Raw genomic sequence first — 50,529 nt, forward strand, 5'->3', positions numbered from 1 at the left:
TTACATCGGATACACACTTGTCTGGGCTGACCACAGTCATGCAAGGATTTTGGGCTATTTTACCTCCTTATCTTGCACTGGAATATACTTCTTTGCTCTGATAATCTAGAGACTGTCACCTTTTCTTTCTTTTTCAGCAACCCCTACTTATACTACCGCACGGTAAGGATAGTTTATGGACTCTTCACCAAACAAGCTCATCTGTGAAAAACTGGTTAAGAATGTGGTGAAATTGAAAAATAACTAATCGTTTTACCTGACTATCATTGTTGAATACCCTGGCGAAACTCTCTAATCGCTTCCAAGGGAGACGATAACAAAAGACAACGATTGAGCAGGGATAAATCTAATTCTGGGAATAACTCACTTTTAACAACTTTCTCATATTCTTGTTCTCGTAAGCAGTAAACTTCAATTGTGCCATCTTCCCAAAACCAAACTTCAGGGACTCCCATTAATTTGTACTTCTGTAACTTTATAGGACTACCGCTAGTAATCATTACTTCAATGCAGAGGTCTGATACAGGTTTGTCGGTTCCAAAGCAATAAGATAAATCTGCTTGATATTCTACTATATTGGGAATAACCTGGCTAAAACTCCCACTAGGGAAAAATTCAATGCCTTGTTCCACGAAATATTGCCCCAGGAGCAAACCAATTAAACACTTAATCACCTCATGAGGCTTACCAATACTCACAATTTCTAAGACTCCATCACAATAAAACAGACGCACTCCTGGTACATTTTCAAAGCTGGCTTGAATCGCTTTAAACTGTTCCCAAGTTAATCCATGCCGAAAGAAGCGTTGTTCTTCTGGTAGGTTAATAGCATTTTCTAACGTTTGAGTCATAATATTTCTTACTCTCCCGGTTAGTAGTCACGAAATTTATCTCATTTCCATCCTAAGTCAAAACCAAGTTATCCCGATGAATAACTGTTTCCACACCCGCATAGCCTAAAATTGTCGGAATTTCTCGTGAATGACAGCCGCGAATCTTTTGTAGATCATTGCTGTTGTAATTCACAAGTCCTCTAGCAATTTCGTTACCGTTGCTATCACACAATTGCACAGCATCCTGTGTATCAAACTCTCCTTCTACTACCTTAATTCCAGCTGCTAATAACGATTTTCCTGCTAGAGAAATTGCCGCGATCGCACCTTCATCTAAATACAATTTACCCGCAGGTACAAGTCCGTAAGCTATCCAACGTTTACGCGCAGAAGTTGGTTCAGGTTGTGGTTCAAAATGCGTCCCAATAAGTTCACCTTGGATAATTTTTTCGATATTCCGGGGAAATCGCCCTTGAGTAATTACAGTCCGCACTCCCGCAGCGATCGCAATCCTCGCAGCCGAAATTTTTGTCAGCATACCACCAGTACCCCACTGAGAACCTTGGGAACCTGTTTGTATTTGTAATTGAGCTAATTCTTTAATGCTACTAACTAAAGCGATCGGTCGCGCATCTGGTACGGAACGCGGATCAGCTGAGTACAACCTATCGACATCGGTGAGCAAAAATAGCCAATCTGCTTCTACTAAGCTGGCAACCAATGCCGAAAGGGTATCATTATCACCAAATTTTAGTTCGTCTATTGCTACGGTATCATTTTCATTGACTATAGGGATGACTCCCAGTCCTAGCAATTCCTGAAAGGTGTTGTAGGCGTTGAGATAGCGGCTGCGCTGTACTAAGTCACTGCGAGTCAGTAATACTTGGGCAATTGGCTGTTGCAGTATACTAAATAAATCATCGTACACCCGGATTAACCTACCTTGCCCAACTGCTGCTACAGCCTGTTTCAGTGCGATCGCTTTGGGACGTTCAGTTAAGCCCAACCGCGCACAACCTACCCCCACAGCCCCAGAGGAAACCAAAATCACCCGGTGTCCCTGGCATCTTAAATGGCACAGTGTTTCCGCCAAGGTAGCGATCGTAGAAAGTGCTAATTGTCCCGTTTCTGGTTGAGTTAGGCTAGAAGTACCAATTTTGACAACAATTGTTAGTGGCATTTAAATAGTGAGGAGTTAGGAGTGAGGAGTTAAAAATTGAATTTAATTCATAACTCACGCGGTGTGCAACTTTCTCTCAAACCTAACCCCCAGTCCCTTCCCTGCAAGGGAAGGGGAGCTAGAATCAAAGCCTCTCGACCTTTCGGGGAGAGGAATGGAAGTGGGGTTTTAAGAATAAGTCGCACATCGCGTTAACTCATAACTTCTAACTCCTAACTCAAATTGTAAAGCGCCAATCCCTCTATAGTGAAGGCTGACGCTTTACGGGTGTATATTTACTTAGTATGGGTTAGGGTCTTTTTTGGCTGACCCCATGTTATTAATACTTATGATCCCCGATTTTGGGATTGCACTCAGATTCCTTAATCATTTCTTTAGATTTACTTTCCTGACGATTTCTTAACTTTTGTGAACCTTGGTTTTCTTGGGGGTAATAGAGGCTCCCAGAATTTCAGATATCCAGACTTCAAAGTTGCGGATGGGATGAGAGCGGAGCGCCACGTCGGCATGAATAATCGGTTCGACTAAAATGGTAAACATTCCCAGGCGATTACCTGCTAAAACATCGGTAAATAAGCGATCGCCTACCATCCCCACTTGATGCACTGGTAGATCCATTCCCCTAAGTGCTGCCCTGATTTTGCGTCGAGAGGGCTTGGCTGCACCCAAATAGTAAGGTAAATTGAGCGATCGGGCAATTCCACCAATTCGCGCTTCACTCAGGTTGTTACTTACCAAGCACAATGCAGTACAGGTGCGAATTTCCTCCACCCACTCTCGTAATTCTGGGGAAGCTATCCCTACTCTAAAGGGTACCAAAGTTTCATCTACATCCAATACCAAGCCCTTAAGCCCGTATTTTTGGATAATATCTGGTGTTAGGTTCAACACTGAACCCTCTAAAATCAAGTCAGGCTGTAAAAGATTGTTCCAGGTCATAGTCAACAGTCAAATATAGATAGCTCAGACAAATGAGCATAACCCAATATAGTTTAGTTAGTCGAACTCCATCCTGGAATATCTCCCTGAACACTTTGAGATAAAATCCCTAAAATTTTATCTATATCTTTGATGTAATAATTACTCAAATCAATAAATATATCGTTTTCTTCTAACTTCAAAAACTTCCAAATATCCCCCGTTGTTACCGCGCCGTAAATTATCCTAATTTCATTTCCTTCTTGTTGATTAAACAATTGTGCTGCCAACATTGCCGCCGCACATTGACCTAATTCACCTTTAATATTTTCATTTTTTGCTTCAATAATAACCACCACAGGGACATTAATTATTAGTTGCTCTTTAGAACGACTGATGATAGAGTCACAATATCCATTCAGACTGTTTTCTGCATCTACATTAAAATCTGTTCCCGAAAATAAACTAATTGGATAATTAGCCCTGCGTCTTACCTCCAACAATATCGGAGTGATAATCATTTCTGAACGAGCTTTCTCAGTATTAATTGCTAAAGCCATTTCTGTAGTTTCTTCTAAAGAATTTTTGAGTTTCTCGCTTGCCAGTAGAGGTTCTATCTTGGCAAATAAATCGGTTTCTTCATCAATGCGGATGCTGAATGACTTTTTAAATTTACTTAATGTAAAGTCACTATAAGCCATTTTCAGCACCTCATGCCAATTTTGGATTTTAGGTTGCACCTTTGGTGCGCTGAGAGCGCAACTTGGATTTTAGATTGAAAATCCTTGCCAAAATACTTTTTATCAAATCTTAAAACAATACTAATTGTCCCAATTTGATGTCAATGTTTCATTGCTTCCACATTTAAAGGGACATGGTAAAAGGTTTAAGTAGATTTTGATGACAATGAAAATTCCCAATTAAAAAATTCAAAATGAAAATTTAACATTTTGAATTTTCAATCTTATTCGACTTCATTAAAAAGATGTTCCTCTAACAGAGGTTGCACTTTGCGAAACTCCTCTGGAGAGAGTAATTCCGGTTCACCTGTTTTTGATATCCGTGCAAAAAACAACAGGGGATCGAGGGGTGTATAAATTGCATACTCCTGATCTTCATCATAGAAGCTGGCGAGTAGCTGTAATTGCTCTGGCTCTAAATCTGCCTCTTCATCTTCAATTTCTAAGGTGAAGAGTTCTGATTCTTCAACTGGCGGTAAATCACCTGCAACTGTCAGAGCATAGGCTGTGTTCTTCAATATCAGGTTCTGCTCAGATAGTACAGCTTGGGCAGTGCCAAAAATTTGCTCAATGGTGCTGTCGTCTTCTACCAAAACCGCTTCTTCTTCCTCACCCTCACCTTCCCAAGAAAAAATTTCTACAGGTGAGTCTACAGGAAGAAGTAAAACATATTCTTGCCCATCTACCTCCAGGGAATGCTCTATGTAACATTCGAGCGATCGCCCTTTATCATCGGTTAAAGTGATGGAACCCGCATGAGCGTTATCATTTTCTTCAGGAAATGGGGAGGGAAACATAGCCGAAATGTAGAAATTTAATAAATACCAGCAAGTTTGAAAATCGCTTAAGTATTTAATCACATATTATGTTAATTAAATAGCTCTATACGTAGATACAACTGCTGGCTAATCGTTTTCAGAATATCATGTTAAAAGGTATCAATATTCAATAGCCGCCACTGAACTGCGGCAACTGGCACGCTTAACATCCAGCCATTGTTGCAAAATCAAAGCGGCTGCCTTGCGGTCAATCAAACCTTTATGGCGTGACGGGGAGCGGTTCTCAGCTATCAGCAGTTGCTCTGCTTGAAATGAAGTTAATCGCTCGTCCATATATTCCACAGGCAGTTTCAGTGCTTTGGCAAGTCTTGTAGTAAATTTCTGAACTTGACGTGCCTGAAATCCTAGTGAGCCATCCATTGAATAAGGTAAGCCCATAACTAGAATTTGCACCTCACGTTCATTAACTATTTGTCGGATTTGCTCGACATCCTGCTCAAAAGATGTGCGCTCAATTGTGGTGATTCCCGTGGCAATTAAACCCGTGCGATCGCACCCTGCAATACCAATACGCTTGCGACCAAAATCTAGTCCCAACGCTGAAATAAACGGTTTTGGTTGCTCTTGGGATATCACACTAATTCTCCTGCTGTGCATCTGCTGATTCGGGAATCGGCGATGGTTCTATGCTCGGGTTTTTTACCGAAAAGTTAATCGGTTCTGACTTGCTTGGCAACGGTTTATCTGACGATGGCAACTTTGGTGGTTGTATCCATGACATCCCACCTGGTATAGGTTTACGTGACGGTTGTAAACCTTGCAGCATATCAGTCCACTGAATTCCTTCTAAGGAGACGAATTTAGACTCCCGTAGCTTGTGCCACACAGAGCGAGACATAACTAATGTATGTTCTATGCGTTTTGCTCCAATTCGCTCCAAATACTCTTCTCGCTCTGCCTGATAGTCTGAGGAAGCTAGTTGCAACCCTTGCTGGGGAAAATCTTGGGCAATGCGAGCCAGTTGAGATAGTAATTCTGGATACAACCAGGTGTAAGCAGGATGAACCGTCAGCGTTGCAGCGTGCGGGACTTCACCCTTACGGTCAAGTTGCACCTGAAAATAGCCGATCGCAGCTTTGCGTTGCGGTTCAAATACGTAACCACTCACCACTTCTGTTTTCGTCAGCCATTGCGTAACTGCATCAGTTAAAGCGCCGAACAAACTGGTTTTAAAGTCGCGGGTGTTGCGGTCAAAAACCTGACGTACCAAAGGTGGCATTGATGCCGTATCTAGCTGATATAGCAACTGGGCATCAGCATTGCTCACTGGCAAGAGGTTGGGCAAATCTGGCTCTGCTTGTGCCAATTCAACCAGTAATTCTGGCCCAATTTCCCAGTACGTCATTTCTGCCAGACGCTGGAATCCATTTTGTCGATATAGTGCCAGCGCCTCAATGTCGTTGATGTTAACTTCCAGTAGCCAAGTGCGAGCTTCCAAAATCGATTCAAAGCAATGACGCAAAAGTTGCGAGCCAATTCCTTGTTTATCGACACCACGCTCCAACAGCACTTGATCAATCCGCCAAGTGCTGCGTGTCCGGTTAAACGGTGACACTTGAATCATTCCTAGAAGCATTCGTCCTTGCTCTGCAACGTAGGCACAAAGGCGATACTGTAGCGGGTTAGGAAACCAACTCAAAAATTTGAGTAATCCATACCAGCGACGCAGCCTTTGCATCTGGCTGATGGCAAAACCTGCTCCCTTGGGAGTGAGGGCTGCGAATGACTCTTGAGTTATGCGCTCAATCCCGTCCAGATCCCGGTATTGGACTGGTCGGATAACAACGCTGAGGTTTCGGGGAAGTAATAAAGTCATTTTAATTCGAGCCGCCATTTAGCCTTAACTAACTGCTCTTCAAAGGTACTGCTGCAATAATCTTAACTAGTTTCTGCTCTCTACTATTGCCCCAAAAGGGTGATTTGAGTAACTTAATACTTAAAAAAAGCAGAAAAAGCAGACCTTGTGAGCATACCATTGGCATTGACCCAACAACATCTGCCTTTATTTTATTGGAATTTTGATTAAAATTTGTATATATTTATAGCCCTTGTCGAGAAACTAGCTTTTCAAAGTGGGCTTGGGTTTGATGGAGTAATTGCTGGCGACTATCTACTAGTGTTTGCTTCAGGGTTGGAACAAGATTGCGAGCTTGCAGAGTCATATGAAGTTGCAGGTTGGCGACATATTCACTGAAATCTTGATTCACTTCATCTGCGCCCGCATCCGTTAATAAATTTGATGCCATTGCCACTGTGTTCTCCTGTGTTAATCCTGTGCTGTCTCTCTTCATGACCAAAAATTATCACGTTGTTTGGACTAACTTCTTAATTTGCAATGAAGTTTAACTCTTCTTAGGGATAGCGATCGCTGTCGGGTTTTCATCTGCCCATTAAAATCTCAAACCAACACCACCTTGTACTGAGATAGCTGTACCACTGCTATCACGGTAGGCATCAAAAGCGATAATGGCGTTGCCAAAAAGGACAGTATTGCTATTTGGGATCATATAATCAATGCCCGGTTGTAAAGCAAAACTAATCTTGTCACCTACAGGAGAAGATCCACCACCACCAGCCAACACTAACCCAGCACCCAGGTAGGCATCAGCTTGCCAGTTGAGAGGAAAATCGTAGGAAACCGTTGGCACAACTGCCGTATTATTACCAATTAACACTTGGGCGCGGAGTGAAATTGGTGCTTCCAAAAGCTTGTAGCGTCCCGCTATAACCCCTCCGAGTTGGATACCATCGGTGATACCAATAGCTGGGCCTATACCGATATAACTGCCATAGGCTACTTGAGCTTGCACTGGTTTAGTACTCGCCAGACTCAAGACCAAACCAGCCCCCAAAACTGAAACCAAATATGGAATATACTTCATAACCGACTCCTCACACCATTTTGTCATTTATTATTTGTCATTGGGCATGGGGCATTGGCAAAACTCTTCCCTCATCTCCCTCATCTCCCTCGTCTCCTCTGCCCCCTTGCCTTTCATTCTACGGGCAACGCGGATGAATGCCTCCTTGAGTACAAATGTATGCTAATTGCTTGGAATCTAAATTTTTGGCTTGAGAAAAATCAACCCCTTGGACTACGGCAGATACTGAGCCTAAATCTGGGGTTTGGACAAATTGATCTGCTGGATCTTGTTTAGTAGGGGCGAGAATTACCCCCTTAAAATCGGCTCCGGCGACATTTGCCCCTCGTAAATCTGCAAGACTCAGGTCGGCATTTTGCAAATTAACGTTTTCCATCTGGGCAGAACGCAAAACAGCACCAGTTAGACGAGTGGCGCTAAGGTTAGCATTGCTGAGATTAGCACGATCCAAATAGGCTCCTGATAAATCTGCCCCTTGCCAATCAGTATTAGTTAAGTTGGCAAAGGATAATTGCGTTCCTATAGCACTGACGCGACCTAAACGCGCGGCGTACAGATTAGCTTCGTTCAAGTTGGCGTCGCCTAAATCGGCTCCAGTCAAGCTGGCTCTTTCCAAGACTGCGTTTCGGAGATCGGCTCCTACTAGTTGAGTGCTGTTGAGTTTAGCGTCAAATAGACGTGCGTTGGATAAGTTGGCTCTGTTGAGAGTGGCGCGGCTCAAATCTGTACGGTTCATTAAGACGCGACTGAGGTTAGCATCAGTAAGATTGGCTTGTTGTAACTGAGCTTGGCTTAAATCAGCGATCGCATCGTCGTAGGTATCCCAGCGTCCATCTTCACCCACGCCCCGAAAGCGGCTACCCTTCAAACTGGCTTGGTTAAGATTTGCAGATTTTAACTTAACTCCTGATAAATCAACGTTGTCTAATACCAAGTTGAAGAAGGAATTTCCTGGAGTACCACTTTGACCTAATTGGGTGCGACTAAGATCAACGCCCTCAATTTTACCACTGTAAACAGAGAGAATCTTGTTGATCGTCCCCTGGTTTCTTTGTAGCCGCCCTTGCTGCAATTCCCGCTTCTGGGTTGTAGTGCTAGCCACAGTCTCCAGTTCACCCACCAAAAACTGATTCTTATTTTTTAATTCGGGGATGGCTTTCAGCCCGATAGTTGTCAAAGCTTGTTGAATCGTATCCAAGAGGCTAGGGTTGGTTTCGCTAACCAAGAGATCCGCTAGAAATTTAATAGACTGTGGGTCATCAAGACCACCCATAGCTAAAATTGCAGTTTCACGCTCCTTATTAGTCGCCCCAGAGTTGGAAGTCGCTTGTTTGACGAGTTGGAGAAACTGTTGGCTGTTGATTTGCTTAGTTGCTCGCTGGGATTGTTGAATTTGGATATAAACTTGAGTACCGATTAAAGTTCCCAGCACAGCAGTCATACTCGTAAGCCCTACCCCAAACAAGGTAAGATTAGGATTTTGCTGTATCCGCCGCCACAGATTAGGCGAGTGGTTGGTTTGAGGTACTGCTAATTCTTCATTTCCCTCCTGCCATTCTTCTGCTTGATCATTACCGTCAGCAAACTGAGCTTGTCTGTTGCTAGCTAAGAGTCCATCTATTGTATAAGTGCCTGCAAGTTGATCATGCAGTGCGCGACGTCCCCGGCGCGACGGTAAGCCGATCCCTTCACCCACAATCATTAACAAAGACAAAAATGTGAATAATCCTAAATTCGGAAAAGCAAAGCTGTAGCGCCACAGTAGATAAGCGATAGAAATGGGTACAGTCCAACGCCCAACTCCTTCTCTAATCACAACTGCCCCCAAACCGGGCGGTGTCCCTTCCTCGTTGACAACCCGCAGTTTTAACCAACGTTTAGGAATTGTGCTACCCGTCTTAGCCAGTAAATACAATTGCCACCACGAGAGAGTTACAGGCGCTAACAGGGCGATTGTCCAGAAAATATTAGTCGGCCATGCGACGTTAGGGATGCCATAGCTCACAGGTAGAGCCAGGGGTCTGGCGATCGCTCTTTCTGTTACTATCAGCACGGGGTTAAGCGGTACTCGGTTCAGATCGCTTCTAGAATTGGCATAGACACCAATGCCGAAGGGAATCAACCCACTAGTAACCACTAGTGTGATTTCAGCCGCCCAAGCTGCAAAACGCCTACTTGCTAGCAACAGCGACTTGGCTCTTTCCGGTTCTTTTGACTGATCAGATTGATTAGTACTTCTCCTGACAATTGGTGTCGTCATCGCATAATTCCCTTCGATATTATTTCTACGCCGCGATCGGCACAATTAAAATAGACTAAGCTAATCGGCAAAAAGAAAAGCATCTTGAAATAGAATTTAGGAGACAGAGGCCAGGAGCCTTTTGTATTCTGGCTCCTGACTCTCATAACTCCGGGCAGAGTGCAAACTAAAGGCATATCAACTTATTACTTACGTTGAAAGCTACTAGACACAAAAAATTTGTATCCAACATACACTAACACTGCCAAAAGTGCCAGAGTGATTACAGATGCAACCAGTTTAAACACTGTTTGCAGCATCACCAAGCCCACTAGCACCGTCACACCCGAAACTACCAGCTTTTTTACCCCAGATAAGCTGTTGAACCAAATCTGAAATCGCTCCAGTTGCAAGTTCAAGTTGGCAAAAACAGACTGAGGTGTTTGTTTTTGTTTTTGTTCCTGTGATTGGGGAACCACCCCAGGTGGGAAATTAATCTCTGCCTCTAACTTATCGAGGCGACGCTGTAAGTCTTCTTCTGGTTGAGGATTCATCAATCTTTTCTACCTCAGCTAAGTCACTTATTCAACAACAGACCAACTAAATTCTATTTTTGGTGGTTGTCTTAGTGATTTTAGCTAATGTCTGTATGTGCAAGAACTTTCTGGATAGATAAAATTTATTATGATGATTTTTAGATTACTAGCGTGTTCAGGATTGAAGTGCGGAATATACGGTGAAATATTTTGGTGCAAAGGTGCCACAAAACATAGATAATTTGCACGATTGATGGTTTCTACACACCTGAAATATTCGCAAACAATCCTTAACTCAATGGTATTAGCTTATACGGCGGCTTTTGGAACCAAGATGGATTGCTGTCGTCAATTAAATCACCACTGTATAACAATATTGCTCTAAAAAATCTGGAGCATTAATTAAAATGAAGACGCTTAGGCTACTTGCAATTGTTCCCACAGCTTTGGCGATGAGTTTGGTTTTCACTGAGGCTAATTTGGCACAGACACCAGAGATCAAAATTAATCGGAATTTCCAACCAGATCCATTGATTTTGAACGGAAAGTCTGGGGGAACTGTCAAAAGTAATTGTGGCAATATTACCACTGAACCTAATCAAGTTATCCAGGTTACAGAGTCACTACCTTATTTGCGATTAACAGTAGAGAGTCAAGGCAAGCCAACGCTATTGATCGACGGTCCTGGGGGTCGCTTTTGTGTACTAGCAGATAGTTACTCTGGAGGTAAGTCGGAACAGTCTGGTTACTGGCAGGCAGGAAAATACTCGCTGTATGTGGGCGAACTATCCAAACGAGAGTATAGCTACACCCTCTCAATCTCGCAAAAAAATAAATAGTCATTTGTCCTTTGTTATTTACTAATGACTAATGACCAATGACTAATAACCAATGACCAATAACTAATCTTCCAGTGATTGGGCTGGAACTTCGACAGCAGTGATATCAATTGTGCCTTCTGGTGTGAAGCGCTGAAAATGACTATTTTGTACTAACAGTGACTCCCCACAGTTAGGACACTGCAACTGACTGTTATTTAAACCTGTAAATTCATATTCACAGAAGGGACACTGATCCGCAATCAAGTTGCGTCGCAGCCACCAACGAAAGCCAAAAAAAGCCACAATGGGTGCCAACAACAGCAACCCGAAAATAATTAGCAACGAATTAACCAACCAACCCAAGCCCAGTGATGCCAGTAACCAAATAACTGCCAGCAGGGTGAGCCAAGGGCGGAGATTTAAAAGATTCAATTGAAATGACTTAAAGCTCATTTTTTAAATGTCGTCCTGCTCTCCTTCTAGGATAGCGATTTTAGTCATTGGTCATTGGTCATTTGTCATTTGTCATTTGGACTTGATTACTGAGGATACAAGCATTTTTTGTAAGTGCTGTTGGAAGGCATCTATGCCAAATAGTGCGATCGCTTGTTCTCGCAGCCACTCTCCATCACATCGCTGGTCATCCCCTTGAAGCATTTCTATACAAGCGGCTGCTACAGCATCAGAACTGCGATGTGGGACTCGCCATCCCAGTTTACCATCCTGCAAGGGATCAGCAGAGCCATCGTCGTCACCGGATAATACAGGCACTCCACAAGCCATTGCTTCCAGATAAACAATGCCAAAGCCTTCTTGCGAAGGCATAATATAGGCATCAGCAAGGCGGTAATGTTTGATTAATTCTTCTGTGGCAACGAAACCAGCAAGCACGACGCGATCGCTCACACCTAAATCTTTTGCTAGCTGCGCTAATCGCGGTTGGTCATCACCGCGACCAATTACCAAATATTTCACTTCTGGGAAAACCTGAGCAATTTGTGATAAAGCCCGAATCGTGATATCTACACCCTTGTAAATATCCCCTGACCATAACCGCGCTACGGTCATTAACACCTTAGCACCAGTTAAGCCATACTTCTTTCCTAATTCTGGCTGCTTGGAACCAGGAGTAAATTTATCCCCATCAATTGCACAAGGCATCATCTGTACCATTTTCGGGTTTAAACCATTGGCAACACAAGCGCGATCGCGGCTGTAGCGACTAATTGCCCAAATTCCAGATGCTGATGTCAGGGCGCGACGTTCTTGATTTTTGAGCGGTTCCCAGACTTCTTTACCGTAAGTTAGCACGGTATAAGGAATCCCCAAGGGCTGGCAAAGAGTTTGGATTAATACTGCTAAGTTAATATGACCACAGAAAACTTGCTGCGGACGGCTTTGCAACAGACACTTAAGTAAAGCTGCTGCCATTTGCAGTCTTCCCAAATAGGGAGACTGATTTTTAAAGTAATGAAATTTTAAGTTTTCGTCTTCAAACGGATTTAAGCTTTCAGGACTATCTCGCAGCAAAAAGACTTCTGCCTTATAAGGTTGGCTTAATCCCAGATAGGCGCGAAAAATATCTTTTATATATGATTGAATACCACCTTCGTGGGCAAAAATTTCTAAAAAGACGAAGACATGGTTCGTTTTTTTGTTAACTTTATCACCTAACTTCAGGTTTTCTGTCACTGTAGTGATGTGCATATTAGATTATTTACACTCGCAGTCAGGGCGCGATCGCACCGTTTTGTAACCGTTCTAAATCTGCTTTTACCATTTTATTCTAGAAGTTCGTGACATACTCCCGACGCTCATGAGTAAACGCATAGAGCGCGGGCTTCTCAGTGACCCCTGGTATCCCATCGGGCGTAGCCTGAGGGTAGAGTCGAGGGGAGTGTTACCACTCCACCCCTCTCATCCGAAACCGTGCGTGAAACTTTCGCTTCACACGGCTACTCAATGTGTTTACCTGTTGTCACTAACGGACTTCAAACTTCCATCGATGGAAGTTTTTTCATCATGGCAATGTCGATGCAATAACTGTAGGTTTTTCCACTGATCTTTACCTTTAAGTGAGAGTGGGGTTTTGTGGTCTACTTCTAGTACATCTTCTTCTAGAAAATGCAGTCCGCACCAAGCACATTTACCTTTTTGTTGTTTAAGCAACTTAGCCTTACGGTTTGGCATTTCTGGGTGTGCGCCTAATCTTGAACTCCAGTAAATTAAATCACCGTCAAAAGGACTTTTATCGCTTTTAACTTTCACATAATCATCGCTACTACTATGGTGTTCGATGTGTGTAACTTGAAGACATATTTTTCGGCTTGTCGCCAGTTAATCGTCTTCCATCCCTCAGTATTCGATTGTGAATCCGATTTAGGCTTATACATTACTACTTGCACCTTTAGCTCTTAGCACATTGCAATTCACGTCAGCATTGGGGTTTGCTACTACTTGAAAATGCTCATCTTCTCGCAATAGGCTGGTATTTAGGACTACATACTGTGTCCAATCCGACAAACTCAAAGGCTAGGGAGCTAGTATAACTCGAATGTTATCTTTACTATATTCATTAATGCTTTTTATACAAAAATATTCTTAAAATCTTCTTTGGGGCTTTATAAAAAAATCATAATAAATAAGCAATTTCACGTAAAAAACATATTACTCCAATCAAAATAATATTGAAAAAAGAGTATACTCTTATCAATCAAATAACTATATATTTGATCAGAGACTCCTTACGCTCGTCCTTCTGTTTTGAAGTAAATGGCTCAACTTTGGGAAAAATATCCGTACCCCTACGGGGATTTTGCTACGCGTAGCGGCGACCATTTTATCGTAAATTAAAGGGTTTAAGACCCCTATCTCTACAGGTAGCTCGGAGGCGGAGTGTTTCCGACTCCGCTCAGTTTCAGTCGGGGTTTAAATCCCCCGGAGTTGCTTCTCTTGGGGAGATCCCAAGACCGCACTCCTCTTCTCTGCGAGACGCTACGCGAACGTCTGAAAATGTCTGAAATGTTTGAATTTTGAATTTTGAATTGTTAATTTTGAATTGTTAATTTTGTGTTTCTACAGAGTATTTGACGATGAGCAGGCAATTTCTACCATCCGCACCTCGTTCGTATACAACACGGTCAGCCAACCGCCGCAGGAGAAACCATCCATACCCGCCTACTTGTAAAGTACCTGGGGCTGGTTCTGCGATCGCATCAGGATTGAAAGGTTTTCCATAATCCCAAATTCTAATCTCTAGTCGGTCAATCCAGAGATAAACGTTAATCTCAATGATTGTTTCCGGGGGTAAAGCATGATGAGCATGACGAACAGCGTTAGTAAAGCCTTCTGCTAATGCTAAATTGAGACGATCAAGTTGAGTTTTTGACCAGCCAAGTTGAGACAAATGTTGCAGACAAAATTGCTCGAACCATTCTTGCACCTGATTTAGGAGACTGAGTTCGCTCTTAACCCTCAGATGATCTTCCTGCACTATGCTAAGAATTAACTGTGACTTGAATATAAATAAACCCAAGTTACTAGTTATTAAATTTTGCACTATTCGCAAAATCTCTCTGACATAGAAAAATCTAAATTGACATATTCTGTGTACCAAAATACAAAACATGAACCATTTTGGCATTTCGAGGGTTGTAACTAGCAACTTACGTTAAGTAAGTGAAAAATGTTTGTATTTGTTGACTTTTGGTGATTTGAGATTTTGGAATAGCTTTTCAATCCAAAACTTCAAGAAAAATTCAGAATGCAATCAATGGGGGATTCAGCGCAAAGTGCGGTCTTGGGGTCTCCCCAAGAGGAGCAACTTTGTAAGAGAGACCCACACTTCAAAAAAGTGACACAGTAAACCTGTCGAACTGCTCTGTTACCACCACTGTCTTATTAACCACTAAAGAAAGCATATCTAGTGGGGACTTAAACCCGTTTATTCAGACGCTCACGGACTCGCAACTGCTGCGCTATCCGCTTTCTCGTTCAGAATTCAATTCGGAATTCTGGCTCGTGACTCCTGAATTCTTTCCTGTTAAAATTGACGCCTGTTAATTTTTTTCAAAAGCACATCTGCATCTGCTCTTGAAACTCACAGGCGTCAAAGCATTTTGTGGTGACTAATTTAGAATAGTCCCAAGGTCAAAGATTTATCCAATGGCAAGGCAGCACCAATACCCAGCCACAGGGTGACAAGGGTACCAAAGAGGAATACTGTGGTTGCAACTGGACGGCGGAAAGGGTTTTGGAATTTATTGACGTTCTCAATAAAGGGAATGAGAATCAGCCCGACTGGTACTGAACCCATTGCTAACACTCCTAAAAGTTTGTTAGGAAGCGATCGCAAAATCTGGAAGACTGGATACAAGTACCACTCCGGCAAAATTTCCAATGGTGTGGCGAAAGGATTTGCTGGTTCACCGTTCATCGCGGGATCTAACACAGCTAGAGCCACAATCGCAGCGAACGAACCCATGATTACGATTGGAAATACGTAAAGTAGGTCATTAGGCCAAGCGGGTTCACCATAGTAGTTGTGACCCATGCCTTTAGCGAGTTTGGCTCTTAACTGAGGATCGCTCAGGTCAGGTTTTTTTTGTGTTGACATTTTGAAATGTGTTCTCCTGCTTAAGTTAAATTAAAGCATTTGTGAAAGCTATCAGCTACTAGGCAACCCTAGCCTTGCGGCAAATAGCGTTTGTCTATTTACAATCAGCTGCCTGGAGGGTCTTTACTTACAGCTTTCGGCTTCTTAATATTAAGTGTTTGTTTTTTGGAACTTATGTACAATTAATTTCTTGTGTTTCATAAGTTTAAAACAAACAACTTCATCTGAAAACTGACAAATGTTGCCTTTCGCTAATAGCTAAGATTACAAAGGACCGGAAATGCCTTGTTTGCGGATCATTAAGAAGTGAAACAGCATGAAGACTGCAATCAACCAAGGCAGCACAAATGTGTGGGCGCTGTAGTAACGAGTTAGTGTTGCTTGACCAACACTCGAACCGCCGCGCAGCAAGTCGGATATGAGAACGCCAACTACCGGAATTGCTTCTGGTACGCCGCTAACGATTTTTACAGCCCAGTAGCCAATTTGATCCCAAGGTAGGGAATAGCCGGTAACTCCAAAGGAAACGGTAATCACAGCTAGGATGACACCACTTATCCAGGTCAATTCGCGGGGCTTTTTGAAACCACCAGTCAGGTAAACCCGGAAGGTGTGCAAAATCATCATCAATACCATCATGCTGGCAGACCAGCGATGGATGGAGCGAATTAGCCAACCGAAGCTTACTTCAGTCATGATGTACTGCACTGAGGAGAAAGCTTCAGCTACTGTTGGTCTGTAGTAGAACGTCATGGCAAATCCAGTGGCAAACTGGATAAGAAAGCAAACCAGGGTAATTCCACCCAAGCAGTAAAATATATTGACGTGGGGAGGGACGTACTTGCTAGTGACATCTTCAGCGAGCGCCTCAATTTCTAGGCGTTCCTCAAACCAGTCGTAAACGTTAGCCATACAATCTCAAGTTCCTAAAAGTCGGTTGCGGTTGATAAATCCCGAAGTTCTGAATCGGCAGAAGCCTTGGCTCAGACTTCTCTCCCAATTAGCAATTTTGGGATTTTAGTAAAGGGGAGTTTTTTGCTTGCTTGTCAGCTTTCAGCGTGTTAAGAGACTTCAGAAACTTTACACCTGTAAAGAAAGACGGAATATATTGCGATCTGCTACATAAACTCTGGACATCCTTGGACATCCAACATTTATTTGACGTTTCATCGGGTGGAGTCGGCTCCAGAACCCTCCGCGTCCAGACACGGTAAAGCAAAGCCGTGTTTTAAATACCTAAAGTAGCTAGTTTTCCAGGTTTTTTGCTGCGTTCCAGTCCCTATCTAGACTGATCCTACAACTTTGACAGTCAAACATTTTCACCGATCGGGGCATATCTTGGATATGACCATAACCTGAGCAAGTTTTACTAGAAGGGTAAAACATGTGAGCAAATACGATTTCCGATCCGAATTTATTGGATTTGTACTCTTTACGCCCCTACACAGAAAATGGTGGACACAAAGTGGATTTTATCCTTTGGTGAGTGGATACGATGCATCAGTTGACTGAACAACTTGATGAGAAAAATGCACCACTTCTATAAAAAAAGTAACATAATCGAGAGATAGATTTCATCAACAACAGGGCAAGTAGGCATTATCTAGGCAATTTGGGTTGAGGTGGAATTGATAATGGGGTTCATGAATAAACAAGTCTTTCGGGTTGGATTTTCATTGTTAATGGCGTTTTGGTTGACGTTTGGTACGCTCACTCAGCCGGCGGTGGCTTTGACATCGGAACAAAAACTGGTTTCGGAAGTTTGGCGAATTGTTAATCGTACTTATCTGGATGAGACGTTTAATCATCAAAACTGGGCGACTGTCCGGCAAAAGGCTCTCCAGAAGCCGCTCATAGACTCCAATGCCAGTTATACGGCAATTGGGAAGATGCTTAAGAGCCTCGATGATCCTTTTACCCGCTTTTTAGATCCAGAACAGTACCGCAGCTTACAGGTCAATACTTCTGGGGAACTGACTGGGGTAGGATTGCAAATTGCCTTGAATCCTGAGACTGGGAAGTTGGAAGTAGTGGCTCCAATCACCGGTTCACCGGCAGAGAAAGCGGGGATTAGACCACGCGATCGCATTCTCAAAATTGAAGGCATCTCTACAGAAAATCTCACCCTTGATGAAGCTGCGACCAGAATGCGCGGGCCCAGTGGTAGCCTTGTGACTCTCCTGATCGAACGAGACGGAGAGACAGAAACAGAAATTAGATTGACACGCGATCGCATTGCTCTTAACCCTGTGGTTTCAGAATTACGTGTTTCCACGGAGGATACGCCCATTGGCTACCTTCGCCTGACTCAATTCAATGCCAACGCCTCAACGGAATTGGCACACGCTATTTCTAATCTAGAAAAAAAAGGTGCTGCTGCCTACATTCTGGATTTGCGAAATAATCCTGGGGGGCTATTGCAATCAGGAATTGAAATCGCCCGTCTGTGGCTAGACTCCGGCACCATCGTCTACACTGTTAACCGACAAGGCATTCAGGGTAGTTTTGAAGCCCAAGGGCCAGCCTTGACGAACGATCCTCTGGTGATTTTGGTGAATCAAGGAACTGCTAGTGCGAGTGAGATTCTCGCCGGCGCACTCCAAGATAATGGTCGTGCCCAGTTGGTAGGCGAAACCACCTTTGGAAAGGGTCTAATTCAATCATTATTTGAATTATCAGATGGTTCGGGCTTGGCAGTCACAATTGCTAAGTATGAAACTCCTCAACACCGGGATATTAACAAACTAGGTATTAAGCCGGATCAAGTAATTTCCCAAGATCCAATTAACCGCGAAGAGATTGGAACAGCAGCGGATCTGCAATATCAAGCAGCAGTGGAACTTTTGGTTAAAAACTCGGTGTTGGCGCCAAAGGCGTAAAAAGTTAGGAGACGCGATTAATCGCGTCTGTACAGGAGTTCGACTTGTTCCCAGTCAGAGACTGGGAATAACCGAATAAATTCTGATCCGATAACTGCTGAACTTGCTTTTTGTCAGTAACTATGAGATATTTTATCTGGGATTGAAAATACTGTATTCCTGTGGAATTAATGGGAATTACTGCTAAGTAGCAGAGTGTATAAACTTTTTGACATGAATTTAAGTTTTTTCAGAAAGCATCCACTATTGTTTGTCATAATAATTTTCTTTGGGCTTTTTTTTAGTAGTACAGTAGTTGCTGCCAACTTAAAATTATATTTCGCTGCTCAGAACTCTGGGTCAGTACAATCAGCAAATCCTCAAGCTATTACGATCGCAGATCAACAACTAGCTGTAGATAAATTACTAAAATTGATCCAGCAGCGATTAATAATTGCACATGATGTAGCCCGGTGGAAATGGAATCACAAACGTCCTATTGAGGATTTAAAGCGCGAACAAGAGTTACTATTAAAGGTTAGGCAACAAGCAACAACCCATAGTCTAGAACCCGATAGAGTTGCAGGATTTTTTAAAGCACAAATAGAAGCAGGAAAACTCATCCAAACAGTTGATTTTCAAAACTGGCAAAAGCAAGGCATTAAATCTTTTCCTAACGTGCCAGACTTAAACCAGACATTGCGACCATCGTTAGATAAATTAAACACAGAACTTGTTTTTGCTTTAACAGAACTGACTCCTGTTCTAGGTTGTCCGCAGATATGGGAATTAATTCAGTCACGTTCCCAGGTGATTATTCAGGGAGATGGTATTGATCAGCAAGTGCAGAGCCTAGCAATTTCACCCCTGCGGGAATTTCAAAGCGCTTCTTGCAAAGTGGATAACTTCCATTGATCGGGCTAGCGATAATTATTTTTATCCGACAACAACTGCGATTTTCTCGCTTATGCCGACAACGGTAGCCGAATCGCAAATTCAGTTCCTTCGCCAAGTTGAGAATTCACCTCGATCGCTCCGCCATGTTTTTCCACAATAATTTGACGGGCGATCGCAAGTCCTAATCCTGTTCCTTTCCCAACAGCTTTGGTAGTAAATAAATGGTCAAAAATCTTTTCTTTGACTTGTTCATTCATTCCCTTACCATTATCATCAATGGCAATTTTAACTAGATTATTCTCTACTGAGGTTGTAATTTTAATGCAGTTATAATTGGCTTTAATTTCCTCAAAACTGCGCCACTGATTAGATTCTTCTAATGCATCAATAGCATTAGCTAGAAGATTCATAAATACCTGATTTAATTGACCTGGGAAGCATTCTACTTCAGGTAAATTACCATAGTTGGTGACAACTTCAATGGCGAGACGTTGTTCATTTGCTTTCAGACGATGTTTGAGAATGAGAATGGTACTATCAATACCTTGGTGAATGTTAAATGGTACTTTGTAGTCTTGATCGGCACGAGAGAAAGTTCTCAAACTGGTGCTGATATTTTTTAGCCTGTCACACGCCATCGACATGGAATCAATCATCTTGGGTAAGTCTTCTAAACTATAATCCAAGTCGATTTCTTCGGCGTGTTCAATGATTTCTTCACTTTTGTTGGGTAAACTTGATTGATATAGTCCCAGATGTTCAACAAGATCAGCGATGGTAGGTTTAGCAAGTTTTAGACTAGCAGCAATAAAACCAAGGGGATTATTCATTTCGTGAGCTACACCAGCAATTAAATTACCCAAAGCAGACATTTTCTCACTTTGCACCATTTGTAATTGGGCGTTTTGCAGTTCTTCCTCCGCCCGTTTGCGATCGCTAATATCCAACAATAATCCATCCCAAACTACTGACCCATCATTTTGTTGGAGGATACGGGCTTCTCCATGTATCCACTTGATGATTCCCGATAGCGTGACAATTCGCCCTTCCCAGCACCAAGGGTTTAGTGTTTGCACCGACTCTGCAATCAATTGCTGATGATGTGCAGCATCCTCTGAATGTATTCTCTCTATGAGAAGCTGCACGTTGGCCATCGCCTGCTCTGCTGTAATCTCGAACAAGTTGTAACAATCGGCACTAATGTAGAGCATTACCATCGTGCCATCAGCAGCGATGTGAAACTGATAAACTACGCCAGGAACATTGTCTACCAGATTATAGAAGCGAGACTGAGTAGTATTCAACTCATCAAGCGATCGCTCTAGCTGTTGGGCATATTCTAGCGATTGCTCAAACAGTCGGGCATTTTCCAAAGAAATGGCGGCTTGAGTGCACAGGAGATTTAGTAGTTCAACGCGATCGCTTGTAAACGCCCCCGTCGCTAAATTATTCTCCAGATATAAAATACCCAGCAACTTGCCTTGATGCAAAATCGGGCTGCACAAGATACTCTTGGGCTGCTGACGAATAATATACGGGTCATTAGCTAAAGTCGGATCGGCACTCGCATCAAGCAGCACAACAGTCTGCTTGTTGTGCTTGACTTTATAAATTAGCTTCAGGGGAATATCCTGACTGTCCTCAACCAGAAGGCGCTGCAACACAACTGGCTCCGAACCCTCAATAATTGACCCTTTGATCAGCAGGTGTTCGTCTCGCAAGAGCATTAACACGCACTTATCAGCTCCGGCATTTTCAATGACGATAGAAAGCAACGATGAAAGCAGTTTTTCCAGTTCGATTTCGCTTGAGATAGTTTGGGAAGCTTTGAGAATTGCAGCTAAATCTAAAGCCACAGAGACACTGCTACTGCTGGATGTGGCGGAACTAGTCGAAGTAAGAGTTCCCAAGGTGAAGATGGTTTCGGTCGTGGAGAGGGGAGAATAGGTTTTCTGGAGTATAGGAGCCAGCAGTTGCGGATAGCGTCTTTCTAGGTCAGCAACCTTGGTTTTAGCACCCCAACGAGCATAGCCGTAGTAGGCTTCGGTCATATATTCCTGAGCGATGCGCTGTTTGCCCCAGTTGAGATAGAATTTAGCAGCCAGTTCGTTAGCTAAGGCTTCCTCTTGGATATAGCCGTGTTCTTTAGCAAGAGCAATGGCGCGATCGTAGTGTTCGATCGTTTCCTTGTAATCTCCCAGAACTCGGCAAATTTCAGCTTTGACGAGATGAAATTTGTGAAGAATATTCATTGGGGCATGATTAGCCCAGGCTTGCAATTGATTTTGATTCTCCTCGACTTGATTGAGATATACCGAGCGTTGTGCTGGTTCTAAAGTTTGGGCAAGTCCTAATAATGCCAGGGAGAAATAAAAGTTATGAACTGTGGTATAGATTTTACCAGTTACAAAGGCAATGTAAGTGTTCGCTTTGTTTGCATTTTCAATGGCTTTCGCGTAATCACCTTTGAAGTAGTAAAGTTGACATTTGGCAAAGTAAGCAGCAAACAAAACTATATTTTGTTGCTTCTCTTTCAAGTACTGAAATGTATCTTCCTCATTGAGATTTGCAAGGCTAATCAGTACATCTCCATCAGAGAAATCTTTTAGGTTTAATCCTATTTGTTGCCAAATTGCAATTTCATTATGTACATGCTCAATGTTGCGGCTGAGATTTTTATATTTTTTGTGTATCTCATCTACATCATCAAGAAATGCACCTGTTAGAAAATAATAAATGCAGTAATATTTCAAGCCGTACAGGGCATATTCTACATCCCCAGTGTCTAATCCGCTTTGAACGGACTCTAGCAAACCATCAATGGTTGCGGAAACTGGCTCTTTCCAGCCACATACATGTGCATAGAAGAGTTGATATACCTTACTTTTCAGGAAATGAGCATTGTATTTCTCAAGGATTTTGAGCGAAAGCTGACCAAATTGGTAACCCAATTCAATATTATCCATAAACCCACAGAGTAAGACACCATACAAACCGTAGGCAAAGGCCGCAATCGGTGAATTACCATGCTGATTGCATAGTTTGAGCATGGTAAGGGTTACTGGCAACATTAATTCGGGTTGGTTGGTATAGGCAGCAGGACAGACCGAAACTAGAATTTCCATTCCTTTGAGCTTTGCGGGATCACTCATCTTCGGTAAGTTCAATAGTTGATCAAAATCAACACTGGTAAGAGGTTCGTATTCTAATTTAATGCCTAATAGGTTTATGGCAAGTAAGGCTACATCGATTGCTATCTGAGGTTCTCCACAGACAATATTCATTCGCATCTTTAGCTCGTAGGCTGCACATCGATCGAGTAAGTTATCCGTTTGATCAAGAATTGTTTCAATTAAATGAGATGCTGATTCAAAATGGCCTGAAATAGTTTCAGTTTCTGCTCTTTGTAGAAACAATTCCAGTGATAGCTGATACTGCTTCTTCCAAAAATCTGTAGCTAACAAATCAATACCAGTAGCAAAGTAGTTAGAGGCAGCTTCATAAGCAGTAGAGTTTCTTGCTTTATTTCCTGCGGTCAAATTTAATTGTGCAAGTTCTTCACGTTTCGAGGGATCAACAATGAATGAACTGCCGATGTTAAGATGGCCAACAATTTCAAAAAGCTGCTGTTCTTGATCTGCCTGTGAGAGATTCTCTAGGAGCAAGTTTCCAATAAGATAATGAGTGAACTGTTTTTGCTCTTCTGGAATCAGCGAGTAGGCGGCTTGCTGAACGCGATCGTGTAAAAATTTGTATGTAACAGTCTCAATATTTTCCGGTGTACGTGCAAGAGTTTCTTGCCCAACATAAAACTTATAAACATCACCCTGCGGTAAAATCAACCCTTCTTGTAATGCTTTCCACAAATCAGCAGCCGTCTCAATTTCCGATTGTTCTGAAACAATTGCCAAAGTTGCTAAATCAAACTGATTACCAATACAAGCAGCTAACTGCAATATGTGTTGAGTTGATTCAGGCAATCTTCGTAATTGAAATGCCATAAAAGCGACAACGTTATCTGTAATTGCTTGAGTCGTCACCTGTACAATGTCACATTGCCAACAGGCTAATTCAAAATCAAATTGAATCAGATGTTCTTGATACAATGCTTTGAGAAACTGTGTAGTGAAAAATGGATTCCCTTGAGTTTTTTGATAGACTAATTGAGAAAGAGGCGATGCCAAAGTTTCTGTAGATTTCAGGGTATCAGCAACTAGTTGATTCACTGTGACTTGACTCAGTGGTGCTAAAGTAATCGTATTAATTGTGAAGAGTGTTTTTTGCATCTCGCTCAAAGTCAACATCAATGGATGTCCTGGGTTAACTTCGTTATCACGATACGCGCCAATTAACAAAAGATGACCTGTATCAGCCATTAATAGCTGCATTAACTTCAGTGATGCCGAATCTGCCCATTGTAAATCATCTAAAAACATCACTAATGGATGTTCTAAGCTGGTAAAAACTTGGGTAAACTTTTGAAACAATAAATTAAATCTATTTTGTGCCGCATTTCCTGATAATTCTATGGCAGGTGATTGTTTACCAATAATTATTTCTAGTTCGGGGATAACTTCAATAATTACTTGTCCATTTTCTCCAACAGCCTCTAATATTTGGTTTTTCCATTGCTGAATCTGTGCATCACTTTCGCTTAATAATTGTGCCATTAAATCTCGGAATGCTTGCACAAATGCCGAAAAGGGAATATTCCGTTGAAATTGGTCATATTTTCCTTTGATAAAATAACCACGTTGCCGCACAATTGGTTTATGAACTTCGTTAACAATCGCAGTTTTACCAATTCCTGAAAAGCCAGCTACCAGCATCATTTCTGTTGCACCAAGGCTAACTCGCTCAAATGCTTGGAATAGAGTTGATACTTCTGTTTCCCGTCCATAGAGTTTGTCGGGGATAATGAAGCGATCGCACACATCCTGCTGCCCAATCTCAAATCCCTTAATCTTACCAGTTTCTTGGAGTTGAGATAAACAATTTTCTAAATCAAATTTCAGCCCTAATACATTCTGATAGCGGTCTTCAGCATTTTTCCCCATCAATTTCATCACGATGTCACAGAGAACTTGGGGAATAGGAAAATCAACCTCACCCCAACCCTCTCCTTGGTAAGGAGAGAGTGCTTTATGGGGGTGAAGTTTATTCATATTTGGCGGAAGTTTTGCAATATGACAATGTACTAACTCCATCGGGTCGTTTGACTTGAACGGTAATTCACCAGTCAGTGATTCGTAGAAAGTTACACCTAAAGAATAAAAATCAGTACGATAATCAATTCCCCGATTCATTCTTCCTGTTTGTTCTGGGGAAATATAAGCAAGTGTCCCTTCTAAGACATTGAGATTGATTAGTGTTTGGGTTTCCCGTGGTAGTAAAGATGCAATACTGAAGTCAATTAATTTGACTTGTTTGGTTTCGGGATTAATTAAAATATTGGCGGATTTAATATCTTTATGAATAATCCGCTCTCGGTAGAGTACATCTAAGATATTGCACAGTGCGATCGCTATTTCTAAAAACTCCATCAGAGATTGTCGGGTTCCCCTCACTCCCCATTCTTTCAGAGAGATCCCCCCAAAGTCTTCCATTACGAGCGCATAGCCATTTTGGTAAGGTTCCAGGCTATAAGTTTGGATGATTAGCGGTGAGTTGAGATTTTTGGCAATGGTGTATTGATTACGAAACGACAGGAGTTCGCTGAAACTCGGATAAGGATTTTTCAGCAGTTTAATCACTACTGGTAATGAGTCGGTTTCTCGATACCCTCGATAAACTAGGGTTCTGGAACCATTGTAGAGTTCTTCACTAATGCGATATCCGGGAATACTGACAAGAGTGCTAACCATATTGCTAAATCCTTAAAGCTTCCAGATTTAGTATTCCCAGATATCTGAAGTTATTTACCAAAAAGAGCAAAAATTATACCGGAATTTCAATGAAAAATTTTGTTCCCTCACCGATAACAGAGTTGAAACTCAATTTGCCACTATGAGTTTCTTCAACGATTTGACGGGCGATCGCAAGTCCTAATCCTGTTCCTTTACCAACAGCTTTTGTCGTAAATAAATGGTCAAATATATTTTGTTTGACTGATTCATTCATCCCCTGACCATTGTCAGCAATGGCAATTTTAACTAGATTATTTTCTACTGAGGTTGTAATTGCAATCCAGTTATGATTGGCTTTTATTTTTTCAAAGCTACGTCCATGATTAGATTCATCTAATGCATCAATAGCATTTGCCAGTATATTCATGAATACCTGATTTAATTGACCAGGAAAACATTCTACTTGAGGTAAATTACCGTAGTTGGTGACAACTTCAATAGCAGGACGTTGCTCATTCGCCTTCAGACGATGTTTCAAAATCAAAATTGTGCTATCAATGCCTTGGTGAATGTTAAATGGTACTTTGTAATCTCGATCAGCGCGGGAGAAAGTTCGTAAACTAGTGCTGATATTTTTTAGGCGATCGCACGCCATCGTCATGGAATCAATCATCTTAGGCAAGTCTTCTAAGCTATAATCCAAGTCGATGTCTTCAGCATGGTTTTTGATTTCATCACTTCCATTGGGCAGGCTTGATTGATAGAGTTTTAAGTGTTCAACAATATCAGCGATCGTAGGTTTAGCAAGTTTTAGACTGGCAGCAATAAAACCGAGGGGATTATTCATTTCGTGAGCTACACCAGTAACTAAGTTGCCCAGTGCAGACATTTTTTCACTTTGCACCATTTGTAATTGGGCGTTTTGCAGATCAGTTAGCGCTTGTTGTAAATCAAGTGATTTTTGCTGCAAGGCAAGTTCAGCAAGTTTGCGTTCGGCTTCAAGCCGCGCCCTTTCGCTAATATCTCGCATCACAACTACTGCACCGACTTTGTTACCCAAAGGATCGAAGATTGCTTGTCCGCTTGCTAACAAAATTTTCTTAGAACCATGCTTCGGCGCAATTACCATTTCGGCATTTTCGACTATTTCCCCTTGCAAGGCACGAAACAGAGGGATTTCTGTGATTGACAGAGGTGTTTGACCATCAGGTTGATAAAGATCGAAGTGTTCTGCCCATTCTTCTGCTAGTAATGATTCCACTGGTAAGCCATGAAACTCACGAGTTGCATTATTGAATAAGGTTAACTTGCCACTAGCATCACAAACAACAATTCCATCGGTAATATTGTGAATGATCGCATTCAAGAACTCTCGTTCTTTGGCTAGAGATGCTTCGGCCTGTTTGCGTAAGCGAAGCTCCTCGTAGACATCGCTAATATCAATCACCACCCCATCCCAGACGATTGTGCCATCGGCTTGTCGCTCTGGCCTAGCAGCAGCTTGAATCCATTTCACGGTTCCTGAAGGCTGGATAATCCGCCATTCTTCCTTAAACGGTGTCAGATTTTGGGCAGAGTAGGTGATCGCTTGGGTAATAGTTGGTTGATCGTCAGGATGATTCATGGCGTAAAGGCTATCTGTCCCTGTCATCACCGACTCTGGTGCTAAACCATACAAGTCCAGGCAGCCAGAGCTAACATAGGGTGTTGAAGTTGAACCGTCGGCCGTCAGACGAAATTGGTACACCATACCAGGAATATTATTCGCCAAATTTTGGAAGCGAGTTTCACTAGCCTGCAATTTTGCTAGAGATTGTTCCAACTGTTGAGCATAGTTCTGGGAATTTCGATAAAGTCGGGCATTTTCCAAAGAAATGGCAGCTTGAGCGCAAAGTAAGTTCAGCAGTTCGACGCGATCACTGGTAAAAGCTCCGGTTGTCAGGTTATTTTCCAGATACAATATGCCTAGCAACTTACCCTGATGCAAAATCGGGCTGCACAAAATACTCTTGGGCTGCTGTTGCTGAATATACGGGTCATTGATTAATTGCAGATGCACCGTGGCATCAACAATTACTGCTAGTTTTAAGCTACGTTTGACAGTATTAATTAAGCTAACTGGCAGATCAATAGAGTCTTCAACAGGCTGCGGGTTGAGCAACATTGGGTAAAAATCGACCTGGGCAATTCGCTTGTTCTGTAGAAATGTGACACCAAGGGAAAGCTGTGCTAAAGCCTGAATTAGCAACCGACCTGACTCCAAAAGCATGAACACACATTTATCTGCTCCGGCATTTTCAATGACGATATGCAACAATAGCGAGAGCAGTTTTTCGAGTTCGATTTCGCCAGAAAGGGTTTGAGAAGCTTTGAGAATGGTAGCTAAATCTAAAGCAACAGAGACGCTGCTGCTGCTGGAAGTGGCAGAACTGGTGGAGGTGACACTCTCCAATCTGAAAATGGTTTCGTTAGTTGAGAAGGGAGAACGGGTTTGCTCTAAGATGGAGGCGAGGAGTTGGGGATAGCGTCGTTCCAAGTCGGCGACTTTGGCTTTAGCGCCCCAACGAGCATAGCCGTAGTAGGCGTTCGTCATGTATTCCTGGGCAATCCGCTCTTTGCCCCAGTCGAGGTAAAATTTAGCTGCTAGTTCATTGGCCAGAGCTTCTTCTTGGATATAACCGTTTTCTTTGGCTCCTTGGATGGCGCGATCGTAATAGTCGATTGCTTCTGCTCGATTGCCCAAGACCCGATACTGCTCTGCTTCTACCAAATCGAATTTGTGTCTAAAATTCATCGGTGCATGGGTTGCCCAGTAGTTGAGTTTTTCTTGGTTAGCAGCGATGCATTCCTTTATTTGCTGCTGTTCTGGGGCTGAGAGTTGCCCAAACCATGCTATCAGGGCTAAAGACTCATAGAAATGAAAGATGGGTACATATAGGAAAGCAAGGACAGCATCCAAATACTGTCTTGCTTGCCCAGCATGTTCTGTGGCTTGTTTAAACTCTGAAAACAGATAGGACACAACCAGTTTGTTAATCCACAGCAATGCTAATCCGGTGCGATCGCCCCCTGCTTCATGTAATGGAAGTTGATGCTGTTCATTGTAGGCTGCACCGCTCAACACCACCACGTCATCCGCATCCCCGATTAAATTGAGCAGAATTTGTCGAATCAACTGGGAATAAGTCAGAGTTATATTTTGCTTGAGGCGCTTGAGCGCTTCACAATATCCGGCGACTTCCGACTCCAGTTGCGTTAAATTCTGTCCTGCAAAATAGGAGTAAAAACTGTAGTTATACGCAGAGTAGCCCGCGAAAGCCAAATCGCCCACATCTAAACAACTACGATAGGCAATCTGCAAGGGGTCTAATGTCTCACGCAGGTGCATTTTCCAATGCCTTGTGTACACACAGGCTAGTAATAAAGTTTTCCCCTTCAATTCGGAATTTTGATAAGAGACTAGCAGGTCGAGGGCTAACTGACCGTATTCATAACCTAATTCAACCTTTCCGAACACACCACACATCAATATTCCATAAGAGACATAGCTAAAGGTCGAGGTTGATTCATTGCCATACACGACAGACAGATAAACCTTTTTTAAAATCACCAGTAAATACAGCAGTGGCACAGACAGATAAGCGCAGGGTGCTACCGATGTCAAAATTCGAGCCGCCGCCAGGATGTTTGCATCCCTTGCTTGGCTGAGGTTGAGTAACTCGGCAGGTAACCGCTCTCCAATCACATCTGAGACGGTATTAAAGGCAGCTGTCACATCCTCCTGAGTAGGCGCTGCGGGCAGTTCCACTCCCAATTGCTTTAAGATGGCAAGTGCCGCCGCAATCGCTTGGGCAAACTGACCTTGGGCAGTGAATGCCTCAATCTCCACCTCATAAACGCTGATTTGATCTAATGGGGTTTTGGACTGGTTCAGGACAAGGCGGGCATTGGCTGCCATTTGCTCTAAATCACCGCTCAGATAGGCGGCTTCTGTAGCAACTTGGTGGAGTGCTAGGGTCAACTCATACTGATGCTGCCAACTGTTTTGGACGAGTAACCCAATGCCCACCTGGGCATATTTGCAGGCGGCAGTATAGGCGGTGGCCGATTTTGCCTTGCGACTTGCCATCAGGTTAAATTGCGCCAATGTTTGACGTTCTGCGGATTGGGTGATTGATTCAGCTGCAACATTGAGTTGACTGACGATTTCAAAAATGCGTTCTTCCCGTTTGCTTTCGGGGATGTTACTCAGGAGTAATTGTCCAATCTTCAGGTGAACAGGTTGTTTTTCATCGGCGGGAATTAGGGAGTATGCCGCTTGTTGCACCCGGTCATGTAAAAATTTATATGCAACAATCTCAGCATTTTCTTGGCGAACTGGCTGATGTCCTTCCCCAACATAAAACTTATAAACTTCACTTTGGGGTAAAATCAAACCTTCCTGCAAGGCTTTCCATAAACTTGCAGCCGCTTCGATTTGGGATTGTTCAGAAACGATCGCCAACGTCGCCAAATCAAACTGATTGCCAATACAGGCTGCCAGTTTCAAAACATCTTGAGTGATGTCGGGCAATTTCTGAAGCTGTTGGGCCATAAATTCCACCACATCATCGGTGAGAGCAAGCGATCGCACTTGCCCTACATCACACTGCCAGAAACCTGTCTCCCAATCAAAGGTAATCAGCCCATCTTCATACAGCGCTTTCAAAAACTGAGTCGTGAAAAAGGGATTGCCTTTGGCTTTTTGATAAACTAACTCTGTCAACGGCAATGCCAGTTCAGTTGCACAAGTGAGGGAGTCGGCGATTAAATGATTCATATCTGCTTGACTCAAGGGAGCTAGGGTCAGAGTGTTGACACCTGAGGATGTCTTTTCGATTTCATCTAGCGTTAACATGAGTGAATGAGCCGCAAACACTTCGTTATCGCGGTATGCGCCAATAATGAATAGATAACCGCGATTGCTTACCATCAACACCTTCAGCAAATTGAGCGATGCCGAATCTGCCCATTGCAAATCATCAAGAAACATCACCAACGGATGTTCTGTTGTGGTGAAGACTTGAATGAAATTTTGGAACAGCAGATTAAAGCGATTTTGTACAGCACTGCCCGATAGTTGGGCGATCGCAGGCTGTTTGCCGATTATCTGCTCCAATTCAGGAATCACCTCGATCAGGACTTGCCCGTTCTCTCCAACTGCCGCTAAAATCTTGCTCTGCCATTGCTCCAGTTGGGTATCACTTTCACTCAGGAACTGTCCCATCAAATCACGAAAGGCTTGCACAAAAGCAGACAGAGGAATGTTGCGGTTGAACTGGTCGTACTTACCCTTGATGAAGTAGCCGTTCCACCGGACGATCGGCTTATGCACTTCATTGACAACTGCGGTTTTGCCAATGCCAGAGAAACCTGCCACCAGCATCAGTTGGGAATCACCATTGGCAACATGACCAAATGCTTCCAGTAACGTCTGCACTTCCGATTCGCGTCCGTAGAGTTTTTCGGGTATGAGAAAGCGATCGCTGATATCGCGCTGTCCCAATTCAAACCAGGTATGCTCGCCTGTTTCTCGCCACTGTTCTAGGCAGGTTACAAGGTCATGTTTAAGTCCTAACGCACTCTGATAGCGGTCTTCAGCATTCTTTGCCATCAGTTTGCGGACAATCTCGCCCAGCATCAAGGGCAAATCGGAATTCAAATCGTAGACCAAGGGTGGAAGCTTTGCAATGTGGGAATGCACCAACTCCATCGGGTCATGGGACTCAAAGGGCAGTTGTCCGCTCAATAGTTCAAAGAAAGTCACACCTAATGAATAGAAGTCGCTGCGGTAGTCAATGCCCCGGTTCATCCGTCCGGTTTGCTCTGGGGAAAGATACGCTAGTGTTCCCTCCAGTCCGTTGATGCTCTGGATTTCCTGGGTTTCTCGTGGTAAAAGCGAGGCAATACTGAAGTCAATCAGCTTAATTTGTTTCGTGTCAGGATGAATCAGAATGTTGGCTGGCTTAATGTCTTTGTGAATGACGCGCTGTTGATGTAACAGGTGTAGCGTGTCTAGTAGTTGCAGAGCAATCGCAAGGAATTGCTCTAAAGTCAGTGGTTTTCCTTGGGTAAATTCTCGTAAAGCAATGCCACCAAAGTCTTCCATGACTAGGGCATAGCCGTTGCGATAAGCGTCTAAGCTGTAGGGCTTGATGATGCTGGGAATATCTAGGTTTTTAGCGATCGCATATTGGTTGCGAAACTGGATTAATTCACTGAAGGTAGGGTATTCTCGTTTTAAGAGCTTGATCACAACTGGTAAGCGATCGCCTTCTCGAACTGCCCGATACACTTGAGTACGAGAACCTGAATAAAGTTGCTCTATGATTTGGTAGCCAGCGATCGTTACAGTTCCATCAACTTTTGCGCTCATAAACTTTTCCGAGAATTCTTGTGTACTAAGGTTAGAATTCCCAGGACAATATCTTAGTTAACAAACGTTACAAAACTTGCATTAGACAGCAAAGCACTTTAGTAGATGTGGCGATCGCTTTTTCTTTAGTCCGCAGAGGCCGACTTTGCCTGTGTAGCTGCGTTCGCGTCAGCGTGCCGGAGGCTCTATTCCATTCGCCCATCTTGTGGGGTCGGCATCCTGCCCGCCTTTGGCTACGGTGTACACGCAATTTCCCGTTAAGTCTCATACATAGTCCCTGAAATACCTCACCCTGGTTTTACGTAGTAAAACCTGTCCCTCTCCTTAGTAAGGAGAGGGATTAAAGATAGAACAGGGTGAGTTTTAGAGGGCTTTTGAGTAATCAGATAACTTGCAATACGGTTCGGTTAAGATCCCCCCGCCTACGGCGACCCCCTTAAAAAGGGGGTAAAAGATGGTTATGAGCAAGCCTTTTTAAGGGAGCCAGCGCGGTCTTGGGGTCTCCCCAAGCGGAGCGACTGGCGTGGGTTGGGGGGATCTTCGAGGAATAAACACCTTAACCGAACCGTATTGGGATAACTTGTGTGTACACCCTAGACCTCTAAAGTAGGGGCTGTATCCGCAGCAATGCTGGTAAATCCAGAGATGCGAGATGTTGATAAGCTTGATCTATCATCCGCTTGCCTCTAAGAAAGCCGGTATTAGCTCCAGGACAAATGTAGCGGAGAGTTTCTGGTGTAAAACGTTCTAACAAGAAGCGAAGACTGTTAATTTGCCTAGGCCAGTGAAAGGTTTTCGCTGTCCGTAATGGTACTGCTTGACCCTGCTGGTTAGGAACTAAATGGCGACCAGAAAACAAGATACCTCCAAATTCCCTGTAGTAGAGGCAAGATGAGCCGGGAGAATGGCCTGGTGTCCAAATCACTTGTGTAGCGGCATCGAGAGTAAATTCCTGCCTAAAGGTAGTTACAGTTAAACTTGGTAATAAATAAGCTTCTTGCTCTTGAACCAGCACCTCGCAGCCAAAGGTTTGCTGAATTTCAGCAGTTTTGCCAATAGCACCTCGATGGGTGATAAATAACCAACGCACGCCTCCATGCGCTCCTAAAAAATCTTGATTTGTTTGGTCTAGAGCAGGGCAATCTATGAGGATATTGCCTTCATTTCTTACAATAAAATAAGAGGTTCCTCCTAATGTGTCCCGACTGGGTGGAAAGACAAAAATGCTCTCTTGGGCGAAGTCCGATTGCAGAGAATCTCCGCTAGGAACTTCGTCAGGAAAGACAGCCCGTGGTGGCTTAGTTGTATGACTTGGCACTTGAGGTAAAGGGCACATGATCAAATAACCGAAACTGAGAAGTTGTGAACAATCTGGTTACAGTGTGGAAATTCTGAAGAATTGAAACTTGAGCGTTAACCAACCCTGTTAACCGTTGTGAATAAAATTGGGGTTTCAGCTCTACCTTGTAGTTAATGCTATGGTGCTGAAGCTACTAGTGGGGCGTTTTGTCCAAATTACTAAAGATAATATGGCATTTTGGTTTCTGTTTATCCTCCTACTGGGGCTAGCTACTTATCTAATGGTGCAGCACAGCGTCGCTCACATCACCCGGACGCCAGTATGGTTGTTGTGGCTGGTTTTAATGACACCAGCATTTCTGTTGAGTGGATGGACGCTGATGTACGGGGCGAAACAATCTCCGCCGCCAGCGCTGATTATCTGGTCGTTATTTGTCTGCACACTGTTGTACTGGACATTGTTTCAATGGGGGCGTCAAACGCCAAGAGATACACAGACCGAAGCCCAAGCTCAAGCCTCAGAATCACAGCCGACTATCCAGCCTACCCCAGAACCAATAGTGCGTCCCATTGAGCTAACGGAAGAAACCCAACTACGAAATTGTTTTCCTTGGTCTGTATACTACGTTCAAAATATTGAGTATCGACCACAAGCTGTGATTTGCCGTGGTCAGTTACGAACTAAAGCCAGCAACGCCTATCAGCAGATTAAGACTAATATTGAAGCACAATTTGGCGATCGCTTTGTGCTGATCTTTCAAGAAGGTTTAAATGACAAACCTTTCTTTGTGCTGGTTCCCAACACTCAAGCTGCTAAAGAGAGAAATACACCACCACGCAACCAGGAACGGTTAACTCGACCCGGATTAGCACTTCTGCTGCTAGCAGCTACTTTGCTAACTACTACCTTGGTGGGAGTAAAAAATGCTGGTGTTTCTCTGCCGCCTATCTGGGAAATTGGCTCTTTGTTCAAAGTTCTATCTAACCAAAATGTCCTATTCAAAGGTTTGCCCTATGCCTTAGGACTGATGACAATTTTGGGCATTCATGAATTGGGGCATTATTTGACAGCTAAATTTTACAATATTCGCTCGACGTTGCCTTACTTTATTCCCGTGCCTTTCTTCTTGGGAACTTTTGGCGCATTTATTCAGATGCGTAGTCCTATTCCTAACCGCAAAGCTTTATTTGATATTAGTATCGCTGGGCCAATTGCAGGTTTTGTTGTTACCTTGCCATTACTAATATGGGGCTTGGCTCATTCTGACGTGGTTTCCCTGAATGAAAAAACCCGAGTTTTGAATCTTGATGCCCTTAATCCCAAGTATTCAATTTTACTGGCGCTACTCTCGAAGTTGGCCTTGGGAAGCCAGTTAACAGCAAAATCAGCCCTTGACTTACATCCAGTTGCAGTAGCTGGTCTTCTGGGATTAATTGTCACAGCTTTAAATTTAATGCCTGTGGGACAACTAGATGGAGGTCACATTGTCCATGCGATGTTTGGACAACGAATTGCAATGGTAATTGGTCAAATTGCTCGCGTGTTGTTGCTATTACTTTCTTTAGTTCGGGAAGAATTTTTGGTGTGGGCGATTATCTTATTATTTATGCCGTTGGTTGATGAACCAGCGCTGAATGATGTGACAGAATTGGATAATGTACGTGACATTTGGGGATTACTGGCAATCGCTTTGTTGATTGTAATTGTTTTGCCATTACCGCAGGCGATCGCTAACTTTTTGCAAATTTAAAAAGTATCAATGCAGCGAGAGAAATATATCTAAATTTTTTCCCAACTATGGAATTAACCACAGTTTGGTATTTTGTAATTTGAACTTGTTCCCCAGTCAAATAATCTGGTAGGGTGCGTTATGGACATTAGTCCTAACGCACTGGCTGCCCTACAAAACTAACTAGATACTGAATTAGCCGCCTCGGAAGCCTTCGCAGCTGGTGGAAAGCCACCCATACGAATCTCAGAAGTGAAGGAAGTGATACTAAGTCCACCAAAATTTTTCAGGACATTTACCCGCATTCGCAAATTGGGGCTAGCAAACCACAGGCGCTCCTCAGAACTCATGGTTTCATCCTCTGTAATTAGGGTCAAAGCACCATCAGTATCAATTTTATAGCGTCCGGCAACTGGAGTTTTATCGGCATCAACTATTTCTCGTAGTAACTTGCCTTGAGCAGGATTATCTGCATCAGGTACCGAAACTAACACAGTTGAACCACTGTGTTTTGCTTGATCCTTTTCCATTGTGCCGTTCCAAGTAATTTTGGTAGCACAAGAGGCAGAACTAAGATTAATTTTGTACTGTTGACAGAGTTTAATCACCTCTGGATCATCTACTGGCAGTGTCTCAATGATGATGTCTGACTTGCTATTTTCAGATTGGTTAAAAGCCAAATGTTGACTAGTACGATGAGAAAACCATTTACCAGCACTTAACTGAAAAAACTCTTCAATATTCATGAATGAAATTACCCTGCCTCAAAATGCTAAAATTCCCACTTGATTATGATTAAAATCTAGTAGGAAACTTTAATATTAAGCTTGATTGGCTATTTCCTCAAGCTTCTTCAGTCCAATCCTGGCTGCCTCAGCAACGTTGAAATGATTGTCTTTTTCCAGGTATTTTAAAGCTGAGACACTCTTGGGAGTAGGAAGATTTCCCAAAGCTTCTGCCAAACGCTGCCTTACTAACCAATCATCTGATTGAGCGAAGCGCAGGATCTGATCGACAGATTCAATGTCTTGAATTTCTCCCAGTGCAGAGATTGCAGCTTGTTGCAACACTACTTCTTCGCTATCCAATGCCCGAAGAAGAATTTGACGCGCACGGGGGTCTTTTATGTTACCTAGAGAAACGGCTGCACTAAAGCGTACTAACCAATCAGTATCTTCATAAAATGCCCGTGAAAGAACCTCAAAGGCTCTGGGATCACCCAAATATCCTAAAGCACCTGCGGCATCAGCGCGTATACCATAATCGGGGTCATTTTCGAGAATTCTTACCAAAATTGCATAACATTCTGCCGTCGGCTTGATTCCAAGGGCAAATATTGCCATCGATCGCAGTTGCAAAGATTCGTCGTCTAGTACCTTTTTAATCAAAGGGACTGCATCCTCAGGGGAAACATGACGCAGATTTGCCAGGGCTACCATGCGATCGCGTAAATTCGGACTCTCTAACTGAGTAGAAATTTCTTGTAAGCTTAGAGTTGCCATTTAGTTCAAAGCGTTTTCTTTACTTAATCTTAATTTACCTGATCCATTCATTAGGCTGTCGCCACAGTGAGGTAGGAGTTTGGCGACTTTACAAAATGTCTCAATTATGAGTGAGAAATAAACAAATGTTACAAAGAAAGGCAGGAGGCAGTTCTTGCTGAAGGCAGGAGGTTAGAAATATAGACCTCTTGCATAAATCAAAAATAAGAACCCCACCCCGCCAAAGCTACGCTTTGTCTCTCCTCTCCGCTTGCGGGGAGGGGTTGGGGGTGGGGTGTTAGGGACTTTTGCAAGAGGTCTTATCAATTAAAACTTTAGTTGCTGGGTTATTGCCCAGTTTAAAGAAAGAATTATACCTCGCGCTGCGTGTCTCGGTATAAAGCGTCCTTACTTCAATCCCACTATGAGTAAGGGTGGGTTCCTCTACCTTGAACTGCCTTCGACCTCCTGCCTCCTGAATTCCGGCGAGATTGTGTATTGAATTCAGCAGTCAGATTTAACACTAAGCTGCGCGTAGCTTGCTTAAGGGACTGACAAATAAAAAAACATCCCAAATTTTCTTCTGGGATGGGTGTCCTCACCCGTCCTATATTCAGGGCGGGCAGGATGCCCACCCCACAAGATGGATAATTTATTTCTTGTCAGTCCCTAAGAGCAGGATTACGCTTAAAGCAATCTTAAGAATATATTTGGCAATATTCTGCTATTTTATAAACCGGACTATTTGTATAAGTCTGGATCAAACTATATATTTAAACTAGGTTTGAGAACGGAGAGGGAGGGATTCGAACCCTCGTTAAGTTTCCCTAAACACACTTTCCAGGCGTGCGCCTTCAACCACTCGGCCACCTCTCCAGGTGCCACAAGTTACGATCATACTATAAAATCGCAGAGAATGCAAAGATAAAGAAAGATATTTTAGATTGAATCTGAAAGTCCCAATCCCAAAACGCAAATCAAGATGTCCCGTACATACACAATTAGAGTTCGCGATCGCGCCACTGGCAAAACATACACCCTAGAAGTCCCAGAAGATCGCTACATCCTGCATACTGCCGAAAGACAAGGGGTGGAACTACCGTTTTCCTGCCGCAATGGGGCTTGCACCACTTGTGCTGTGAGAGTGTTGTCGGGAGAAATTTACCAACCAGAGGCGATCGGATTGTCGCCACATTTACGTCGGCAAGGTTATGCCTTATTGTGTGTGAGTTATCCCCGTTCTGACTTGGAGGTGGAGACACAAGACGAAGATGAAGTCTACGAACTCCAGTTTGGACGCTATTTTGCTAGGGGAAAAGTTAAAGCGGGTTTACCGTTAGATGAGGAATAAACAATTCAAAATCACCAAAGTTGTGATGCCTGTGCGTCTTGGTGACTGGGTGCGAAAAATAGCGATTTTGGCTTGCTTACTGCTCTTGGTAAGTTGCCAAGGTAAAAACCAGCTGCCAAACAATGAGGCTCAAGTGAAAGTAGCGCGGGTAGTTAGTGGGCAAAGTTTGGAAGTGTTAGGCATGGCTGAACAACCAAATTTGATTTCCCAAGTGCGGTTAGTTGGTGTTGATGCACCAGATTTGCGACAGCGGCCTTGGGGAGAAGCAGCAAAAGAACAGTTAGAGGATCTAATTGGTGGTGCAGAACAATCGGTAACGCTGGAGTTTGATTTAGAAGCAAAAGACAAAATCGGGCGAACTCTAGCTTATGTGTGGAAAAATAAGGTGTTGTTGAATGAACAATTAGTCAAACAAGGGAATGCAATGTTTGTTGGGCGATCGCCTAACCACAAATATGACCAGCGTTTAGAACGTGCCCAACAATGGGCTAAACTCATGGGGCAAGGAATCTGGAACCCAGAAAAACCCATGCGCCTCACTCCCGGCGAGTTTCGCCGCCAAAATCTTTAATTAGTGCTGAGTGCTGAGTGCTGAGGGGGAGAGTAGGGGAGTGGGGAGTAGGGAAGAGTTTTCCCAATGACAAATGACTAATGACAAATGACTAATGACTAATCTACAAATTTTTCTAGATATTGCTACGGAAGCGGCCTTAGCTGCTGGTACTATTTTGCAAGGTTACTTGGGTAAGTTAGAAGATGCAATTATTGAAAAAGGACGCCCTGGTGATTTAGTCACCGTTGCTGATAAAGCCTCAGAAGAGTTGATTTTAGAAATTTTGCGTCGCCACTTTCCTCAGCACTCTATCCTTGCTGAAGAATCAGGGAAATTAGGTAATCAAGAGAATGAATACCTCTGGGCAATAGATCCTCTAGATGGCACAACCAACTATGCCCATCAATACCCATTTTTTGCCGTTTCCATCGGGCTGTTAATTAATGGCGTTCCGCAAGTTGGTGTAATTTATGACCCATTTCACAATGAGCTATTCCGTGCGGCTGCTGGCTTGGGAGCAACGCGCAACCGTCATCCCATAAAGGTTTCGGTAACATCTGAACTGAGCAAAAGCCTACTAGTGACAGGATTTGCCTACGATCGCCGCGAAACCTCTGATAACAACTACGCAGAATTTAGTCACCTCACCCATCTTACCCAAGGAGTCAGACGTAGCGGTTCCGCATCGCTAGATTTGGCATATGTTGCCTGTGGACGTGTCGATGGTTACTGGGAACGGGGACTTGCTCCTTGGGATATTGCCGCCGGGATAATTTTGGTACAAGAAGCTGGGGGCAAAGTTAGCGCCTACGATGGCAATCCCGTCAAAATTGAATCAGGTAGAATTCTGGCCACAAATAGTTATATTCACGACTCCCTCAGTAGCGAACTTTTACAAGTTCCGCCACTGTCAGCGTGGGTGTGAGCGGAGTGGGGGAGAAAAACTATTAGATTATTGCCCAATGCCCAATGCCCAATGCCCAATGACTAATGACTAATGACTAATCACTGATCAACCGAAGTAAACTAGAAAGAATCTAACTGCTCCTTTGGTGCAAGAGCTCTGTATGTCTTTCAAAATAGATCGTGGACTATTTAAATATGATTTCATAGATCATCACGCTATATTGTGCGTTCCAGTTGATGCAGATGTCAAAGAGATTCGCAAACGTTATCTCCAAATCGCCCGCCGTTTGCACCCGGACAGTAATCTTACTGAAAGTGCGGCTCAAAAACAGCTAGGGAACGAATTGTTATCAAAGCTGGTTAACCCGGCTTACGAAAAACTGTTTGGCGATCGCACTCGCCCGGAATATATTATAATTTTGTCGCAAATTGGCAAGCGCTTAGTACAAGAGTCTACTTCGGTAACTCTAAACACCGATTTGGCTAGACAGTTAGCTGATGCCCCTGCTCCTAATCTCGATCATTTCTATAAAAGTGCGATCGCTAAACTAGCCCAAACCCAATATGATTCTTTAGAACAAGCTCTGCAAGTCATTGGCCAAGTTAGTGAGTTGAATTTAGTGTATTTAATGCGGAGTGCCGGCAAATCATCCACAGCGCCGCCACCTGCTCAACCCAAAGTCCAATCAGATACGCCTCAGCCAAATACAGCAAAAAATACACCACTAGCATCAGCATCAGCACCAGCGCCACCAAAAGAAGACTCGGTTATAGAACAATATGTTCGTCGCGCTCAATCTTTGATTGACAAAAACCAATTTGCCCAAGCCAAAGTAGAGTTGCAAGATGCCCTAAAGCTAGAACCTAAAAATAGTCGCTGTCATAGCTTAATTGCAATGGTGTATTTAAAGCAAAATCAGCTAAAAATGGCAAAAATCCACTTCGACAACGCTCTAAAATTAGACCCCAATGACGAACCGGCTCTGCAATGGAAACCTAAAATAGATAAAGTTTTAGGACAACAACATAGTGATCATAAGGTGACTTCATCCCCCAATAATAAAGATAAGCAACCAGATAAATCTGGAAGTGGCGGTTTGTTCGGTGGTCTGTTTGGTGGGAAGAAAAAATAATGGTGTATCAACCAGCATCGGGAGCCAGGGATTTATTGCCCTTGGATGTGGCGAAAAAACGCTGGATTGAAGATCGGTTACAGCAGGTGTTTCACCGTTGGGGATATCACAGGATTATCACCTCGACTTTAGAACGCATGGATACTCTGATGGCAGGGGAAGCAATCCAGCGCCAGATGGTGATTCAACTACAACAAAATGGCGAAGATGATGAGTTAGGGCTACGTCCAGAATTAACAGCATCCATTGCTCGCACCGTTGTGACTCGAATGGCAGATGTAACTTATCCGCAACGGTTGTACTACAACGCCAATGTGTTTCGCCGCACTTGGGAAAGTAGACATAATCGCCAACAAGAGTTTTATCAAGCTGGGGTGGAGTTGTTAGGTGCTGGCGGATTGCTAGCGAATGCCGAAGTACTACTGTTAATAGCAGATTGTTTAGCAGCACTGGGTTTGCGGAAATGGCATTTAATTTTAGGTGAGGCGGGAATTACCCGATCGCTCCTGAGTGCCTTTCCTGCTAATTTACAGGATAAAGTTCGCAGTGCGATCGCTCATCTTGACCGCATTACTATAGATAGTTTACCCCTAAGTGATAAACTGCGCGATCGCGCCCGAATCATGCTCGATCTGCGTGGTCATAGTGCAGACGTGTTACAAAAAGTTAGTAGTTTCGATCTAGATGAAGAACAGCGAGAGGCAGTGAATAACCTCAAATCCCTAGTAGAATTACTGGAATCAGAGAGAAAATTTCCGTTAATCCTCGACCTCAGCCTGATTCAGACCATAGATTACTACACTGGTATTGTATTTGAAGTTGTCAACCATACTGAATCTCAAGCCAGAGTTTTAGGGCGCGGTGGTCGCTATGACCAGCTTTTGGGGCTATATCATCCTCAAGGTGACAACATTCCCGGAATTGGTTTTGGACTGAGTATCGAAGATTTATACCAAGTTCTGTTGTCTACTCAGCAATTACCACAAAAAACTCCAGCGAGTGACTGGTTGGTAGCAGCAGAGACAGCGAGTGCTAACGCCGCCGCCTTTGTCTACGCGCAAAAACTTAGAGATTCTACTGATTTGGTGCGAGTAGAAATTGATTTGGGCGGAAGAGATGCAGACGCTATTCGCCAATATGCACGCGATCGCAGTATGGCCCAAATTGCTTGGATCAAAGCTGATGGCTCCCCAACCATTGAATCATTGCGTTAAGTGAGTTGGGGATTGGACATGGGGTTGGGGCATTGCTTTATCTCCCCCATCTCCCCACTCTCCACTCCCCAGCTACGCGACCTAGATGATACTGTAATTTTAAAACCTGCTGTAGCAGCTAATGCCGAAGTTATTGTAACTGGCGATTTAGATTTATTGATGCTGAGAGAATTTAACAAAATTCCCATTTTGAGATTTTAGCTAATAAGCTAGCTATCCGAATACTTTATTGATTTATCCTAAGCAGCAAAGTCATACACTGGCGTTTCAACAATGCAGACAGGCTCTTGTTGGTTGTAAATAATCTGCTGCAACCGTTCTACCGTAGACGGTGAGAAAAATTCTTCTCCTGTCTCTGGATTTACCCGTGCAGGTACATTTTCAATTAAGTAAAATTTACCATTCATCTGTAGTGTGTAGGTGACTGTTTTCTCTATTAGTGTCTCATTGGAGTTACTGCTCATCGTTGCTTCTCCTTCGGGTAAAGTCTTTGTTCCATAGGTTGGAGTTAGGCTCGTAAAGGGTAATAATTTTGATTAAGGAGCGAGAGGGATAGCTACATTGAACGTGAAGAGGTCGGTTTGCTTGCGTCAAGCCACTAATCAAGCAGCTAGATCCATATTTATCATCTGGATAGTCTTCGATAACTTGACCACTAGCAATTGCCTCCTTAATTTCTTGTAGGTGAATACCACGCAGAATAGATTGGTCAAGAGCGTGTTTGGAGAATTCAAATTGATCATCAGCTATTTTGCGACGAATTTCTGCAAGCATTGTGAGCAACAGAATAATATCGGCTGTGTTTAAATTGTCATTAATCTGGTGATCCCACTCTTCAACTGATGATATCTTGCGATCGTCCCAGCGTTCTATTGCTGTTTTAACTTCAACACTCCAGCAGTATTTGGAAGCGATAAAGTCTGAACTAATGAGCAAGAGAATGATGTCAGCTGTCTTCAAATTTTCCTTAATCTCGTCATCCCACTCTTCGCCAGCTGATATATTGCGATCGTGCCAAATTGAAATCACACCAGGGTGGGTGAAACCACTCAGGTGATTAGCTAGTTCATCCCGTAGAGATTCGTCTTTGTGAGAGTAGGAACAGAATACCTTGAGCGATACTTCTGCCATTTGGTATTTTAGGAGTAGGATTAAGTTACGCTTTAAGCAAATTATAGTATTTTTGCCTGAATTTCCATAAAACCTAACGGCAATAGCTAAGACAGCTTACTTACGCCAAAAATTTTGATTTTGTTACTACTAAGGGTAAATTTGAAAATTCCGAGTTATGAGCTAGTAATGAATAGAAATTACAGTCTCATCCAGACTCACCTTGACAGAGGTATCTCCAATCTCCAGCGATGCACTGAGCTTGTCGTTGGCGTAGCCTCTCGTAGAGAAGTGTCCCTATTCCCCTGCTAGGCTAGAAATAGCCGATACAGAAGAGAGGGAATTGAGAACATGCCGCACACAATTGTTACAGAAGTCTGTGAAGGCGTCGCTGACTGCGTAGGTGCCTGTCCAGTAGCTTGCATTCATGATGGCCCAGGCAAAAATGTCAAGGGAACCGATTGGTACTGGATTGACTTTGCCACTTGCATCGACTGTGGCATCTGTCTCCAAGTTTGCCCTGTAGAAGGGGCGATTCTTCCAGAAGAACGACCGGAGTTGCAAAAAACCCCGTAATAGTTCATAGTCAACAGTCAATAGTTATGCTTGACTTGACCGTGCCAATTTTAGATTTTAGATTTTAGATTTTTTTGGTTCATGCCCCGTCCCCTTGTGGTCGGGGTGTGCGATTCGTTCACTCGAAATGAATAGAAATATTCAGGGATGAGTGACATTTGAGAGATAACCCCAATGGGTTGAGTTCGCACTTTAATCTCTCTCAGATGATAACTGAATAACCATGAGGGTGACTCCAAAGGAAACTAAGGTGAAGTCCCTCTCCGTAGGTGCAACGGTAACAGCATCATCCCTACGGTAGCGACTAGCCATCAATCCGTAAAGCGGGATGAAAAGGAGGAACAACTGGCAGCCTAAGCTGGTTCCCCTTCGAGCATGAACCTATGAATAGCAAAAGTAAAGATGCGCCAAACCATCGTGACACGAAACCAGCGAAATAAGGCTTAATGCGTTGGAGCCAAAAAGGCAAGGGATAAAAGGGGCTGGCAATTCCCCCGTTTGACCAGTTGCACTCCCAATAAACCCGGTGGAGAGCATCATTCTAAGGGTTCTAACAATGGTTATTCGGAACGAAGTAACCTTTCGTTTGCTCTCAGCAAGGTCGATAACTGAGTAGGTGCTAACCGTATGCAACGACTAGGAGAGATTGAGTCAGAAGCCAATGCTTTGCTGTAATGGTAGGGATATGCTGACGGACTTACGGTGATTTGGAGTGTAAAGTTATGAGTAGCAATGCAAAAGTCTAATACACGAGTTATTGCTCCTAAACCTACAAAAAACGGATTTCTTCCCTTGAAGACTAACCCAATTAGAAAGGTTTTGAGTAATGAATCGATGGGGGAATGGAAACACATCAACTGGCGTAAGCTAGAACGACGTGTTTTTAAGTTGCAAAAACAAATTTACAAAGCATCTCGTCGTGGTGATGTCAAAGCATTTCGTAGACTCCAAAAGACGCTGATGAATTCTTGGGGTGCAAAGTGTCTATCGGTTCGACGGGTCACACAAGATAACCAGGGTAAAAAGACAGCAGGAGTGGACGGTGTTAAATCACTATCCCCAGAAGCACGTCTGGTACTGGTTGCCAAATTAAAACCTAACTCAAAGGTGAAACCGACACGACGGGTTTGGATTCCTAAACCAGGAACGGACGAGAAACGACCTTTGGGAATTCCCGTAATGATCGACCGAGCCATGCAAGCGTTGTTCAAACTGGCATTAGAGCCAGAATGGGAAGCGCTATTTGAACCTAACTCATACGGGTTCAGACCTGGGCGCTCATGTCATGATGCAAGAGAGGCAATATTTAATGCAATTTGCAAAAAAGCAAAATATGTGCTTGATGCCGACATTTCAAAATGCTTCGACCGCATCGACCATGAAGCACTGCTAAGAAAATTAAATACATCCCCCACCATCCGCCGACAAATTCGAGCATGGTTAAAAGCGGGGGTGATGGATGGAGGGCAGTTGTTTCCAACATCTGAGGGTACGCCGCAGGGCGGAGTCATTTCTCCGCTACTAGCTAACATTGCCCTACACGGGATGGAAGAACGGATAAATAAGGAATTTCCAGAAATGTCCCAAAACGGTAGGGAAACTTGGTATCACAAAAAAGGTACAAAGTTCAAAAGCCCTCAAGTTATCCGATACGCCGATGACTTTGTGATTCTCCATAAAGACATAACCGTTGTCCAAAGATGCAGGGAGATAATCTCTGAATGGTTACTAGACATGGGTTTGGAATTGAAGCCAGCCAAAACACGATTAACCCACACTCTAAATGAGTATGGGTCAGAAAAACCGGGTTTTAACTTCCTCGGTTTTAACATAAGGCAGTTCAAAGTGGGTAAATACCACTCAAAACAAGGCTTCAAAACAATCATCACCCCAAGCAAGGAAAAGCAAAAGATACATTACGACCGAATAGCAAGTATCATCGATGACCATAAAGCAGCGCCACAAATGGCGTTAATCAGCCGACTAAATCCGGTAATAACAGGGTGGTCTAATTACTATTCAACATCAGTAAGTAAGGTTATCTTTGCTGACCTAGATAATCTCATGTATCCAAAGCTAAAGGCTTGGGCGCAACATCGCCACCCTAAGAAACCTGGGGGATGGGTGTCAAAGAAATATTGGCAAACCATAGGTGGTGATAATTGGGTATTCGCAACCAGACAGGAAGGTAAAAACCCGATGCGGTTACGTTCACACACGGAAACAAAAATTATCCGTCATGTGAAAGTCAAAGGCGATGCCAGTCCCTACGATGGCAACCTAATTTACTGGAGTTCAAGAATGGGAGAACACCCAGAAACGACAACGAGAGTGGCAACACTCTTAAAGAAACAAAAAGGGAAGTGTACCCACTGCGGAATGTACTTTCGAGAGTCAGATGTACTGGAGATTGACCACATAACCCCCAAAATTTTGGGAGGCAAAGATGAATATAAAAATCTTCAGATATTACATCGACACTGCCACGATGAAAAGACAACTGAGGATGGTTCAGTTGTGAAGTACACATGACAATGTGCCGAGTCATTGAGGAGCCGTGTGAAGGGAAACTTTCAAGCACGGTTTTGAAGACCAGCAAGTTTCGTGAGGGACTCGCTGAGTTTACTCAATCAAAAAGACGCTCTCTACGAGACGCTATTGCTAGCTTGCTTCTTTGCAGGAGTACGCGGACTCGCTCTAAGCAAAGCCATGCCGTTCGCGCAGCGTCTCTGTTAGGAGAAGGCTTTACGCTGCGCTATCGAAAATTCAAAATTCCCAGAGCAAGCGAATTTATCCGTGGAATCAATCCAAAATCTAAAATCCAAAATTGTCTGACCAATGATTCCTTGATGGTACAGAGCAAACGGATTTATGCGTGGAATCAATCCAAAATCCAAAATCTAAAATCCAAAATTGTCTGACAAATGACCAATGACAAATGACTATTTACTAGACGTTCAAAATGTCCATGCTGGATACATCAAAGATGTAGATATCCTGCAAGGTGTGAATTTCCGGGTTGCACCAGGGGAATTGGTAACAGTGATTGGCCCCAACGGTGCTGGTAAATCTACCCTGGCAAAAGCAATTTTTGGGCTTTTGATCCCCCACACAGGGACAATTACCTTCAAAGGTGAAAATATCGTGGGGTTAAAGTCCAATCAAATCGTCCAACGAGGAATGTGCTACGTACCGCAAATCGCCAATGTGTTCCCCTCCCTCAGTGTTGAAGAGAACTTGGAGATGGGTGCTTTTGTGCTTAACGTTCCCCTGAAACCAATCAAAGATAAAATATTTACTATGTTCCCCAGACTGAGCGATCGCCGTCGTCAACGCGCTGGTACTCTCTCTGGAGGAGAACGCCAGATGCTAGCGATGGGCAAAACTTTGATGTTGGAACCTAGTTTGCTGATTTTGGATGAACCATCTGCTGCTTTATCTCCCATCTTGGTGACACAAGTGTTTGGGCAGATTAAACAAATTAATCAGGCGGGTACTGCGATCGTACTAGTAGAACAAAATGCCCGTAAAGCTTTAGAGATGGCTAATCGTGGATATGTATTAGAGTCGGGACGCGATGCGATCTCCGGTCTTGGTGAAGAATTGTTGAATGACCCGAAAGTGGGTGAGCTATATCTGGGAGCAGGTAAGAGACATTAACCCTTTTTAATCACTCTTGCCCCATTCAACATAACACCAGTTTAATATGGGAGCTTCACCAAGGGATAGCGATCGCTAAGTTGGGCTGCGCCGACGCTATCTATAACTAATACAAAAGCCATAACACTTCCTGCCACTGCCGCGACCGTCGTTTTCGATGCTCAAAGAATTCTCCCCAATAATCCTTGCGTTTCTAATCACATCTACAGCGAGTAGAAAGCTAAAACAGGACATTCATTCAGGAAAAAGTGACCAAAATGTAAATTATTCGGATCTGCCAAAACCCCCATTAACAATTGTTAATTCTTAATTACGAACAGGTTAAAGTCCCTAGTGATTAGCGTAGGCATAGCCCAACCTAGTCATCGCCTGTTTTTCTCTTGCACCCCCTGACTGCATTTTTCTTCTACTTTGTCAATGCGTAAGTTCTAACGAATAGCCCTTTCCAAATGAACGTTTGTACTATTAAATAAATGATGTTTTAACCCAATTTTGGTATGTTGGCGTATGCGTAGGCGTAGCCCGCCGTAGGCATCGCTTAATTTACAGTCCAAAAATTTGGAGTTTAATGCATAAATTCTTTGTTCAATTCCAGCCGATGCCTGAAATGCCGTAAAAAGTTTGATAGTACATCTGCTCACCTTGAAAGGGCTAGTTCTAACGAATTACGAATTAGTAATTATGTTGATTGCTTTTGGCAATTTGGCATCCAAAATTTTTCTGTTGCAGTTTTAATTGAGATATCGACAGGGTTACAGGGACATTGAGAAAGTTCTACAAGGGATCGATTCCCGTCTCAAAATCCCACCCAATGGCCAGTTGTTGACGCCCATGCTCTCCGAACCACCTTAACGTGGATGCAGCGCAAGCGTCACCGCTTCACCACAACTGGCTAGAAATCAAACAGAAAACACATAGTTAGCTAGGTGGATCATACCAAAGCGATCGCCACCATCTTATTTAACCTGTAGTTGCCTGAGTTTATTATTTGCCGATAGTAGTAACTCTTGAGCTTTCAGATAGGCTGTTGTGCCATTTTGCACCTTTTCTAATTGATTAATAATACTCTGCAATTGGCTTGACACACGATTGCGCTCCCCATCATCAGCATTAGCAGGAATTGAAGCCAGCAAGCTTTTTATTTCTCGTTGCGCCGCCTCCAAAGCCTCCCTAGCATCTGCCTCAGCTTGCCGCCTGACCTTAACTTGACCTAAATTAGCCTGATAAATTGCTAATAACTTCTGTGCTTCGGTATAACCAGCCACGTCTTTTGAAGGAATCTCTTTAAGCCGCTCAATTGCCTCTATCCACAAATTTTCTATCTGTTGCCATTCAGTTACGGCGTGCGGCGGATTTTGACCAGCTTTGGCAGCTTGCCAGGAAAATTGCCGTGCTGCGGTGATTAAGGCACTGATGCGATCGTTTTCAGCTACCAATCCAACAACTTCCTGAAACTCACGCTTATAATTATCTAGTTGATTTTGTACAGTTTTTCCTGCCAGAGTTTGACCAGGAATCTGCTCGAATTGATTAAGCGCCGTTTGCCAAGCAGCTGTTGCAGTCTGTTTATCAGTTACAGTTGCAGCCTGTTCATATTGCTGTTTTGCATTTAAGAAGGTCTGCATATTATGGGTAAGCAACGACTGAGCATTCTTTTCTTGAAAAACCTGAGCTTCTAGCTGCCCAACTTTACTCCGAAATGCATTAAAACCATAGATGCTAAAGCGCGAGTTATACCACCAATACCTATATTCTGACCAATCGTTGACAAAGGAAGTTGGTAACTTATCTAGATGTTTTTGTGTTTCTTGTAGCTTCTGTTCTCCCAAAGCCAAATCAGCAGGACTAGTAGCTTTTTCAATCAATTCTTCAGCTTGCTCGACTGATACCAACGCCTGCCGATAGTGATTATCCATGCTGATGTAGCTGGGTAGCAACAAAAAAGGCGCATGGAGCATCATCGGACGGCGAATCACCGGATAAGGCAGGTTCGCCACCCAAATTACACCAAAGGGAATGCCTATAAGTATTGCCATCCAAATAAGTCTACTACCTATACCCCGCTTGGCTTTGCTATGCAATTGCTGAGGGGATGTTTTGAGAACCCGCCCCTTTAACTCCATTTCATCCTCTAATTCAGCCAAGTTTTTGGGAGTTGATGGTGTTGCAGGTTGCTTCAGTACTACAGGTTGCAGGCTTGGAGCAGACGGATCTATCCCAGAGCTATTTGGAGCATTTTTACGTAGTAAATTCCAGTTTATTTTGGTCAAAAAAGTCATATCTATAGCCAGTACTGTGTTAAGTATTCCCAAAAAATACAGGAAATGCAAACAATAGATGGTTTTGGCTTTTGACACGAACTATACTCTTTCGTAACTAGAAGATGATGTATTGAAAAAACTGCCTTGTTTATGGATAATTCTGGCTTTAAATTTGACAGATGATATCGAATTTACTTGATGCAGATAATAGTCAATCTATACATTAAATAAGTTCTAAATTACCATGTAATATGAAGATTAAATGACTCTTAAATCGTGTAATCGGGTACTCTTGCATCTTGCTTAAGTCTGATATCTTCCTGAGAGCAGCTTTGTTGTTGTCAGGTAGATTGATGAGTCGAATTAATGGATCTGTAGTAGGGCGACGTGATTTCTTAAAGTTCGCAAGTATGGTAGGTATTGCGGCTACTGCTTTTGGTGATAACTTTTGGAATTCAGAGCAAACTGCTGTTGCTGATATTCACCTAGTTAACCCTAATCCAATCAGTCCGAATGAAGCCGTCAGACGCTTACTTGATGGTAATCAAAGATTTATCCATCAAAAACGCAAATATCCCGATCAATCATTAGAACATCTGCGATTAGTTGCTAAAGCTCAATATCCCTTTGCCGCCATATTGGGCTGTGCAGATTCTAGAGTACCTGCGGAAATTGTGTTCGATCAAGGACTTGGAGATTTATTTGTCGTGCGAGTTGCTGGTAATGTCGTTAGTGACACGGTTATAGGCAGTCTGGAATATTCTACAACAGTATTGGGTTCGCAGTTGATTGTGGTTTTGGGTCATAGAAGATGTGGTGCAGTAGCAGAAGCAATCAAAAACGAACTACTTCCTGGCAGAATTGGTTTGATTATTGAGGGCATCAAACCATCTCTAGAAAGGGTAAAGTTAAGAACAGGTGATAATATGCAGGATGTGGTTATAGCCAACATTCAATATCAGACTGAAAAATTACAGGAAAGCTCAACAATTTTAGCCAAATTGCTCCGTGAAGGTAAACTAAAAATTGTTGGTGCTTGTTACGATATTGACACTGGTAAAGTCAACATTATTACTTAAATATCTCATACCTTTTAGGGGTAGTATTCTTAGTTTAATGATGTTATCAAAAATGACTAATTATAAAATATTTTTTATTGATAATCTTGAAGATTAATCAAATTCATTGTTCAACTTAGAAAAATACCGCTCAGATCATTTCACAAAATACCTGTTACATATACATTGTTAGGGGTGTACATCTGTACGCACCCACATCTCATTTTTAACAAATAAACCTAGCAGGGGACATATAACAAGTCCACCTGCCAGGAAGGTATAGTATATTCTGGCCATGTTTGATTTGGTTAGCGCTTATTTCTAAAAATAATTGCGTATCCTCAGATACAATAACTAAATACTTTGGAAAACACAGTTAAGAAAAGTTACTAAATAGGTTAATTTACAATTAAATCTAACAATTTAGCGAATGAGGAGCAGGGGGGACAGGGGACAAGGGAGAATTATTGAACAAGTTTCTTGCTTGTCTAGGTAGGGTCGAGGTGTGCATTACTGCAACACCCCTCCCATCCGAAACCGTGCTTGCGACTTTCACCGCACACGGCTACTCAGTGTGT

Annotated in this window: 41 protein-coding genes, 1 tRNA gene and 1 pseudogene; 14 read left to right on the forward strand and 29 right to left on the reverse strand. The window is 43.1% G+C overall.

All coding sequences use genetic code 11. From position 1 onward, the window contains the following. Positions 1-263: 263 nt before the first annotated feature. From V7K36_RS19285 to V7K36_RS19335, 11 genes are all read right to left on the reverse strand, one after another. Positions 264-851, reverse strand: coding sequence for a Uma2 family endonuclease (locus V7K36_RS19285; protein WP_335118319.1), 588 nt, complete (start codon positions 849-851; stop codon positions 264-266). Positions 852-903: 52 nt separating this feature from the next. Continuing rightward, on the reverse strand, positions 904-2,013 hold the full coding sequence (proB, locus tag V7K36_RS19290) for a glutamate 5-kinase (RefSeq protein WP_335118321.1): 1,110 nt from the start codon (positions 2,011-2,013) through the stop codon (positions 904-906). Positions 2,014-2,412: 399 nt separating this feature from the next. Then, entirely contained in the window at positions 2,413-2,952 is a 540-nt protein-coding gene (locus V7K36_RS19295; protein WP_334946722.1) for a YqeG family HAD IIIA-type phosphatase, read from the reverse strand. A gap of 53 nt (positions 2,953-3,005) precedes the next feature. Further along, complete coding sequence (locus tag V7K36_RS19300; RefSeq protein ID WP_335118324.1) at positions 3,006-3,632, reverse strand: hypothetical protein; 627 nt, start codon at positions 3,630-3,632, stop codon at positions 3,006-3,008. 263 nt (positions 3,633-3,895) lie between these two features. Next, on the reverse strand, positions 3,896-4,468 hold the full coding sequence (locus V7K36_RS19305) for a DUF3727 domain-containing protein (protein ID WP_334828706.1): 573 nt from the start codon (positions 4,466-4,468) through the stop codon (positions 3,896-3,898). A 141-nt stretch (positions 4,469-4,609) separates the two neighbouring features. After that, positions 4,610-5,086 carry a Holliday junction resolvase RuvX gene (gene ruvX / locus V7K36_RS19310; RefSeq protein WP_334946726.1) on the reverse strand — a complete coding sequence of 159 codons (477 nt, stop codon included), beginning with the start codon at positions 5,084-5,086 and terminating at the stop codon, positions 4,610-4,612. A 1-nt stretch (position 5,087) separates the two neighbouring features. Next, positions 5,088-6,344 (reverse strand): GNAT family N-acetyltransferase, encoded by a 1,257-nt coding sequence (locus V7K36_RS19315; RefSeq protein WP_335118326.1) that lies wholly within the window; start codon positions 6,342-6,344, stop codon positions 5,088-5,090. 205 nt (positions 6,345-6,549) lie between these two features. Then, complete coding sequence (locus V7K36_RS19320) at positions 6,550-6,756, reverse strand: hypothetical protein (protein ID WP_335118379.1); 207 nt, start codon at positions 6,754-6,756, stop codon at positions 6,550-6,552. 144 nt (positions 6,757-6,900) lie between these two features. After that, positions 6,901-7,392, reverse strand: coding sequence for a hypothetical protein (locus V7K36_RS19325; protein ID WP_334828701.1), 492 nt, complete (start codon positions 7,390-7,392; stop codon positions 6,901-6,903). Between the two features lie 118 nt (positions 7,393-7,510). After that, a complete protein-coding gene (locus tag V7K36_RS19330) occupies positions 7,511-9,652 on the reverse strand; it encodes a pentapeptide repeat-containing protein (RefSeq protein ID WP_335118328.1) in 2,142 nt (713 codons plus the stop codon). 185 nt (positions 9,653-9,837) lie between these two features. Beyond that, on the reverse strand, positions 9,838-10,185 hold the full coding sequence (locus V7K36_RS19335) for a hypothetical protein (protein WP_335118330.1): 348 nt from the start codon (positions 10,183-10,185) through the stop codon (positions 9,838-9,840). 389 nt (positions 10,186-10,574) lie between these two features. Between V7K36_RS19335 and V7K36_RS19340 the strand changes: the two genes are divergently transcribed. Next, a complete protein-coding gene (locus V7K36_RS19340) occupies positions 10,575-11,006 on the forward strand; it encodes a hypothetical protein (RefSeq protein ID WP_334828697.1) in 432 nt (143 codons plus the stop codon). A gap of 63 nt (positions 11,007-11,069) precedes the next feature. Here V7K36_RS19340 and V7K36_RS19345 read toward each other — a convergent pair whose 3' ends face one another. The 8 genes and pseudogenes from V7K36_RS19345 to V7K36_RS34190 all read right to left on the reverse strand — a co-directional run. Further along, the gene (locus V7K36_RS19345; protein WP_335118332.1) at positions 11,070-11,441 is read right to left on the reverse strand and encodes a hypothetical protein; all 372 of its coding nucleotides are present in this window, start codon (positions 11,439-11,441) and stop codon (positions 11,070-11,072) included. A 72-nt stretch (positions 11,442-11,513) separates the two neighbouring features. Further along, positions 11,514-12,695, reverse strand: a complete 1,182-nt coding sequence (locus tag V7K36_RS19350) for a glycosyltransferase (RefSeq protein WP_335118334.1) — start codon at positions 12,693-12,695, stop codon at positions 11,514-11,516. A gap of 261 nt (positions 12,696-12,956) precedes the next feature. Then, positions 12,957-13,256, reverse strand: a complete 300-nt coding sequence (locus V7K36_RS19355) for an HNH endonuclease (RefSeq protein WP_335118336.1) — start codon at positions 13,254-13,256, stop codon at positions 12,957-12,959. Then, positions 13,253-13,381, reverse strand: coding sequence for a hypothetical protein (locus V7K36_RS19360; RefSeq protein ID WP_335118338.1), 129 nt, complete (start codon positions 13,379-13,381; stop codon positions 13,253-13,255). Before V7K36_RS19360 ends, V7K36_RS19355 begins: the two co-directional genes overlap by 4 nt. Positions 13,382-14,049: 668 nt before the next feature. Beyond that, complete coding sequence (locus V7K36_RS19365; protein ID WP_334828806.1) at positions 14,050-14,493, reverse strand: ATP-binding protein; 444 nt, start codon at positions 14,491-14,493, stop codon at positions 14,050-14,052. A 627-nt stretch (positions 14,494-15,120) separates the two neighbouring features. Beyond that, entirely contained in the window at positions 15,121-15,603 is a 483-nt protein-coding gene (gene petD, locus V7K36_RS19370) for a cytochrome b6-f complex subunit IV (protein ID WP_292771259.1), read from the reverse strand. Between the two features lie 264 nt (positions 15,604-15,867). Next, positions 15,868-16,515, reverse strand: coding sequence for a cytochrome b6 (gene petB / locus V7K36_RS19375; protein ID WP_334828689.1), 648 nt, complete (start codon positions 16,513-16,515; stop codon positions 15,868-15,870). 333 nt (positions 16,516-16,848) lie between these two features. Continuing rightward, positions 16,849-17,022: pseudogene (locus V7K36_RS34190) on the reverse strand (zinc ribbon domain-containing protein); the annotation flags it as partial. 215 nt (positions 17,023-17,237) lie between these two features. Here V7K36_RS34190 and ctpA point away from each other — a divergent pair. Together ctpA and aroQ are read left to right on the forward strand one after the other, a co-directional pair. Further along, entirely contained in the window at positions 17,238-18,482 is a 1,245-nt protein-coding gene (gene ctpA / locus V7K36_RS19380) for a carboxyl-terminal processing protease CtpA (RefSeq protein ID WP_335118340.1), read from the forward strand. A 246-nt stretch (positions 18,483-18,728) separates the two neighbouring features. Continuing rightward, positions 18,729-19,376: a gamma subclass chorismate mutase AroQ gene (aroQ, locus tag V7K36_RS19385; protein WP_335118342.1), complete on the forward strand. Its 648-nt coding sequence runs from the start codon at positions 18,729-18,731 to the stop codon at positions 19,374-19,376. A gap of 50 nt (positions 19,377-19,426) precedes the next feature. On the opposite strand, the gene V7K36_RS19390 is transcribed toward aroQ, so the two are convergent. The 4 genes from V7K36_RS19390 to V7K36_RS19405 form a co-directional block, all read right to left on the reverse strand. Further along, positions 19,427-25,222, reverse strand: coding sequence for a trifunctional serine/threonine-protein kinase/ATP-binding protein/sensor histidine kinase (locus V7K36_RS19390; protein ID WP_335118344.1), 5,796 nt, complete (start codon positions 25,220-25,222; stop codon positions 19,427-19,429). 73 nt (positions 25,223-25,295) lie between these two features. Beyond that, complete coding sequence (locus tag V7K36_RS19395; protein WP_335118346.1) at positions 25,296-31,619, reverse strand: ATP-binding sensor histidine kinase; 6,324 nt, start codon at positions 31,617-31,619, stop codon at positions 25,296-25,298. A 67-nt stretch (positions 31,620-31,686) separates the two neighbouring features. Then, positions 31,687-31,887 (reverse strand): hypothetical protein, encoded by a 201-nt coding sequence (locus V7K36_RS19400; RefSeq protein WP_335118348.1) that lies wholly within the window; start codon positions 31,885-31,887, stop codon positions 31,687-31,689. 333 nt (positions 31,888-32,220) lie between these two features. Beyond that, positions 32,221-32,955 carry an MBL fold metallo-hydrolase gene (locus tag V7K36_RS19405; protein ID WP_335118350.1) on the reverse strand — a complete coding sequence of 245 codons (735 nt, stop codon included), beginning with the start codon at positions 32,953-32,955 and terminating at the stop codon, positions 32,221-32,223. 193 nt (positions 32,956-33,148) lie between these two features. On the opposite strand from V7K36_RS19405, the gene V7K36_RS19410 reads away from it, so the two are divergent. Next, positions 33,149-34,669, forward strand: coding sequence for a site-2 protease family protein (locus V7K36_RS19410; RefSeq protein WP_335118381.1), 1,521 nt, complete (start codon positions 33,149-33,151; stop codon positions 34,667-34,669). 158 nt (positions 34,670-34,827) lie between these two features. On the opposite strand, the gene V7K36_RS19415 is transcribed toward V7K36_RS19410, so the two are convergent. From V7K36_RS19415 to V7K36_RS19425, 3 genes are all read right to left on the reverse strand, one after another. Continuing rightward, the gene (locus V7K36_RS19415; protein WP_335118352.1) at positions 34,828-35,394 is read right to left on the reverse strand and encodes a phycobiliprotein lyase; all 567 of its coding nucleotides are present in this window, start codon (positions 35,392-35,394) and stop codon (positions 34,828-34,830) included. 75 nt (positions 35,395-35,469) lie between these two features. Beyond that, on the reverse strand, positions 35,470-36,150 hold the full coding sequence (locus tag V7K36_RS19420; protein ID WP_335118354.1) for a HEAT repeat domain-containing protein: 681 nt from the start codon (positions 36,148-36,150) through the stop codon (positions 35,470-35,472). A gap of 770 nt (positions 36,151-36,920) precedes the next feature. Beyond that, a tRNA-Ser gene (locus tag V7K36_RS19425) sits at positions 36,921-37,005 on the reverse strand. Between the two features lie 106 nt (positions 37,006-37,111). Here V7K36_RS19425 and V7K36_RS19430 point away from each other — a divergent pair. The 6 genes from V7K36_RS19430 to V7K36_RS19455 all read left to right on the forward strand — a co-directional run bounded on the left by V7K36_RS19430 (position 37,112) and on the right by V7K36_RS19455 (position 41,487). Further along, the gene (locus tag V7K36_RS19430) at positions 37,112-37,480 is read left to right on the forward strand and encodes a 2Fe-2S iron-sulfur cluster-binding protein (protein ID WP_334828665.1); all 369 of its coding nucleotides are present in this window, start codon (positions 37,112-37,114) and stop codon (positions 37,478-37,480) included. Further along, positions 37,470-38,051, forward strand: coding sequence for a thermonuclease family protein (locus V7K36_RS19435; protein ID WP_335118356.1), 582 nt, complete (start codon positions 37,470-37,472; stop codon positions 38,049-38,051). The genes V7K36_RS19430 and V7K36_RS19435 overlap by 11 nt, the downstream gene beginning before the upstream one ends. A 94-nt stretch (positions 38,052-38,145) precedes the next feature. Then, the gene (locus tag V7K36_RS19440; RefSeq protein ID WP_334828661.1) at positions 38,146-38,958 is read left to right on the forward strand and encodes an inositol monophosphatase family protein; all 813 of its coding nucleotides are present in this window, start codon (positions 38,146-38,148) and stop codon (positions 38,956-38,958) included. 142 nt (positions 38,959-39,100) lie between these two features. Further along, complete coding sequence (locus V7K36_RS19445) at positions 39,101-40,072, forward strand: J domain-containing protein (protein ID WP_335118358.1); 972 nt, start codon at positions 39,101-39,103, stop codon at positions 40,070-40,072. Then, complete coding sequence (locus V7K36_RS19450; protein WP_335118360.1) at positions 40,072-41,286, forward strand: ATP phosphoribosyltransferase regulatory subunit; 1,215 nt, start codon at positions 40,072-40,074, stop codon at positions 41,284-41,286. Before V7K36_RS19445 ends, V7K36_RS19450 begins: the two co-directional genes overlap by 1 nt. Continuing rightward, the gene (locus V7K36_RS19455) at positions 41,287-41,487 is read left to right on the forward strand and encodes a hypothetical protein (RefSeq protein WP_335118362.1); all 201 of its coding nucleotides are present in this window, start codon (positions 41,287-41,289) and stop codon (positions 41,485-41,487) included. It abuts the gene before it with no gap. A gap of 38 nt (positions 41,488-41,525) precedes the next feature. Here V7K36_RS19455 and V7K36_RS19460 read toward each other — a convergent pair whose 3' ends face one another. Both V7K36_RS19460 and V7K36_RS19465 read right to left on the reverse strand, forming a co-directional pair. Further along, entirely contained in the window at positions 41,526-41,750 is a 225-nt protein-coding gene (locus V7K36_RS19460; RefSeq protein ID WP_335118365.1) for a YgiT-type zinc finger protein, read from the reverse strand. Further along, complete coding sequence (locus V7K36_RS19465; protein WP_335118367.1) at positions 41,740-42,417, reverse strand: DUF4258 domain-containing protein; 678 nt, start codon at positions 42,415-42,417, stop codon at positions 41,740-41,742. The genes V7K36_RS19460 and V7K36_RS19465 overlap by 11 nt, the downstream gene beginning before the upstream one ends. 330 nt (positions 42,418-42,747) lie before the next feature. Between V7K36_RS19465 and V7K36_RS19470 the strand changes: the two genes are divergently transcribed. The 3 genes from V7K36_RS19470 (at position 42,748) to V7K36_RS19480 (ending at position 46,632) form a co-directional block, all read left to right on the forward strand. Then, positions 42,748-42,972 carry an indolepyruvate ferredoxin oxidoreductase subunit alpha gene (locus V7K36_RS19470; RefSeq protein ID WP_335118369.1) on the forward strand — a complete coding sequence of 75 codons (225 nt, stop codon included), beginning with the start codon at positions 42,748-42,750 and terminating at the stop codon, positions 42,970-42,972. 834 nt (positions 42,973-43,806) lie between these two features. Continuing rightward, positions 43,807-45,504 (forward strand): group II intron reverse transcriptase/maturase, encoded by a 1,698-nt coding sequence (ltrA, locus tag V7K36_RS19475; RefSeq protein ID WP_442948484.1) that lies wholly within the window; start codon positions 43,807-43,809, stop codon positions 45,502-45,504. Positions 45,505-45,903: 399 nt separating this feature from the next. Further along, the gene (locus tag V7K36_RS19480) at positions 45,904-46,632 is read left to right on the forward strand and encodes an ABC transporter ATP-binding protein (RefSeq protein ID WP_335118373.1); all 729 of its coding nucleotides are present in this window, start codon (positions 45,904-45,906) and stop codon (positions 46,630-46,632) included. Positions 46,633-47,588: 956 nt separating this feature from the next. Here the strand turns inward: V7K36_RS19480 and V7K36_RS19485 are convergent. Further along, on the reverse strand, positions 47,589-48,911 hold the full coding sequence (locus V7K36_RS19485; protein ID WP_335118375.1) for a hypothetical protein: 1,323 nt from the start codon (positions 48,909-48,911) through the stop codon (positions 47,589-47,591). Positions 48,912-49,246: 335 nt separating this feature from the next. Between V7K36_RS19485 and V7K36_RS19490 the strand changes: the two genes are divergently transcribed. Continuing rightward, the gene (locus V7K36_RS19490; protein ID WP_335118377.1) at positions 49,247-49,972 is read left to right on the forward strand and encodes a carbonic anhydrase; all 726 of its coding nucleotides are present in this window, start codon (positions 49,247-49,249) and stop codon (positions 49,970-49,972) included. Positions 49,973-50,529: the final 557 nt, after the last annotated feature.

Origin of the sequence: Nostoc sp. (assembly GCF_036919555.1) — a bacterium.
Taxonomy (GTDB): domain Bacteria; phylum Cyanobacteriota; class Cyanobacteriia; order Cyanobacteriales; family Nostocaceae; genus Nostoc.

Bases quoted from the DNA above. Each gene is read 5' to 3' on its own strand.
- V7K36_RS19440 (WP_334828661.1), top strand. From the start codon at position 38,146: ATGACTAATCTACAAATTTTTCTAGATATTGCTACGGAAGCGGCCTTA.
- V7K36_RS19470 (WP_335118369.1), top strand. From the start codon at position 42,748: ATGCCGCACACAATTGTTACAGAAGTCTGTGAAGGCGTCGCTGACTGC.
- V7K36_RS19450 (WP_335118360.1), top strand. From the start codon at position 40,072: ATGGTGTATCAACCAGCATCGGGAGCCAGGGATTTATTGCCCTTGGAT.
- petD (WP_292771259.1), bottom strand. From the start codon at position 15,603: ATGTCAACACAAAAAAAACCTGACCTGAGCGATCCTCAGTTAAGAGCC.
- V7K36_RS19480 (WP_335118373.1), top strand. From the start codon at position 45,904: ATGACAAATGACTATTTACTAGACGTTCAAAATGTCCATGCTGGATAC.
- V7K36_RS19445 (WP_335118358.1), top strand. From the start codon at position 39,101: ATGTCTTTCAAAATAGATCGTGGACTATTTAAATATGATTTCATAGAT.
- V7K36_RS19460 (WP_335118365.1), bottom strand. From the start codon at position 41,750: ATGAGCAGTAACTCCAATGAGACACTAATAGAGAAAACAGTCACCTAC.
- V7K36_RS19430 (WP_334828665.1), top strand. From the start codon at position 37,112: ATGTCCCGTACATACACAATTAGAGTTCGCGATCGCGCCACTGGCAAA.
- V7K36_RS19335 (WP_335118330.1), bottom strand. From the start codon at position 10,185: ATGAATCCTCAACCAGAAGAAGACTTACAGCGTCGCCTCGATAAGTTA.
- V7K36_RS19320 (WP_335118379.1), bottom strand. From the start codon at position 6,756: ATGGCATCAAATTTATTAACGGATGCGGGCGCAGATGAAGTGAATCAA.
- V7K36_RS19395 (WP_335118346.1), bottom strand. From the start codon at position 31,619: ATGAGCGCAAAAGTTGATGGAACTGTAACGATCGCTGGCTACCAAATC.
- V7K36_RS19330 (WP_335118328.1), bottom strand. From the start codon at position 9,652: ATGACGACACCAATTGTCAGGAGAAGTACTAATCAATCTGATCAGTCA.
- petB (WP_334828689.1), bottom strand. From the start codon at position 16,515: ATGGCTAACGTTTACGACTGGTTTGAGGAACGCCTAGAAATTGAGGCG.
- V7K36_RS19315 (WP_335118326.1), bottom strand. From the start codon at position 6,344: ATGGCGGCTCGAATTAAAATGACTTTATTACTTCCCCGAAACCTCAGC.
- ltrA (WP_442948484.1), top strand. From the start codon at position 43,807: ATGGGGGAATGGAAACACATCAACTGGCGTAAGCTAGAACGACGTGTT.
- V7K36_RS19295 (WP_334946722.1), bottom strand. From the start codon at position 2,952: ATGACCTGGAACAATCTTTTACAGCCTGACTTGATTTTAGAGGGTTCA.
- V7K36_RS19285 (WP_335118319.1), bottom strand. From the start codon at position 851: ATGACTCAAACGTTAGAAAATGCTATTAACCTACCAGAAGAACAACGC.
- V7K36_RS19435 (WP_335118356.1), top strand. From the start codon at position 37,470: ATGAGGAATAAACAATTCAAAATCACCAAAGTTGTGATGCCTGTGCGT.
- V7K36_RS19300 (WP_335118324.1), bottom strand. From the start codon at position 3,632: ATGGCTTATAGTGACTTTACATTAAGTAAATTTAAAAAGTCATTCAGC.
- V7K36_RS19350 (WP_335118334.1), bottom strand. From the start codon at position 12,695: ATGCACATCACTACAGTGACAGAAAACCTGAAGTTAGGTGATAAAGTT.
- V7K36_RS19360 (WP_335118338.1), bottom strand. From the start codon at position 13,381: ATGTATAAGCCTAAATCGGATTCACAATCGAATACTGAGGGATGGAAG.
- proB (WP_335118321.1), bottom strand. From the start codon at position 2,013: ATGCCACTAACAATTGTTGTCAAAATTGGTACTTCTAGCCTAACTCAA.
- V7K36_RS19490 (WP_335118377.1), top strand. From the start codon at position 49,247: ATGAGTCGAATTAATGGATCTGTAGTAGGGCGACGTGATTTCTTAAAG.
- ctpA (WP_335118340.1), top strand. From the start codon at position 17,238: ATGGGGTTCATGAATAAACAAGTCTTTCGGGTTGGATTTTCATTGTTA.
- V7K36_RS19305 (WP_334828706.1), bottom strand. From the start codon at position 4,468: ATGTTTCCCTCCCCATTTCCTGAAGAAAATGATAACGCTCATGCGGGT.
- V7K36_RS19465 (WP_335118367.1), bottom strand. From the start codon at position 42,417: ATGGCAGAAGTATCGCTCAAGGTATTCTGTTCCTACTCTCACAAAGAC.
- V7K36_RS19340 (WP_334828697.1), top strand. From the start codon at position 10,575: ATGAAGACGCTTAGGCTACTTGCAATTGTTCCCACAGCTTTGGCGATG.
- V7K36_RS19400 (WP_335118348.1), bottom strand. From the start codon at position 31,887: ATGAGACTTAACGGGAAATTGCGTGTACACCGTAGCCAAAGGCGGGCA.
- V7K36_RS19405 (WP_335118350.1), bottom strand. From the start codon at position 32,955: ATGTGCCCTTTACCTCAAGTGCCAAGTCATACAACTAAGCCACCACGG.
- V7K36_RS19420 (WP_335118354.1), bottom strand. From the start codon at position 36,150: ATGGCAACTCTAAGCTTACAAGAAATTTCTACTCAGTTAGAGAGTCCG.
- V7K36_RS19485 (WP_335118375.1), bottom strand. From the start codon at position 48,911: ATGACTTTTTTGACCAAAATAAACTGGAATTTACTACGTAAAAATGCT.
- V7K36_RS19325 (WP_334828701.1), bottom strand. From the start codon at position 7,392: ATGAAGTATATTCCATATTTGGTTTCAGTTTTGGGGGCTGGTTTGGTC.
- V7K36_RS19415 (WP_335118352.1), bottom strand. From the start codon at position 35,394: ATGAATATTGAAGAGTTTTTTCAGTTAAGTGCTGGTAAATGGTTTTCT.
- V7K36_RS19345 (WP_335118332.1), bottom strand. From the start codon at position 11,441: ATGAGCTTTAAGTCATTTCAATTGAATCTTTTAAATCTCCGCCCTTGG.
- V7K36_RS19410 (WP_335118381.1), top strand. From the start codon at position 33,149: ATGGCATTTTGGTTTCTGTTTATCCTCCTACTGGGGCTAGCTACTTAT.
- V7K36_RS19390 (WP_335118344.1), bottom strand. From the start codon at position 25,222: ATGGTTAGCACTCTTGTCAGTATTCCCGGATATCGCATTAGTGAAGAA.